General features: G+C 66.2%; 54 protein-coding genes (2 of these 54 only partly in view). 24 read left to right on the forward strand and 30 right to left on the reverse strand.

The window, feature by feature from the left end; genetic code table 11:
• On the reverse strand, positions 1–1,157 hold the 5' portion of the coding sequence (locus ACQKLX_RS20470; protein ID WP_427363401.1) for an ABC transporter substrate-binding protein. 94 nt of this gene lie to the left of the window's left edge; the window shows 1,157 of its 1,251 coding nt (coding positions 1–1,157); its start codon is at positions 1,155–1,157; its stop codon lies off the left edge, out of view.
• A 502-nt stretch (positions 1,158–1,659) separates the two neighbouring features.
• Positions 1,660–3,219: an ABC transporter substrate-binding protein gene (locus ACQKLX_RS20475; protein ID WP_427363402.1), complete on the reverse strand. Its 1,560-nt coding sequence runs from the start codon at positions 3,217–3,219 to the stop codon at positions 1,660–1,662.
• Positions 3,220–3,454: 235 nt separating this feature from the next.
• Here ACQKLX_RS20475 and ACQKLX_RS20480 point away from each other — a divergent pair, with 235 nt between their 5' ends.
• From ACQKLX_RS20480 to ACQKLX_RS20505, 6 genes are all read left to right on the forward strand, one after another.
• Positions 3,455–4,192: a FadR/GntR family transcriptional regulator gene (locus tag ACQKLX_RS20480; RefSeq protein WP_427363403.1), complete on the forward strand. Its 738-nt coding sequence runs from the start codon at positions 3,455–3,457 to the stop codon at positions 4,190–4,192.
• Positions 4,193–4,203: 11 nt separating this feature from the next.
• On the forward strand, positions 4,204–5,145 hold the full coding sequence (locus ACQKLX_RS20485; protein ID WP_427363404.1) for an ABC transporter permease: 942 nt from the start codon (positions 4,204–4,206) through the stop codon (positions 5,143–5,145).
• Positions 5,146–5,170: 25 nt separating this feature from the next.
• Positions 5,171–6,049 carry an ABC transporter permease gene (locus ACQKLX_RS20490; RefSeq protein WP_427363405.1) on the forward strand — a complete coding sequence of 293 codons (879 nt, stop codon included), beginning with the start codon at positions 5,171–5,173 and terminating at the stop codon, positions 6,047–6,049.
• On the forward strand, positions 6,042–6,803 hold the full coding sequence (locus ACQKLX_RS20495) for an SDR family NAD(P)-dependent oxidoreductase (RefSeq protein ID WP_427363406.1): 762 nt from the start codon (positions 6,042–6,044) through the stop codon (positions 6,801–6,803). Before ACQKLX_RS20490 ends, ACQKLX_RS20495 begins: the two co-directional genes overlap by 8 nt.
• A 15-nt stretch (positions 6,804–6,818) precedes the next feature.
• Entirely contained in the window at positions 6,819–8,009 is a 1,191-nt protein-coding gene (locus ACQKLX_RS20500) for an enolase C-terminal domain-like protein (RefSeq protein WP_427363407.1), read from the forward strand.
• Between the two features lie 79 nt (positions 8,010–8,088).
• Positions 8,089–8,829 carry a ribonuclease activity regulator RraA gene (locus tag ACQKLX_RS20505; protein WP_427363408.1) on the forward strand — a complete coding sequence of 247 codons (741 nt, stop codon included), beginning with the start codon at positions 8,089–8,091 and terminating at the stop codon, positions 8,827–8,829.
• 85 nt (positions 8,830–8,914) lie between these two features.
• Here the strand turns inward: ACQKLX_RS20505 and ACQKLX_RS20510 are convergent, their stop codons facing one another.
• From ACQKLX_RS20510 to ACQKLX_RS20535, 6 genes are all read right to left on the reverse strand, one after another.
• The gene (locus tag ACQKLX_RS20510; protein ID WP_427363409.1) at positions 8,915–9,520 is read right to left on the reverse strand and encodes a pyridoxal-phosphate dependent enzyme; all 606 of its coding nucleotides are present in this window, start codon (positions 9,518–9,520) and stop codon (positions 8,915–8,917) included.
• Positions 9,498–10,049: a succinylglutamate desuccinylase/aspartoacylase family protein gene (locus ACQKLX_RS20515; protein WP_427363410.1), complete on the reverse strand. Its 552-nt coding sequence runs from the start codon at positions 10,047–10,049 to the stop codon at positions 9,498–9,500. Before ACQKLX_RS20515 ends, ACQKLX_RS20510 begins: the two co-directional genes overlap by 23 nt.
• 113 nt (positions 10,050–10,162) lie before the next feature.
• Complete coding sequence (locus ACQKLX_RS20520; RefSeq protein WP_427363411.1) at positions 10,163–11,620, reverse strand: amidohydrolase family protein; 1,458 nt, start codon at positions 11,618–11,620, stop codon at positions 10,163–10,165.
• 3 nt (positions 11,621–11,623) lie between these two features.
• Positions 11,624–12,925, reverse strand: a complete 1,302-nt coding sequence (locus ACQKLX_RS20525; protein ID WP_427363412.1) for a TRAP transporter large permease — start codon at positions 12,923–12,925, stop codon at positions 11,624–11,626.
• Positions 12,922–13,518, reverse strand: coding sequence for a TRAP transporter small permease subunit (locus ACQKLX_RS20530; RefSeq protein WP_427363413.1), 597 nt, complete (start codon positions 13,516–13,518; stop codon positions 12,922–12,924). The genes ACQKLX_RS20525 and ACQKLX_RS20530 overlap by 4 nt, the downstream gene beginning before the upstream one ends.
• Positions 13,519–13,567: 49 nt before the next feature.
• Positions 13,568–14,611, reverse strand: coding sequence for a TRAP transporter substrate-binding protein (locus ACQKLX_RS20535; RefSeq protein WP_427363414.1), 1,044 nt, complete (start codon positions 14,609–14,611; stop codon positions 13,568–13,570).
• Positions 14,612–14,645: 34 nt separating this feature from the next.
• On the opposite strand from ACQKLX_RS20535, the gene ACQKLX_RS20540 reads away from it, so the two are divergent.
• Genes ACQKLX_RS20540 through hydA form a run of 4 tightly spaced genes read left to right on the forward strand, consistent with a single transcriptional unit; the run spans position 14,646 to position 17,815 of the window.
• Positions 14,646–14,903 carry a hypothetical protein gene (locus tag ACQKLX_RS20540; RefSeq protein WP_427363415.1) on the forward strand — a complete coding sequence of 86 codons (258 nt, stop codon included), beginning with the start codon at positions 14,646–14,648 and terminating at the stop codon, positions 14,901–14,903.
• A complete protein-coding gene (locus tag ACQKLX_RS20545; RefSeq protein ID WP_427363416.1) occupies positions 14,904–15,665 on the forward strand; it encodes a maleate cis-trans isomerase family protein in 762 nt (253 codons plus the stop codon). It abuts the gene before it with no gap.
• Between the two features lie 9 nt (positions 15,666–15,674).
• Positions 15,675–16,415, forward strand: coding sequence for a GntR family transcriptional regulator (locus ACQKLX_RS20550; RefSeq protein ID WP_427363417.1), 741 nt, complete (start codon positions 15,675–15,677; stop codon positions 16,413–16,415).
• Positions 16,412–17,815, forward strand: coding sequence for a dihydropyrimidinase (gene hydA, locus ACQKLX_RS20555; RefSeq protein ID WP_427363418.1), 1,404 nt, complete (start codon positions 16,412–16,414; stop codon positions 17,813–17,815). The genes ACQKLX_RS20550 and hydA overlap by 4 nt, the downstream gene beginning before the upstream one ends.
• Positions 17,816–17,982: 167 nt before the next feature.
• Here hydA and ACQKLX_RS20560 read toward each other — a convergent pair whose 3' ends face one another.
• From ACQKLX_RS20560 to ACQKLX_RS20585, 6 genes are read right to left on the reverse strand one after another with little or no spacing between them, the layout of a single operon-like run.
• Positions 17,983–19,938, reverse strand: coding sequence for an aconitase family protein (locus tag ACQKLX_RS20560; protein ID WP_427363419.1), 1,956 nt, complete (start codon positions 19,936–19,938; stop codon positions 17,983–17,985).
• A 6-nt stretch (positions 19,939–19,944) separates the two neighbouring features.
• Complete coding sequence (locus ACQKLX_RS20565) at positions 19,945–20,796, reverse strand: ABC transporter permease (protein WP_427363420.1); 852 nt, start codon at positions 20,794–20,796, stop codon at positions 19,945–19,947.
• Between the two features lie 4 nt (positions 20,797–20,800).
• Complete coding sequence (locus ACQKLX_RS20570) at positions 20,801–21,649, reverse strand: ABC transporter ATP-binding protein (RefSeq protein WP_427363421.1); 849 nt, start codon at positions 21,647–21,649, stop codon at positions 20,801–20,803.
• An 8-nt stretch (positions 21,650–21,657) separates the two neighbouring features.
• Positions 21,658–22,704, reverse strand: coding sequence for an ABC transporter substrate-binding protein (locus ACQKLX_RS20575; protein ID WP_427363422.1), 1,047 nt, complete (start codon positions 22,702–22,704; stop codon positions 21,658–21,660).
• Positions 22,705–22,724: 20 nt separating this feature from the next.
• Positions 22,725–23,876: a CaiB/BaiF CoA transferase family protein gene (locus ACQKLX_RS20580; protein WP_427363423.1), complete on the reverse strand. Its 1,152-nt coding sequence runs from the start codon at positions 23,874–23,876 to the stop codon at positions 22,725–22,727.
• Complete coding sequence (locus ACQKLX_RS20585) at positions 23,873–24,796, reverse strand: hydroxymethylglutaryl-CoA lyase (protein ID WP_427363424.1); 924 nt, start codon at positions 24,794–24,796, stop codon at positions 23,873–23,875. Before ACQKLX_RS20585 ends, ACQKLX_RS20580 begins: the two co-directional genes overlap by 4 nt.
• A gap of 133 nt (positions 24,797–24,929) precedes the next feature.
• On the opposite strand from ACQKLX_RS20585, the gene ACQKLX_RS20590 reads away from it, so the two are divergent.
• The gene (locus tag ACQKLX_RS20590) at positions 24,930–25,817 is read left to right on the forward strand and encodes a GntR family transcriptional regulator (RefSeq protein ID WP_427363425.1); all 888 of its coding nucleotides are present in this window, start codon (positions 24,930–24,932) and stop codon (positions 25,815–25,817) included.
• Positions 25,818–25,934: 117 nt separating this feature from the next.
• Here ACQKLX_RS20590 and ACQKLX_RS20595 read toward each other — a convergent pair whose 3' ends face one another.
• From ACQKLX_RS20595 to ACQKLX_RS20610, 4 genes are all read right to left on the reverse strand, one after another.
• A complete protein-coding gene (locus tag ACQKLX_RS20595) occupies positions 25,935–27,215 on the reverse strand; it encodes a TRAP transporter large permease (RefSeq protein ID WP_427363426.1) in 1,281 nt (426 codons plus the stop codon).
• A complete protein-coding gene (locus tag ACQKLX_RS20600; protein ID WP_427363427.1) occupies positions 27,212–27,790 on the reverse strand; it encodes a TRAP transporter small permease in 579 nt (192 codons plus the stop codon). Before ACQKLX_RS20600 ends, ACQKLX_RS20595 begins: the two co-directional genes overlap by 4 nt.
• 70 nt (positions 27,791–27,860) lie before the next feature.
• Positions 27,861–28,874 carry a TRAP transporter substrate-binding protein gene (locus ACQKLX_RS20605; RefSeq protein ID WP_427363428.1) on the reverse strand — a complete coding sequence of 338 codons (1,014 nt, stop codon included), beginning with the start codon at positions 28,872–28,874 and terminating at the stop codon, positions 27,861–27,863.
• A gap of 115 nt (positions 28,875–28,989) precedes the next feature.
• Entirely contained in the window at positions 28,990–30,009 is a 1,020-nt protein-coding gene (locus ACQKLX_RS20610; RefSeq protein WP_427363429.1) for a DctP family TRAP transporter solute-binding subunit, read from the reverse strand.
• 126 nt (positions 30,010–30,135) lie between these two features.
• Between ACQKLX_RS20610 and ACQKLX_RS20615 the strand changes: the two genes are divergently transcribed.
• From ACQKLX_RS20615 to ACQKLX_RS20625, 3 genes are all read left to right on the forward strand, one after another.
• The gene (locus ACQKLX_RS20615) at positions 30,136–30,894 is read left to right on the forward strand and encodes a FadR/GntR family transcriptional regulator (RefSeq protein WP_427363430.1); all 759 of its coding nucleotides are present in this window, start codon (positions 30,136–30,138) and stop codon (positions 30,892–30,894) included.
• Positions 30,891–31,661, forward strand: coding sequence for an SDR family oxidoreductase (locus ACQKLX_RS20620; RefSeq protein ID WP_427363497.1), 771 nt, complete (start codon positions 30,891–30,893; stop codon positions 31,659–31,661). The genes ACQKLX_RS20615 and ACQKLX_RS20620 overlap by 4 nt, the downstream gene beginning before the upstream one ends.
• Positions 31,662–31,732: 71 nt before the next feature.
• Positions 31,733–32,932, forward strand: coding sequence for a mandelate racemase/muconate lactonizing enzyme family protein (locus tag ACQKLX_RS20625; RefSeq protein ID WP_427363431.1), 1,200 nt, complete (start codon positions 31,733–31,735; stop codon positions 32,930–32,932).
• A 160-nt stretch (positions 32,933–33,092) separates the two neighbouring features.
• Here the strand turns inward: ACQKLX_RS20625 and ACQKLX_RS20630 are convergent, their stop codons facing one another.
• From ACQKLX_RS20630 to ACQKLX_RS20645, 4 genes are all read right to left on the reverse strand, one after another.
• Positions 33,093–34,040, reverse strand: a complete 948-nt coding sequence (locus tag ACQKLX_RS20630; protein WP_427363432.1) for a serine hydrolase — start codon at positions 34,038–34,040, stop codon at positions 33,093–33,095.
• A 36-nt stretch (positions 34,041–34,076) separates the two neighbouring features.
• Positions 34,077–34,889 (reverse strand): ABC transporter permease, encoded by an 813-nt coding sequence (locus tag ACQKLX_RS20635; protein ID WP_427363433.1) that lies wholly within the window; start codon positions 34,887–34,889, stop codon positions 34,077–34,079.
• Positions 34,890–34,893: 4 nt separating this feature from the next.
• Positions 34,894–35,829, reverse strand: coding sequence for an ABC transporter permease (locus tag ACQKLX_RS20640; RefSeq protein ID WP_427363434.1), 936 nt, complete (start codon positions 35,827–35,829; stop codon positions 34,894–34,896).
• A gap of 145 nt (positions 35,830–35,974) precedes the next feature.
• Positions 35,975–37,501, reverse strand: a complete 1,527-nt coding sequence (locus tag ACQKLX_RS20645; protein ID WP_427363435.1) for an ABC transporter substrate-binding protein — start codon at positions 37,499–37,501, stop codon at positions 35,975–35,977.
• A gap of 130 nt (positions 37,502–37,631) precedes the next feature.
• Between ACQKLX_RS20645 and ACQKLX_RS20650 the strand changes: the two genes are divergently transcribed.
• Both ACQKLX_RS20650 and ACQKLX_RS20655 read left to right on the forward strand, forming a co-directional pair.
• Entirely contained in the window at positions 37,632–38,507 is an 876-nt protein-coding gene (locus ACQKLX_RS20650) for a LysR family transcriptional regulator (protein ID WP_427363436.1), read from the forward strand.
• Entirely contained in the window at positions 38,504–39,391 is an 888-nt protein-coding gene (locus tag ACQKLX_RS20655; protein ID WP_427363437.1) for a LysR family transcriptional regulator, read from the forward strand. Before ACQKLX_RS20650 ends, ACQKLX_RS20655 begins: the two co-directional genes overlap by 4 nt.
• A gap of 103 nt (positions 39,392–39,494) precedes the next feature.
• Here the strand turns inward: ACQKLX_RS20655 and ACQKLX_RS20660 are convergent, their stop codons facing one another.
• From ACQKLX_RS20660 to ACQKLX_RS20690, 7 genes are all read right to left on the reverse strand, one after another.
• Positions 39,495–40,832 (reverse strand): MmgE/PrpD family protein, encoded by a 1,338-nt coding sequence (locus ACQKLX_RS20660; protein ID WP_427363438.1) that lies wholly within the window; start codon positions 40,830–40,832, stop codon positions 39,495–39,497.
• The gene (locus tag ACQKLX_RS20665; protein ID WP_427363439.1) at positions 40,829–41,686 is read right to left on the reverse strand and encodes a nitrilase-related carbon-nitrogen hydrolase; all 858 of its coding nucleotides are present in this window, start codon (positions 41,684–41,686) and stop codon (positions 40,829–40,831) included. Before ACQKLX_RS20665 ends, ACQKLX_RS20660 begins: the two co-directional genes overlap by 4 nt.
• Positions 41,687–41,741: 55 nt before the next feature.
• On the reverse strand, positions 41,742–42,632 hold the full coding sequence (locus tag ACQKLX_RS20670; protein ID WP_427363440.1) for a glycine betaine ABC transporter substrate-binding protein: 891 nt from the start codon (positions 42,630–42,632) through the stop codon (positions 41,742–41,744).
• A 37-nt stretch (positions 42,633–42,669) separates the two neighbouring features.
• On the reverse strand, positions 42,670–43,398 hold the full coding sequence (locus ACQKLX_RS20675; RefSeq protein ID WP_427363441.1) for an ABC transporter permease: 729 nt from the start codon (positions 43,396–43,398) through the stop codon (positions 42,670–42,672).
• Position 43,399: 1 nt separating this feature from the next.
• Positions 43,400–44,506 (reverse strand): ABC transporter ATP-binding protein, encoded by a 1,107-nt coding sequence (locus ACQKLX_RS20680; protein WP_427363442.1) that lies wholly within the window; start codon positions 44,504–44,506, stop codon positions 43,400–43,402.
• On the reverse strand, positions 44,503–45,156 hold the full coding sequence (locus tag ACQKLX_RS20685) for an ABC transporter permease (protein WP_427363443.1): 654 nt from the start codon (positions 45,154–45,156) through the stop codon (positions 44,503–44,505). The genes ACQKLX_RS20680 and ACQKLX_RS20685 overlap by 4 nt, the downstream gene beginning before the upstream one ends.
• Positions 45,157–45,269: 113 nt before the next feature.
• Positions 45,270–46,262, reverse strand: coding sequence for a GlxA family transcriptional regulator (locus ACQKLX_RS20690; protein WP_427363444.1), 993 nt, complete (start codon positions 46,260–46,262; stop codon positions 45,270–45,272).
• 184 nt (positions 46,263–46,446) lie between these two features.
• Here ACQKLX_RS20690 and ACQKLX_RS20695 point away from each other — a divergent pair, with 184 nt between their 5' ends.
• Together ACQKLX_RS20695 and ACQKLX_RS20700 are read left to right on the forward strand one after the other, a co-directional pair.
• Positions 46,447–47,685 carry an aromatic ring-hydroxylating oxygenase subunit alpha gene (locus ACQKLX_RS20695; RefSeq protein WP_427363445.1) on the forward strand — a complete coding sequence of 413 codons (1,239 nt, stop codon included), beginning with the start codon at positions 46,447–46,449 and terminating at the stop codon, positions 47,683–47,685.
• Positions 47,682–48,737: an FAD-binding oxidoreductase gene (locus ACQKLX_RS20700; protein WP_427363446.1), complete on the forward strand. Its 1,056-nt coding sequence runs from the start codon at positions 47,682–47,684 to the stop codon at positions 48,735–48,737. The genes ACQKLX_RS20695 and ACQKLX_RS20700 overlap by 4 nt, the downstream gene beginning before the upstream one ends.
• A gap of 42 nt (positions 48,738–48,779) precedes the next feature.
• On the opposite strand, the gene ACQKLX_RS20705 is transcribed toward ACQKLX_RS20700, so the two are convergent.
• Entirely contained in the window at positions 48,780–49,697 is a 918-nt protein-coding gene (locus tag ACQKLX_RS20705; RefSeq protein WP_427363447.1) for a LysR family transcriptional regulator, read from the reverse strand.
• Between the two features lie 123 nt (positions 49,698–49,820).
• On the opposite strand from ACQKLX_RS20705, the gene ACQKLX_RS20710 reads away from it, so the two are divergent.
• The 6 genes from ACQKLX_RS20710 to ACQKLX_RS20735 all read left to right on the forward strand — a co-directional run.
• Positions 49,821–50,864 (forward strand): aromatic ring-hydroxylating dioxygenase subunit alpha, encoded by a 1,044-nt coding sequence (locus ACQKLX_RS20710; protein WP_427363448.1) that lies wholly within the window; start codon positions 49,821–49,823, stop codon positions 50,862–50,864.
• 53 nt (positions 50,865–50,917) lie between these two features.
• A complete protein-coding gene (locus ACQKLX_RS20715) occupies positions 50,918–52,015 on the forward strand; it encodes a 2Fe-2S iron-sulfur cluster-binding protein (RefSeq protein ID WP_427363449.1) in 1,098 nt (365 codons plus the stop codon).
• A gap of 14 nt (positions 52,016–52,029) precedes the next feature.
• Positions 52,030–53,259: a histidinol-phosphate transaminase gene (gene hisC, locus ACQKLX_RS20720; RefSeq protein WP_427363450.1), complete on the forward strand. Its 1,230-nt coding sequence runs from the start codon at positions 52,030–52,032 to the stop codon at positions 53,257–53,259.
• Positions 53,234–54,784, forward strand: a complete 1,551-nt coding sequence (locus tag ACQKLX_RS20725; protein ID WP_427363451.1) for an ABC transporter substrate-binding protein — start codon at positions 53,234–53,236, stop codon at positions 54,782–54,784. Before hisC ends, ACQKLX_RS20725 begins: the two co-directional genes overlap by 26 nt.
• Before the next feature lie 85 nt (positions 54,785–54,869).
• A complete protein-coding gene (locus tag ACQKLX_RS20730) occupies positions 54,870–55,841 on the forward strand; it encodes an ABC transporter permease (RefSeq protein ID WP_427363452.1) in 972 nt (323 codons plus the stop codon).
• Positions 55,838–56,263: the 5' end (the start) of an ABC transporter permease gene (locus ACQKLX_RS20735; RefSeq protein ID WP_427363453.1), read on the forward strand. 426 nt of this gene lie beyond the right edge of the window; only the first 426 of its 852 coding nucleotides appear in the window; its start codon is at positions 55,838–55,840; its stop codon lies off the right edge, out of view. Before ACQKLX_RS20730 ends, ACQKLX_RS20735 begins: the two co-directional genes overlap by 4 nt.

A 56,263-nucleotide genomic window follows, 5' to 3' on the forward strand; every position in this document is an offset into this window, starting at 1 on the left:
GTGCGGACGAACTTGTTGGTGAGCTCGCCGTTCTGCGCCTCGACAACCTCGGTGATGAAGGTCGTCGCGATCGCCTGCCGGTCGTCGTCGAGCTTGATCGGCCCGTTCGGCGCATCGAGCTCGACCTTGGCGAGTTCCGCCCGGAACTTGGCGCCACCATCGGAGAGGTCTGCATTGACCTTCTCCAGACCCGTCGCCATGCCGTTGAAGGCATTGTAGTAATTGGTCGCGAACAGCGAGGGGCTGGCGAAGCGCTTATCCGCCGGGAAGGCGTCCTGATAGGCCTTCACCCAGGCCTTCCACTTCGGATCGTCCCAGGCATCGGCGACGCCGCCGGAGGAGGGCGTGCCGACCAGCAGGCGCTTGGCCGCGCCGCGCGAGGACAGCACGGTCTGGTCGACCATGATCGAGCCGCCGACGAACTTCGCCTTGCCGCCGGTCTGACCGTACTGGTTGAGGAAGTTCACGGAGTCGCCGCCGCCGAGACCGAGGAAGACGGCGTCGACGTCATCGGGGATATTGGCGATGACCGAGCCGAAATCCTTGGTGCCGAGCGGTACCCATTGGCGCTGGACGATCTGGCCGCCGGCCTTGCAGTAACCGAGCGCGAAGCCGAAGACCTGCGTATAGGGAAAGGAGTAGTCCTCGCCGATCACGGCAAGTTTCTTGTAGCCCTTGTCCTTGAAGACGTATTCGCCGAGCCCGGCCATCCACATCGCGCCGTTGCTGTTGAAGCGGAAATAGTTCGGCGACGGGTTGACATAGGTCGTCTCGAGCGCGCCCGAGGAGGCGTCGACCACGGTGACGTTCGGCACCGTCTTCGAGTAGTCGCGCATCGCGATGCCCTCGGAGCCCGAGAGCGGACCGAGGATGAGCTGGACCTTGTCCTGCTCGACGAGCTTGCGCGCTGCCCGCAGCGCCGAGTCCGGGCTGGCATCGGTCGCGGCGATGATGAACTCGACCTCACGGCCGGCGATCTTGCCGCCGCGCTGCTTCAGTGCGATCTGGGCGCCGCGGACACCGTCCTCGCCGCCAGAGGTCAGCGCGCCCGAAAGCGTCGCCAGCACGCCGATCTTGAGTTTTTCCTGAGCCTGGCCGGTACTTCCGGCCGCAATCAAAGCGCACGCCGCAACGGCGGCCATATATGCCTTCCGCATTGCATTCACCTCCCTGCGTGGACGGCCGCGCCGAAGGTTTTCAACGGCGGAGCCGATGGCGGATTTTCATTCCGCTCTAAATCTAGGCTAGCACAGGGCGATCTACTGCCAAGGTCGTAGACATTGCCGAGGGTCTGCTTTTCACCCCGACGCGCCCTCGCTATCTGGCAATGGCGGTGTGTTTCCCGCCAGCTAGCGTTGCCGGCAGACTGACCGATCTCTTCTGCCGCCTCCGACATCTTGGTCGATCACCTGGCAACACCCGCTCACCGGCAGTCCCCCGACGTCCGGCTCCCGTCGATACCGTTGAAAAGGCTGGCCCTGTTCGCAACGCAGGCTCGTTTTGGATTTGCCCGCGGGCCTCGCCCTCTCATGCGGTCGTGAATGGCGGCACGCTCGGTTGAGATTGAGGTCCTGGGCCGGTGCAGCAAGGTGGAATTCGTCTCCGGCGCCGTTAGGTCCGTGTCCCCGGCCAAGAGAACGAGGACGGTGACGGGCCGCATCAGGCCTTGGCGAGCCAGGCTTCCGCGAGCTGCCAGGCGCCGCCGGAATCGAGCACGATGTTCTGGAGTTCCTTGCGCGCGACATGGCGCGCCTCACGGAAGAACAACCAGGAATAATAGTCGTTCTTGTTCAGCGCGGTCTGGAGGTCCCTGTAGATCGCCTTGCGCCTGGCCTGCTCGGTCTCCTCGCGGCCCTGGTCGACGAGGCGGAAGACCTCCTCGTCCTTGATCCCGGACCAGTTCTGCGCCGCCGTGCGTCCGAAGAACGGGCCGAAGACATGGTCGGGATCGGCGCGCGGGACATTGACGCGGCCCATCGCCAGTTCGTGCTGTAGGCCGAGCACCTTCGGTACCCAGGCCTGCCGCTCCAGGATCTCGATCTCCATGTTGATCTTGAAGGGCTTGAGCTGGGCCTGGACGATCTGCGCCACCTGCGTGTCGGGATCGCGCTGGATGATCGAGAGCTTGCAGGTGAAACCATTGGGCTGGCCGCCCTCCTTGAGGAGAGCCTGGACCTTGGCCGGATCGAGCTTCGGCTGCGGCACGCTGGGGTCATAGGACCAGTCGCTCGGCGGCACCCAGGTCGGCGTCACTGCGCCGAAGCCGCGGGTGATGCCCTTCATCAGGACGTTGCGGTCGATGCCATGGTTGACGGCGGCGCGCAGATGCGGATTGGCGAAGATGCCCTTGGAGACGTTGAAGGTCAGCCATTGCGCGATGCCGGGCGGCACCGCGACCAGCTTCAGCGCCGGGCTCTTCTCGACTTCCTCGAAATCGCGTGGCGTGACGCCGTCGACGAGATGCACCCCGCCCGACTTGACCTCGACCATCTTGACGGCAGTGGTCGGGATGATCCGCAGCGTCACGGCGTCGGCATAGGGCAGCTTCTTGCCGTCGGCGCCGTCACGCCAATAGCGCTCGTTGCGGGTAAAGCGGATCTGGCTGCCGCCGACCCACTCGGCGAACTTGTAGGGGCCTGTCCCCACCGGCTGGCGCCCGAAATCCTGGCCGAGCTTCTTCAGCGCCGCCGGCGAGCACATCATCCCGGCTTCCACGGCGAGCGAGGCCAGCGCCGCGCCGGACGGCTGCTTCAGGTTGATCTTGACCGTCATCGGCCCTGCCACCTCGGCACCGGCGATGTCGGCGAGGTCGGGACTGCGCGGCGCGGTCGAGTTCGGCGCCACGACGCGCGCGATGTTGAACACCGCGGCCTCGGCATCGAAGGGCTCGCCGTCATGGAAGACGACGCCCTCGCGCAGCTTGAAGACGACGGATTTCTTGTCCTCCGACCATTGCCAGCTCGTCGCCAGCGAGGGCTGGAGGTTGCCCTGCACGTCGAATTTCAGCAGTCCCTCGAACATCTGGATCAGAGCATAGCGATCCGAGGTCGGGGCATCGCCCATGATCGGATCGAGGCTCTTCGGCTGCAGATCCATCGACGCGACGATGGTGCCGCCCCGCACCGGAGATCCCTGCGCAAAGGCCATGCCGGGCAAACCGGCGATGAGGCCCGCGCCCGACGCGCCGAGCAAGAGACCGCGACGTGAAATCAGGGTCATTGGCGTGATCTCCTCCCATGGCGCTCTTCGTCCGGCGCCGACGGAGCGTTCACCTATCAGATATGTTATGAGATAGGCAACCAGATTTTGCATGACCAGCGCGAAGCCAATCGTGGCAGCGGGCAATGATTGTTACCTTGCATCGCGTAACAGGGAAGCGACGCAGGTCGACACGACTCCAGCTTCCTGAGCATCCCTGTTGACGCGCTCGCTGACCAAAGTTATCTGATATGTTATGAGTGAGATCGCCGCCCTTCAGCCCGACAAGCAGCGCCTGACCGAGGCGGTGACGCAATTCGTCATCGACCGCGTCGCCGAGCGTGTCTACCGCCCGGGGGACCAGCTGCCGTCCGAATCCGAGCTCGCCAAGCGGCTCAACGTCTCGAAGCCGGTGGTGCGCGAGGCGCTAGGACGCCTCTCGGCGCTCGGCATCGTCCAGATCCAGCAGGGCAAGCCGACCACGGTGAAGGGGCTGTCTGTCGCCCCGCTCGACCAGTTCCTGCGCCTCGCAGTCCGCGTGACCGACAACGGCCTGCGCGAAGCGGTCGAGCTCAGGCGCGCCATCGAGGTCGAGGTCGCGGCGCTGGCCGCCGAGCGGGCGACACCGCTCCAGATCGAGCCGGTCGAGGTCGCGCTGGAGAAGATGCGCGCCAATATCGACGGCGATTTCGAGCGCTGGCTGCAAGGCGATCTCGCCTTCCATGTCGCGCTGGCGCGCTGCTCCGGCAACGCGCTGCTCGAACATCTGGTCAGTGCTCTCGTCGACACCATCAAGTTCACCCAGCGTGCGCTCGGCATGCAGCGCGACCTGCGCGACCCCGCTGCGACGGTCGCCCGCCATCAGGCCATCGTCGATGCGATCAAGGCCCACGACCCCGCCGCGGCGCGCATCGCGATGACCACTCATTTCGCCGTGTCCGACGCCGTCATCGCCGAGATCGCCCGCGACCATCGCCGGCTCGACCGCTACTGAGAGGCAAGGCCGTGCTGCCCCATCTGGCCAGGAAGCTCGCACAGATGCTGCCGGTGGCGTTCTTCGTCACCATCATCGTCTTCGCGCTCACCAACCTGCTGCCAGGCGATCCGACCGTCACCATCCTCGGCGAGCAGGCGAGCCCGGAGCAGCGCGCCGCCGTGCGCGTCGAGTACGGTCTCGATCAGCCGGCGCCGGTGCGCTACGTCACCTGGCTCACCCGCGTCGCGCAGGGCGATTTCGGCCGCTCGCTGCGTACCCGCGAGGATGTCGGCGAGATGCTGGCGGCGCGGATTCCGGTGACTCTCGAACTCGGCTTCCTCTCGATCCTGATCGCGGTCGCGATCGGCATGCCCGCCGGCATCCTCGCCGCGCGCTTCCGCGGCAGCCTGATCGACGTGGCGGCGAGCCTCATCGCCATGTCCTCGGTCGCGGTGCCCTATTTCTGGATGGGTGTGCTGCTGATCATGCTGTTCTCGCTCAAGCTCGGCTGGCTGCCGCCCTCCGGCCATATCCGCTTCCTCGACGACCCCGGCGGCAACCTGCGGCTCATGGTGATGCCGGCGCTGACGATCGGCACGGCCTTCGCCGCGCTGGTCATGCGCCAGACCCGCGCCTCGATGCTGCAGGTGCTGTCGATGGACTATATCCGCACCGCCAGGGCCAAGGGGCTGAGCGAGCGCCTCGTCCTGATCCGGCATGCGCTGCGCAACGCGCTGATCCCGATCGTTACCGTCATCGGCCTGCAGATCGGCGCACTGCTCGGCGGCGCGGTGGTGACGGAGACGGTGTTCGCCCTGCCCGGGCTCGGCCGCATGCTGGTCGACGGCATTTTCCAGCGCGACTTCCCGGTCATCCAGGGCGCGATCCTGTTCATCGTCATCGCGGTCTTCGCCGTGAACCTCTTGACCGATCTCCTCTACCGGGCCTTCGACCCGCGCGTGAAGGCGTGAGGCGATGGCGGTCGTGACCGGACCCATGCCCCCCGCCACAGCGACGCAGCGCGCGCCCCGCTCCCCGAGCGCGATCATCCTGAGCCGCATCCTCGCCTCGTGGCAGGGGCGCTTCGGCACGATCGTGCTCGCGATCATCGTCGCGCTCGGCCTGCTGGCACCCTGGCTCTCGCCCTATTCGCCTGTCGATATCGACCCCGACGCCTTCTCGATGCCGCCGAGCGCGGCGCACTGGTTCGGCACCGACGAGATCGGCCGAGACGTGCTCTCACGCGTGCTGCATGGCGCCACCGTCTCGCTGCAGGTCGTGATCTTCGCCATCGGGCTCGCGCTGATCGCGGGCTCGCTGCTCGGGCTGCTCTCCGGCTGGCTCGGCGGGCGCTGGGACGCGTTGATCATGCGGATCATGGACGCCTTCCTCGCCTTCCCGCTGCTGGTGCTGGCCCTCTCGATCGTCGCGGTGCTCGGCCCCGACCTCATGAACGCCATGCTCGCCATCGCGATCACCAAGATGCCGGGCTTCGCTCGGCTGGTGCGGGCCGAGGTGCTGTCCCTGCGCGAGGCCGATTATGTCATGGCAGCCCAGGCCTCCGGCGCGCGCCCCTTTCGTATCCTGTTCAAGCATATCTGGCCGAACGTCTCCGGCAACGTCATCGTCTATGGCTCGCTTTCCGCCTCGCAGGCGCTGATCACCGAGAGCGCCCTCTCCTTCCTCGGCCTCGGCGTGCAGCCACCGACCCCGAGCTGGGGCTACATGGTCGCGACCGGCATCCAGTTCTACCAGTCCTGGTGGATGAGCTTCTTTCCGGGGCTCGCCATCTTCCTGACCGTGCTCGCGCTGAATTTCCTCGGCGATGCCGTGCGTGACGCTTTCGATGCCAGGCTCGGCGACAGCCATGGCTGACCCGGGACATCTCCAGGCCGATCTGACAGGACGCCGAGCACTCGTCACCGGTGCGACGCAAGGTATCGGCCTCGCCATCGCGACCATGCTCGCGGAATTCGGTGCCACCGTCTGCGTCAACGGACCCACGGCCGGTGAGGAACTCGATGCAGCCTGTCTCGCAGCCGCAGCGACGCTCGGCATCGCCGCCGACCTGGCGAGGGTCACCGAGGTCGAGCGTCTGATCGCAGAGGCGACGGACGAGCTCGGCGGGATCGATATCCTCGTGCTCAACGCTGCCGTGCAGGAACGAGCGCCCTGGCACGCCTTCGAACGCGCCGCGCTCGACCGGCAATGGGAGATCAACCTCGCCGCCAATTACCGGCTGATGCAGGCGCTCGTTCCGGCCATGGCCGAGCGCGGCTTCGGCCGGCTGATCGCGATCGGTTCGATCCAGCAGGTCAAGGAGCATCCTGAGATGCTCGCCTATGCCGCGAGCAAGGCCGCGCTGGAGAGCATGGTCCGCAACATCGCCCGCCAGGTCGCGGCCCGCGGCGTCACCTGCAACGTGCTGGCGCCCGGCGCCATCGCGACCGCGCGCAATCGCGAGGCCCTGGCCGACCCGGCCTATCGCGACGCCGTGCTCGCACGCATCCCGGCGAGCCGCCTGGGCACGCCGGAAGACTGCGCCGAGGTCGCGCTGTTCCTGGCCTCCGACGCCGCCCGCTACATCACCGGCACGACGCTCTTCGTCGATGGCGGCATGCATCTCTAGGGAGACAATACGCCGATGAAGATCGTCGACATGAGGGTGCGCTGCGTGGCGATCCCGCTCAATGCGCAGCTTCGCCACAATACCGGGGTCCATCCCGGCTATTTCCTGCGCACCATCCTCGAATTGATCACCGACGAGGGCATTATCGGCCTGGGCGAGGTCGGCGGCGGCGACCAGCGCGGCGCCTTGATGAAGCTGAAGCCGCGCATCATCGGCATGGACCCGTTCCATCTCGAGCTGATCAAGCTGAAGACGCTGCGAGCGATCTACTACCTCTCCAATGCCCGCCTCTATGCCGCGATCGAGATGGCCTGCCTCGATATCCAGGGCAAGGCGCTCGGTCGCCCGCTCTGCGACCTCCTCGGCGGACCGGTACGCGACCGCATCCCGATGATCGCCTATCTGTTCTGGCGCTATGACCGGCCGGGCGGCGGCCATGACGAGCATCCGCAGGACATGGCCGATCTCTGCCAGGAGCTGCACGAGACGCTCGGCGTCAAGGCGATGAAGCTCAAGGCCGGCGTGCTCTCGCCCGAGATCGAAGCGGCTGCGGTCGAAGCCTGCCGCGAGCGCATGGGGCCGGATTTCGGCCTGCGCATCGATCCCAATGGCGTCTGGTCGGTACCCACCGCGATCCGCATCGGCCAGCGGCTGGAAGCCGTCGGCATGGAGTATTTCGAGGATCCGGCCTGGGGGCTCGAAGGCAACGCCGCCGTGCGCAAGGCGGTGCGCACGCCGATCGCCACCAACATGTACCCCGCCAAGTTCGATGATCTCGGCCCGGCGATCCGCCTCGGAGCCGTCGATATCGTCCTGACCGACATCCACTACTGGGAAGGCCCGCGCGGGGTGAAGGACTTGTCGGCGGTCTGCCGCACATTCGGGCTCGGCGTCGCCATGCATTCCGGCGCCGAGTTCGGTATCGAGCTCGCCGCCATGCTGCACACAGCCGCGACCATCCCCGAGATGAACTTCGCCGGCGACGCCCATTACCACTACCTGACCGACGACATCATCGAGGGCGGGCTGATGCCCTATGAGGACGGCGCCATCCGCGTGCCGACCGGTCCGGGTCTCGGCATTGCGCTCGACGAGGACAAGATGCGCCACTACGGCGCCCTCTACGACGAGAAGGGCGACTACTACGCCCGCTTCCACCAGGACCCCTACCGCCCGGACTGGCACCCGGTCGTCGGCGGACTTTGAGAAGCCGTCTCGCGATCTCTTCCATCCGCAGAAGTGCTCACCACGCTCCGATCACGCCGGAAACCATCAGGAACGACGCATGTTCGACATTCCCAGGATCAACCGTCCCGCCAAGACGCTTCTCGACGGGCTCGCCGGCATCGGCACGGCCACCGCGTCGAGCGAGCTCTACAAGATGGGCATCCGAAACCCGTTCATCGCAGGAGCCGTGCCGCACTCGCGCGGCAAGGCCATCGCCGGCCCGGCCCTTACGCTCCAGTTCATGCCGAAGCGCGAGGATCTCTACGGCGACGACGAGTACGCCGATCGCGAGAAGCAGCTTCACAGGCACGCGCTTTATCACGTCGAGGCCGGTGACGTGGTGGTTGTCGACGCCCGTGGCGACATCCAGAGCGGCATCTTCGGCGAGATGATGCTGACCTATTTCGCCGGCAAGGGCGGCGCAGGCATGGTCATCGACGGCGTGATCCGCGATGCCGCGAAGGCTTTCGCGCTCGATATCGGCTACTGGATGCGTGGCACGACGCCGAATTTCCACACCCAGACGACGCTGATGCCGCACGCGGTCAATGTGCCGATTGCCTGCGGCGGGACTTATGTCAGACCGGGCGACATCATCATCGCCGACGATGACGGGGCGATCTGCGTCCCCATCGCCTATGCCGAGAGGCTGCTCGAAGCCGGCAGCCATCATGCCGAATGGGAGGATTTCTCGCGCATGATGCTGTCGAAGGGCGGCGACCTTCGGCGCTACTACCCGCTCGCTCAGGAGGCCGAAGCCGAATACCTGGCGTGGAAGGCGCAGCAGAAGCGCGAGTGAGGTTACGCGCTCTAGGGCGCCACAGGCCGACTTGAAGCATCGACCGGAAAGCAGGCTCTCGGCGCCGGCCTACTGGCGTCCAACCTCAGATCCGCCTGGTTTCCTCCTTGTAGCCACTGGATGTTCCGACAAGCACTGCGCGGCGAATTGATTGGTCATGCGATTTCAAAACTCCCAGCGCCGATAACGAGGCTGTGCTGGAGAGCTCGAGATACAGGCCTTCCAGAGCCAATCTGGCTTGGTCTGCAATCGCTTGACCGGCATCTACGGCGACGGCGAGCCCGTTCGAGCTTTCGAGTGCAGCGACAGACTGATAGGTGACGGTGGGCCCGTTGATCGAAACCAGAGGCGAACTGCCGGCAAAATTTTCGCGGTAGTCGTCGCCGGCGAGGACACGCGACAGCCGCGCGAAAGGATCGACCGCGACAAGGCGGGGCAAACTGCCGATCCGTTCCTCGTCTACCTGCTCCTGCAGGCCGCGATAGATTCCCCAGAGCAGGTCTCCACGCGCTGTCGGAACGACGATGACGTCCGCGGCGATGCAAGCCTCGCTCTCGGCAAGCTCGTATCCAAGCGTCTTGTAACCGTCGACGCCGAGGCGATGGTATAGGTCGCGGCGCAGCGAATGCAGGCGAAACCGGTCAGCCTTGGATTGAGCAGCGCGGCCGTCACAGCAAAAGCCCTCGGCCATCATACGGGGCGAGGATCTGGAACAGGCAATCGCCGCGCCGCGTCCAGACAACCGCGCGTTTGCAGATGATCAGCCCGCTTGCCTCGACATGGATCGCAACCGGCTCGCGCCAGGGCCTATCGGGGAAGACGATCTGTCCAGCACGCGCTCCGCAGACCACCTCTTCGCCCAATTGCACTGCGGGCTCGAAAAGGCCGCTCTCCGGCGCGAGCACATAGGATCGCGGCCCCTCGACCTTCATGAGTTGCAAAGGCTTCGGAGCGGCTGGCGGCGCCGACTTCAGAATTCCGATCTGATGCAACACCCGGCGGATGCCGGTATCAGCGAGATGAATGCCTTCGGGATCGGCAGCGGCGCCACCGCCGAGCTCGGTGGTGATCGCCACGACGCCGCAGCGATCCGCCGCCGCTGCAAAAGTCCGCTCGGCGCCTTGGTTGCGGCCATCCGTGACATAGGCGAGCGTGCCGCCGAAAGCCCTCAACGCCGCGAACTGACGGCGGACGAACGCGTCCGGACCGTTGTCGCGCACGACTCATTCGAATTTGCCTCGCTGCGCAGAGGCACCAGCAGCGGACTCTGGTTCTGTGCCGGAAAGCCGACATTTCGAAGCGCGAGCATTGATCGAGCGCGCCGCGCCGGCCGTCATCGGGCATAGTGGCGATGCAGGGCTTCGGCGAGTTCGCCCGCCAGCTGCCTCGACCCGGCATCGAGACGCGTTTCGGCTGCGCTCCGTCTTGCCGCCGTGCGGATGCGCTCGGCTTCCGTCATTGCCGGTCGCGAACGCTCATACAGCATGCTGCCGCCGACCATGGTCATCACAACGTCTCGCCCAGTCGCCCGCGCCAGCATGGCCTCAGATGTCTGCGTCTGCGGATCCATGTAGACGCCTTCGGCCGTGACGAGGTCGATCGCGACCAGATCGGCCTTGAAGCCGTCGCGGATGCGTCCGGTGTCAGTGAGGAAGGCAGCTTCCGCCCCCCATTCCGTGGCGACCGCGATGGAGGTACCCAACTGATCGCCGGCCGGAGCCGCTGCGTTGCGCCCGAGCAGGCGTCCGAGCCTCAGCTCCGACAGATAGTCCTCATTGTCGTCGAGCGCGCAATTGTCGGTGCCGAGGCCGAAGCGGATTCCAGCATCCATCAGGGCGGCAACCGGAGGCGCGCCATTGCCGAGGCGCATATTGGAGCCGGGGTTGACGACGATCCTCAAGCCGAGCCGCGCGGCATCGGCGATGTCGCGGGCGGTCGCATGCACGAAATGCGCGGCACTGGCGCGGGCCTCGAAGACGCCGAGGCGTTCGAGCCGCGCAAGCACGCCTTCGGGATAGAGCGAGCGGGCGCAGGCGGCCTGCGCAGGGGATTCGAGCAAATGGAAATGCAGGCCGAGGCCATGCGCCCGCGCATCGGCTGCCAGAGCCCGCCAGGCCGCGTCGCTGACCCACTGCGGCCCGGCCGGTCTATAGGCGAAGGAGAGCCGCGGGTGCCCGGCATAGTCGGCACGCAGGCGCGCCATCAGCTCGATCGTCCCGGCCAGCGGCAGGTAGCCGGGCATGCCCGCGCCGATCAGGGCCCGCACATCCGGCGGGAGAGAGGCGAGGAACGCCGCCTCGTCGGCCGGCGGATAGACGAGGCCGCCCCGGTCGGCATAGCCGACGCAGATCGTGGCGCGCAGGCCCGACTCGTCGTAGGCGCGGATCGAGGCCCGCAGCTCGGCCTCGTAGTCGCCCGAGCCGTAGGAATAATTGGCGTGCAAGGTCGCCGTCACGCCGTTCTCGATCATCTGGAGCGCGGCGAGCCGAGTCAGGGCATAGACATCCGGCACGCCGCGGCCTCGCCGGCGGGCGATCCAGGGCTCCAGGCTATCATCGGGGAAGCCGAGCTGGATCTGGCTGAGGCCACGCCCGTGCTGATGCGCGTTGATCAGGCCGGGCATCAGGCAGGCATGGCCGAGAAAGATTGTCTCGGCAGCCGGATAGGCGGCGCGAATCTCGGCCGCCGTGCCGCAGGCGGCGATCAGCCCGTCACAGACGGCCACCGCCCCGCCCGCAATCGCGGGCGAGGCAGCGTCGCGCAAGACATGGTCCGCTTCGAGGACGAGCACGGCTCAGAACAGCTTCTGCGGCAGCCAAAGCGCCATCTGCGGCCACGCCATCAGCAGGCCGGTGAAGGCCAGCATCAGCAGCACGAATGGCAGCGATCCGTAGATCACGTCCATGATCGAGCCGTGGTTGCGCACGCCCTGGACGACATAGAGGTTCATCCCGATCGGCGGCGTGATCAGCCCGATCTCCATCATCAGCACCAGGAAGATGCCGAACCAGACCGGATCGATGCCGAGATGGACGATCAGCGGGAAGACGACCGGAAGGGTCGCGATCATCATGGACAGGGTTTCCATGAAGCAGCCGAGGATCAGGTAGAAGATCACCAGCACCAGGATGATCTCGAGCTGGGTCGCGCCGAACTTGGAGACGAAGCCGGTCAGCGCCTGCGGAATGCCGAGCACGCCGATCACGAAGTTGAGGAAATGCGCACCGACCATGATCAGCAGGATCATCGCCGAGATGCGCACCGTCGCGATCATGCTCTCGTGCAGCAGCGAGAGTGAGAAGCCTTTTCGCGCCATGGCCACGCCGATCGCCCCGACGACCCCGATAGCCGCCGATTCCGTCGGCGTCGCCCAGCCCAGGTAGATCGAGCCCATCACGATGACGAAGATCACGAAGGGCGGGAAGATGTCGAGCAGGCTCCTGATCTTCTCCGCCGTGGACCTCGCCGGAAGGGTCGGCCCGGCGACGCTCGGCTTCAGGATCGCCATCACCACGATCAGCGCCATGAACAGCGCGGTCAGGAGCAGGCCCGGCACGATGCCCGCCGCGAAGAGCTGACCGATCGAGGTGTTGGTCATCGACCCGTAGATGATCATGTTGATCGAGGGCGGGATCAGGATGCCGAGCGTCGCGCCGGCGGCAATGGAGCCGGTGGTCATGCGATCGTCGTATTGACGCTCGCGCAGCAGCGGCAGCGCGACGGTGCCGATCGTCGCCGCGGTTGCGACCGAGGAGCCGGAGACCGCAGCGAACACGGCGCTCGCGCCGATATTGGTGTGCAGCAAGCCGCCCGGCAGGCGTCGCAGCCAGTCCGAGAGACAGCGATAGAGCCCGTCCGCGACGCCGGAGCGCACCAGGATCTCGCCGAGGAAGACGAAGAGCGGGATGGCGGTCAGGATGAAGTCGTTCTGGCCGCTCCACATCTGGTTGCCGAACCCCATCAGGGTCGGCCAACCCAGGAAACCCCAGGCCCCGATGAAGGCGGTCAGGAAGAGCGCGACCGCCACGGGCAACCCGGTCATCATCAGGCCGAGCATCATCACGAAGCCGATCGCAGCGCCGGTCACACCGATCATTGGCCGGTCGCCTTCATCTCGAGGGAGGACACCGTTTCTTCTTCGATGATCTCGTCCAGCGTCTTGACGCCGTAGAAGCGGTTGAGGCGGCTGCGCCCCTGCCCGATCAGCCAGCTCGCATGCAGCGCGACCGCAGTCGCGGTGATCGCGAAGAACAGAAGCCCGGCGAACCAGAGCAGCTGCGGCTGCCAGAGCGGCGTCATCAGCGGCGTTCCTGACAGCGCCTGGAACTCGATGCTCTCGCTCAGCGCGGCATAGGAGCGCCAGGCCATGAAGCAGGCCATCAGCGCGATGCACCAGGCGGAGACCAGGTTGAGAATCGCCTGCGGCCCGCGACCGACGCGCTCGATCAGAATCTCGACGCGTGTATGGGCCCGCTCCAGCAGGGCATAGGAGAAACCGAAGGCTGCGAGGATCGCCAGCACATAGCCGCCGAATTCATCGCCGCCCTGCAGCGACACGTTCACGAAGCGCCGCAGCAGGATCTCGGCGGTGACGAGCAAGGCGAGCCCGAGAAGAAGATAGCCTGCGAGCAGCGCCAGCCATCGGGCGGTTGGCAGCAGGGCGCGTGCGACCGGGTTTTCCGGAGTCATGGACCAATCCCTTGGAAAAAAGGGCCGCCTCACGAGGCGGCCCTGTCGATTACTGGATGGCCAGGCCCGCTGCTGCGCCCGCCGTCTCGTTCCACTTGGCCGAACAGGTGGCGTCGACGGCGTTGCAGGTCTTTTTCCAGATCGGCAGCACAACCTTCTCTGCGACCTCCTTGATCGCCTGCCGGTCGGCGGGGCTGATCTCGACGAGCTTCATCGTGAACTTCTTGTGCGCCTTGCAATCGCCCTGGCCGGTGCTGCAGGCCGTCGCGTCGTCGTTGGCGGTGATCGCGAGGTCCCAGAGCTGGTCCTCGAGCGCCTTGAACTGGAGCATCAGCTTCGCCTGCTGCTCGGGCGAGAACTTCTTCCATGTATCGAGATTGATGAAGTGGCCCTGCACCGAGCCGGACACCGAGAGCGGCAGGAGATGCGTCGTCACCTCCGGCCAGTTGCCGGTGTTGCCCGAGGTCGGCGACGTCACCCCGCAGGAGGCGACGCCGCGCTGGAGCGCCGGGTAGACCTCGGAGAATTGCAACGTGACCGGCGTCGCGCCGAAATGCTCCAGCATCGCCGACATGGACGGCGTGAAGGAGCGGACCTTCAGGCCCTTCAGGTCCTTGAGGCTCTTGATGTCGTGGTTGCAGTAGAACACCTGTGGGCCGAACGGCCAAAGCGCCAGGACCTTGGCGTTGAAGCGCTTCTGCAGGCGCTCGTCGAAGGCCGCACGATAGGCATCGACCACCTTGCGCTGCCCCGCCATGTCGGTGGCGACGCCGATCAGGTCGACGCCCTCGAAGAAGGGATCGTCACGCGAGGCCATGCCGATCTGGACGGACATGATGTCGAAGGAACCGCCGCGCAGCATGCGCAGCGCATCGGGCGCCTTCACGCCGACCACGTCCATGGGGTTGTAGTTCATCGTGATCGGAACGCCCGACTTGGCACCCAGCGCATCGAAGAAGGCCCGCTCGATATCCACCTGCTTGACGTTCTGCGAAAAATTGCCGGCGACCCGCAGCGGCGTCTGCGCCGAAACCGGCGTGAGACAAAGTGCCAGACCGGTTGCGAGAGCCGCCCGCGCGATGATGCTTCTCATGATGCCTTCCCCTTTTGCATTATGAATACAATTTATGCAGCCTGCCGAAAATCTCCTCATTGTCGGCAAGGCCGCCTTCCAGGCAAAATCCTCCCTGATCCGCACGAACGGCAAAACCGCCGTACAGCCGCATTTTTTGAGCTTCAAGGTCATGATTATCGAGAAAAACCTGCAAGACAATCGAAAAATGAAGCGAGGACGCGGCTTGCCAAACCGGCGAAACTCGCTGCATAAAAATCGTCCAGTCCACATTCGAGGACTTGGGGCGCTTCGTTCAATGGACGATTTCTGAATGCAATATGACGCAAAGTCGATTTTGATCGGGATGCTCACTCCCTCGTCGAACACGGTGCTGGAGCCTTACACGGCAGCGCTTGCCGCGCCGCTGTTCCCGCGGGTCAGCGTGCATTTCAGCCGCTTCCGGGTGACGAAGATTGCGCTGGACGAAGCCTCGAACAGCCAGTTCACGCTGGAGCCGATCCTGCAGGCGGCGGAGCTGCTTGCCGATGCCCGCCCCGATGTCATCACCTGGAACGGAACGTCGGCTAGCTGGCTCGGCTTTGATAGCGACGAGAGGCTCTGCGCTGCGATCACGGAACGGACTGGCGTTCCGGCAACCAGCGCGATTCTCGGGCTGAACCGCCTGCTCGGGACGCTGGGCGTGCGGCGCCTAGGGCTGGTGACGCCCTATACTCAGGACGTGCAGCGGAAGATCATGGCCAATTACGCAGCGCATGGCATCGAGATCGTCGCCGAGCGGCATGACGGCCGCTCGGACAATTTCTCCTTCGCGGAGGTTTCCGAGGCCGAGATCGCCGCGATGTGCCGCGAGGTCGCTGCGGCGCGGCCGGACGCCATCGCCATCGTCTGCACCAATATGCGTGGGCCACTGATCGCGCCGGAGCTGGAACAGGAGCTCGGCATTCCGATCCTGGATTCGGTCGCCTTCACGCTGTGGGGATGTCTCGACGCCACGCAGGTGGATATGCTGCCTTTGCGCAGATTCGGCCGAATCTTCACCTGCCAGCCGGCTCCGCTGTCTGCTTCCGCATGAGGTGAGGTCGTGCAGGCATTCACCGCATTTCCGAAGGAGGAGCTCGTGCCGGACGAGATGCCTGCGACCTTGCACGATCGGCTGGTCGGCCAATTGCGGGCGATCTTCCTCGACGGCGAACTCCCCGAGGGCACCCGGATTCCCGAGGTCGCGCTCAGCGAGCGCTTCGGCGTATCCCGAACGCCGCTGCGCGAGGCGCTCAAGGTCATGGCCGCCGAAGGTTTCGTAATCCTGCGCCCGAATCGGGGCGCAGTGGTCGCCCCGATCGACCCGACCGAGATCGCGCCCCTCGTCGAGTTCAAGGGCGCCCTGGAGCGTCTGATCGGCCTGCTCGTTCCGGCTCGCGCCAGCGAGGTGGACATCGCGGAACTCGAAGGGCTGCACCGGAATCTGGGCGAGGCTCTGATGCGGCAAGACCATGCCGCCTATACCCGCATCAACTATGCCTTCCACCAGCGTCTGGCCCAGGCGGCGCGAAACCCGGTGCTCACGCAGAACTACGAAGCGGTGCAGCAGAAGATCTGGCGCTACCGCTTCACCATCAACGAGCTCTCCGAGCGGCTCGCGGCCTCCTATGCCGAACATGAGGGCATCATGGTCGCCCTGCGTGCCCGGACCCGGCTCGATCTGGCCGAACGCCTGGAAGAGCACAACCGCCTGACCGGCGAGGCCATGGCGCAAGCTCTCGCCACCAGCGGCCGGTTCGGCCCCTCTCAAAGAAAGAGCCGCAGACGGAACCGATCGGCATGACCCAGTTCGACACGATCATCCGCGGCGGACGCATTTCGACGGCGTCGGACACCTTCCACTGCGATATCGGCATCAGGGGCGGCCGCATCGTCGCGCTCGGCGAACAACTCGGCAGCGCCGCGACCGTCATCGATGCCACCGGCAAATGGGTGCTGCCCGGCGGGATCGACAGCCATGTGCACATCTCGCAGCCTTCCGGCGAGGGCATCGTCATGGCTGACGATTTCGAGAGCGCGACCCGCTCGGCGGCGCTCGGCGGCAACACCACCGTCCTGCCCTTCTGCACGCAGGAGAGCGGCGTTCCCCTGCGCGAGAGCGTGAAGGCCTATCATGCCAAGGCGGAGGGCGCCTGCTACACCGACGTCGCCTTCCATCTGATCATTTCCGAGCCGACCGAGAGCGTGCTTGGCCAGGAGCTGCCGGCGCTGGTGCGCGACGGCTACACCTCGTTCAAGGTCTTCATGACCTATGAGGGCCTGGCGCTGAGCGACTTCCAGATGCTCGAGGTCATGGCGGTGGCGCGCGATACGCGGGCCCTGGTCATGGTCCATGCCGAGAACTACGACGTCATCCGCTACCTGACCGACCGGCTCGAACGCGCCGGCAGCACGGCACCACGTTTCCATGCCGCCTCACGCCCGATCATCGCCGAGCGGGAGGCGACATATCGGGCAATCTCGCTGGCCGAATTGTCGGATGTCCCGCTGATGGTCGTGCATGTCTCCAATCGCGAGGCCATGGAGGAAATCCGGCGCGCCCAGCAGAAGGGTCTCAAGATCTTCGCGGAGACCTGCCCGCAATATCTGACGCTGACCGCGGGTGATCTCGACGGCCTCAACATGGAGGGGGCGAAATATGTCTGCTCGCCGCCGCCGCGCGATGTCGAAAGCCAGCTAGCCTGCTGGGAAGGCCTGCAGCAGGGCGTGTTCTCTGTGTTCTCGTCGGACCATTGCCCGTTCCGCTACGACGACCCGCAGGGCAAGCTCGTGCCGAAAGGCCGGACCAGTTTCCGCTGGGTGCCGAACGGCATTCCAGGCGTGGGCGCACGCCTGCCGATCCTGTTTTCGGAGGGGGTGATCAAGGGACGGATCGACATCAACCGTTTCGTCGCGCTGACCGCGACCAACCATGCCAGGATGTACGGGCTTTCTCCGCGCAAGGGGACGATCGCGGTGGGGGCCGATGCCGACATCGCAATCTGGGATCCGCAGATCGAGCAGACGCTGACACATGCGATGGTGCACGACGGCTCCGACTACACTCCCTATGAGGGCATGAGGATCACCGGCTGGCCCGTGATGACGCTGGTGCGTGGGCAGATCATCGCGCGAGATGGCAGGATCGAGGCCCAGAAAGGGCATGGAACCTATCTCAAGCGCGACAAGAGCCAGTATTCATGAGGTTTTTATCTCACAAATTTGGGCATAAATACCCCAAATTCTAAATAAATAGAGCAATATGATCTGAAATTGAACACTATAAATGATAGTAAATCTATTTAAATAACTCAATATCATAGGTTGCAGCAGGAAATAAATTATAATTGAATATCGAATTACTTTATGTTTTACTCGTATACATCAGACATTCGGCGCTGCAGCCGATCGAACGACATGATCTCGCCGGCGATCGCGCTGGCCGCGACGGTCGGCGGGCTTGCGAGCCAGACTTTGCCAGGCCCCGAGCGTCCGGGAAAATTGCGGTTGATCGCGCTGATGGTCACCTCCTGCGCATCCGAGGAGACGCCTGGCCCGCATTGGGCGCAGGCCCCGCAGGCCGGATTGAGGATCTGGGCACCGACGCGCCTGAACGTGTCGAGATAGCCGCGCTCCTCGCAATAGCGCCGGACAGCGACGGTGCCAAACTGCAAGTAGAAGACGATATTGTCCGGGACCTTCAGCCCGCGCACCGCCGCCCAGGCCAGGACCTCGTGATACTGGTCGAAATCCTCGCGCTTGCCCGCGGTGCAGGAGCCGCCATAGGCGATGCCGATCGGAACGGGGGCGGTGAGTTCGTCGCATGGGACGCCGTTGCCGGGATCGCCGGGGGCCGCCAGCATCGGCGTCAGGGCCGAGCAGTCCAGCGTCAGCTCGGCCGCATAGGGCGCGCCCGGATCGCTGGCCATCCAATCCTCGATCACGACGTCGCCGCCACGCCGCTCGCGGATAAAACGGGCGGTCTCGGCATCGGGCGCGACGATCCCGCTGAAGCCGCCGAGCTCCGCCGTCATGTTGGTCAGAGTCGCACGCTCGTCGATCGACATCGCCGAGACGACCGGTCCGGCGAATTCGAAGACGCGACCGAGCCCGAGCCCGGCCCGGATCCGCGGCTCGGCGAGCAGCTTCAGGACGACGTCCTTGGCGGTCACGCCGGAGGGCAAGCTGCCCTCGAGGCGGATCAGCAGGGATTCCGGGACAGTGAGCCGGACCGCGCCGGTCATGAACGCGTTCGCCATGTCGGTCGTGCCGACGCCGAAGGCGAGGCAGCCGAGCGCGCCCGAATGCGGTGTGTGCGAGTCGGTGCCCACGCAGACTTCGCCGGGAACGGCATAGGTCTCGGCCATCAGCGCATGCGAGATGCCTTCCGAGCCGTCCTCGCCGGCGAGATAACCGTGATCCTTCAGGCCGTAGGCGCGGGCGAAGGTGCGATGCCCTTCCGAGAGCCTGCGGATCGCCGGCAGCAGGTTCTGCCGCTGATGCGTCGGCGAGCGATGCGCATAGGCGTTGTGATCCTCGAAGCAGAGGATCGTCTCCGGCTCGTGCAAGGCGAGCGGCCGGCCATAGCAGCGATGCAGCATATGCGCCGCCATCGCGGTGTAGATCTCGTGGATGAAGCGGAAGCGCGCCCGGACGAAGCCGCCGCTTCCCGGCTCGGCAGCCCAATGGCGCCCGGGTTCCGCCAGAAGGTGGCGCGCGATGATCTTCTGAGTGAGGGTTCGCGGCGCCGTTTCGTCCGGCAACGGAGCCGGCTTCGCCTCGGCGAGATAAGTCCTACCGTATTCGAGCAGGCCACCGGCGGCGAGAATTCGCGCCGCCAGTTCATCGCGCCCCTGCAGTAGATCGGCGAGCGGAATGGCTTCGCCAGCCCGGATGCGGTCGAGCAGGCCAAAATCGGTCGAGGTGAACAGCCCGATATTGTCGCAGTTCTGGCGGTAGATCCGCTCGAAGCTCTCGGCGATGACGAGCCTGATCCCGGCCGCGCGCTCGGCCAGGGGAGCATGCTCGCGCGACGACCCTTTGCCGTAACGGCGGCCGGCGACGAGGACGCCGAAGCGACCGAGGCGCAGGGCGTCGAGCGGGATCGGGTTGCTCTCGCCGGCGCGATAGCCGGTATGGGCGTGCCGGCCGATCTCGTCGTCGAAATGCACCAGCGAGGGTAGCGGCGTGATCTCGTCGGTCGAGATATCGTCGCGCAGCGTGCCTGCGGCCTCGCGATCGAGATCCTCGCCCTGCAGCTGCCGACGCACGATCCCGGCATCGGCCGAGAGGAACAGCACCCGGCCGTCGAAGCGGATCGCTTGCATGGCCGGTCAGGCCTGGGCTTCGAATTGCGGCTGCCAGCGTAGCAGATAGCTCTGCAATTGCCGCACGATGGTCGCGAGCAGGATGCCGACGACCATCATCGCGAAGATCGCGACCATCATCTCGGCAGCATTGGCCCGCGCCTCGGCCTCGATGATCAGCTTGCCGAGACCGCGCTCGGCTCCGATGAACTCGCCGACGATCACGCCGATCAGCGCGAAGGAGACCGCCGGCGTCAGCGAGGCGAACACCCAGGCCAGCGCCGAGGGGATCACGACCGTGCGCAGCACCGTCATCTCCGACGCACCGAGCAACCGCGCCGCGGCGATCTGGTCGCGATCGACGGCACGCGTGCCTTCGAAGGTGTTGAAGAAGACCACGAAGAACACGACGATCCAGGCCGTGACGATTTTCGACATGTCGCCGAGGCCGAACATCAGGATGATCAGCGGCACCAGCGCGATACGCGGGATCGAGTTCATCGCCACGACATAGGGCTGGAAGATGCGCGATAGATAATCGGAGCGCCCGAGGATCAGCCCGCAGGCGACGCCGGACACGGTGCCGAAGACGAAGCCCCACCACATGTTCTTCAACGTGACCAGCAGCGCCAGCCAGAGATTGTTGTCGTTGCGGGCAAAGCAGGCACCGAAGCCGGCCGCATCGCCGAAGCAGCTCAGCTTCAGGAAGCTCGTCCAGATCATCGACGGTTTGGAGATGAAATAGGGATCGAGGATGCCGGGCACGAGTGGCTTGAGTGCAGCGACAGCGCGCAGGCTCCAGCCCCATTCCCAGATCGAGAGGACGACGACCAGGATCGCGACCTGCCAGGCGACGACCTTCGCGGAGGAATGTTTCATCTGATCACTCCGCCTTGGTCCGCCGGAACTCTTCGCCGAGCGAATGCCAGATATGGGAGTAGAGCCTGCCGAACTCGGCGCTCTCGCGCAGCGAGACCGCGTCGCGCGGCCGGGCGAACGGCACCTCGAAATCCTCCTTGAGTCGGCCGGGCCGCGCCGAGAGCAGGATGATCCGGCTCGCCAGGGTCAATGCCTCGCCGAGGTCATGCGTCACGAACAGCACCGTCTGGCGCTCGCGCTCCCAGATCTCGAGCAGCGTCTTGTGCATTTCGAGCTTGGTGTGCGTGTCGAGCGCCCCGAACGGCTCGTCCATCAGCAGGATCTCGGGCTCCATGATCAGCGTGCGCATCAGCGCGACGCGCTGGCGCATGCCGCCCGAGAGCATGCGCGGGAACTTTGCCCCGAAGCCGCCGAGCCCGGCGGTCTCGATCGCCCGCGCGACCTTGGCCTTGCGCTCGGCCTTGTCGACGCCGGCGATTTCGAGGCCGTAGCCGATATTGGCCTCGACCGTCCGCCAGGGGAACACGGTGTCGCGCTGGAAGACGTAGCCGACCTTGCGATTGACGTCGCCATGGCGGACCTCGTCCGCATCGATCGCGATTTGCCCGCCGCTGCGCGGGATGAGGCCTGCGACCATGTTGAGGATGGTGCTCTTGCCGCAGCCGGACGGACCGAGCAGCGCGACGAACTCGCCCTGCTTGACCTCGAAGGAGACGTCATCGACCGCCTTGACCCCGGCTTCGCCGGACCCGTAGCGCTTGTCGAGATTCCGGACGGTGATGCGGACGCGTTCTCGCGCCGGCTCCGCCTGCGCGAGCGGGGTGTCAGGCCGGGTGCGTTGAGCCAGCGCCATGACCCCGCTCACCCGAACTTGGCGCGTGCGGCTTCGAGGAACGTCATGTCGACGATGTCCTCGTATTTCGCCGGCGGAATATCGGTCCCCTGGCGATACCAGACCTTGCCGCCGCGCTCGAAGGAGGCCTTGTCGATGCGCCCGTCATACTCCCAGGTCTGCTTGTCGAAGCCGAGCTCCGCCTTGACCGCATTGGGATCCTGGCCGCTGTAGAGCTTCTCGCCGACCAGTGCGTAGACCTCGTCGATCGGCGTCGCCTTGACCCATTTCATCCCCTGATACATCGCGTTGACGAAGGCCTGGACCTTGGCCTTCTCCTGCTCGCAGGTCTCCGTCAGGGCGTAGAGAACGAGGACGGGCACGGTGCCGCCATAGGCGGAGACGAAGACGCCGGGCTTGGAGGTGTCGAAGATCGCCTTGCCGAAGCCCTTCGCCTCCGACTCCACCACCCAGCCGGGCGGCGCGATGATCGCATCGAACTGCTTGGTCTCGAGGCCTGGCAGCATGGTGTTCAGCCCGCCGCCGGCGACCCAGGTCACCTTGTCGCCCAGCCCCTTCGACTCGAAGGTGTAGGTTCCGTACATCCAGGTCCCGGAGCCGATCGCGGTGGCGGCGATGACGGGCTTGCCACCATTCGGTCGCTTGTAGGCCGCGAGCTTCTCGACGCTGTCGATGCCGGCATCGAACAGGTCCTTGCGGACGACGACGTTGGCGATCGACGAGATCATCTGCGTCGCCATGATGATCTTGCAGGGCTTGCCGCGCGTCGAGAGCTGCAGCGGGTGGCTCGCATCGCCATGGGCGAACAGCGCCTGGCCTGCCGCGAGCGTCTGGCGGCCATGGGTGCCGGCATTGCCGACGACGAGCTTGAGCTCGAGCTTCTCGGTCTTGAAGAAGCCACGCGCTTCGGCGATCGCACCGAGGGCGTAGACCGCGGTCTGCGGTCCATAAGCGAGCGAAGCCGTCGCCGACTGGGCGCGGCCAACGGCGGGAGAAAGGCCGGCGATCGCGAGGCTACCGCCCCCCGCCAGCAAATCTCGACGTGTGATCTCCATGCTGTCCTCCCTGGATCGTGTCAGTTTGCGGTGCCGGTTTTCCGGTCTTGCAACTCTGCCAGCACCTCGTCGGTGTGCTGGCCGATGGTCGGCGGATCGCGCCGCTTCTTCAGGCGGTGACCGTCGAAGGTGAAGGGCAGCGCCGGGGTCTTGACGGTGTGGCCGTTGTTCAAGGTCAGTTCGAGCAGCCCGCCCGAGGCGTTGAGATGCGGATCGTCGAACAGATCGCCCGGCTTGTTCACCGGAGCGAAGGGCAGCCCCAGCCGCTCCAGAATGGGGCTGATCTCGGCGATGTCGTACCCCGCCACGATCGACCTGATCTCGGGGATGATCCAGCCGCGATTGTCGACGCGGCCCTGGCCAGTCAGGAGCCGCGGATCGCCGAGCCAGGCCTCGCGGCCGAAGGTCCGGCAGAACGCCTCCCAATGCTCCTCGCCGACGATCGAGATGAAGATCTTGTCACCGCTCCTGGTGTCGAAGAGGTCGTAGACCGGCCAGGGCGATTCCTTCACCGACCAGGGCACGGAGCGCTCCCCGGTCACGCTCTCGAACATCATCGCCTGGGCCATCAGGAAGACGTTGTTCTCGAACAGCGCGCTCTGGATGTAGCTGCCCTTGCCGGTGCGCTCGCGCTGGGCCAGCGCCGCCTGGATCGCGATCACCCCGAACATGCCGCCCATGATGTCGTTGACGGAGGCGCCGGCACGCATCGGCTTGCCGGGAAGCCCCGTCATATAGGCGAGGCCGCCCATCATCTGGACGACCTCGTCGAGCGCGAGGCGGTTCTCGTAGGGGCCCGGCAGATAGCCCTTCAACGAGCAGTAGATCAGCCGCGGCGCATCGGGGGCGAGCGTCTCGTAGTCGAGGCCGTACCTCGCCAGCAATCCCGGACGGAAATTCTCGATCAGCACGTCGGCGCCGAGAATCAGCTCGCGCGCCGTCTCGCGCCCCTCAGGCGTCGCGGTGTCGATGACGACGCTGCGCTTGTTGCGGCTGTAGGTGTTGAAGAAGCCGGATGCGACGCTCTTGAAGAAGCGCGTCCGATCGCCTTTCGGCGGCTCGACCTTGATCACGTCCGCCCCGAGATCGGCGAGGATCATCCCGCAGGACGGTCCCATCACCATCTGCGAGAATTCGATGACACGGACGCCTTCGAGCGGCAGCGGGCTCACGCGGCGACTCCATAGACCTTCGGCAGGCCAGCCTCGCGGACATGACTGCGAATCCGTTCTTCGGGCAGCGCGTTGGCGAGGATCTCGGTGGCGGCGAGCAGGCGCTCCAGGTCGATCCCGGTCCGCAATCCCATCTGCTCCAGCATGAAGACCAGATCCTCGCTCGCGATGTTGCCGGAGGCGCCGGGCGCGAAGGGGCAGCCGCCGAGCCCGCCGCAAGCGGCGTCGAAGGTCGTCACGCCGGCCTCCAGCCCGGCCAGCACATTGGCGAGACCGAGCCCCATCGTGTCGTGGAAATGCAGCCGGATCGGCATGTCCGGGCCGACCGCGCTGCGCACGGCCTTGACCAGCGCCCGGACCAGACGCGGATCGGCATAGCCTACCGTGTCGGCGAGCCCGATCTCGTCGACGCCACGCCGGGCCAACGCCTCCGCGACCTGGCAGACATCGCGTTCGGCGACGCGGCCTTCGAGCGAGCAGCCGAAGGCGGTCGGAATACCGCCCATGACATGGGGCGCCTCGGCCTGCTGCTTCGCCTGCGCGACGATGGCGCCGACGATCTCCGCCTGCTCATCACGCGTGCGCCTTGTATTGGCCATGCTGTGGCTGTGGCTGGCCGAGACGATGCAATAGAGCATCTGCGCCCCGGCCGCGATCGCACGCTCGGCACCCCTGGCGTTGGGCGCTAGTGCGCCGACCCGCCAGTGCGCGTCGGCGGCGCGCGCGGCCTGCACCATCTCCGCTGCATCCGCGAATTGCGGGAAGGCCTGCGGTGGCACGAAGCTGGTCGCATCGATTTCGCCGAAGCCGCAGCGCGCCAACGCCTCGATCCAGTCCCGCTTCGTCTGCGTCGGCATCACCTGACGCACGAGCTGCAAGCCGTCGCGAGGGCCGACCTCGCAGATTTGGATATCGCGCATCGCCTACCCTGGAACCTATTTTGTCATTTGTTGATATAAAGTACAAAATCTGCAATCAGATTGTCAATCGCTTCTCGACGCCTACAGTCGCAGCGGCGAGTCAGCCGGGACGGGCAGCGGGTACAGAGCCGGCATGAGCGACGGCATTTCAGCGTCACCGAAGGCGATCGAGCTCGCGGGCCAGATCGTCGAGATCGCACGCAGCGAGAACATCCGGCGCGGCGAGCGGCTGTTCGAGCATCGGCTCGCCAACCGCCTCGGCGTTTCGCGCGGCCCCGTCCGCGCCGCGCTGCGTTCGCTCGCCGAGGCCGGCCTGGCGAAAGCGGTTCCGAACAAGGGCTTCGTCCTCGCGCAGAGCCTCGATTCGGATATCGCGCTGAAGGCGCTGAAGGCGGGTGACCGGAGTGAGGTCCACTATCTCGCGATCGCCAAGGACCGGCTCGAAGGGCGTGTGCCCGACGTCGTCAGCGAAGCCGAGCTGATGCGCCGCTACGGCCTGAAGCGGACCGAGCTGCTGCGTCTGCTGGATCGGATTGCCGCAGAAGGCTGGGTCGAGCGCCTACGCGGCTATGGCTGGCGTTTCACGCAGACCCTCAACAGCCCTCTCGCCTACGCCCAGACCGGGCGCCTGCGCATGATGATCGAGCCTGGCGGCATCCTCGAGCCGACCTTCCGGTGGAACGCCGAACTGATGGCCCCGGTGCGGGAGCACCAGGAGCGCGTGCGCAAGGATGGCCTGCGGGTCTTTACCCTGTCCGAGATGTTCCGCTTCGGCTGCGAGGTCCACGAGGCCATTGCGGAATGCTCCGGCAATGCCTTCCTGCTCGAGGCCCTCCGACGGCTGAACCGGATCCGGCGGCTGTTCGCCTATCGCTTCATTCCCGATCTGGAGATGGTCGAACGGCACACGCACGAACATCTCCAGATCCTCGACCTGCTCGAACGGGGCGATCGCGAGCAGGCCGCCGCGCTCATGCGAACCCATCTCCACTGGAGCGGCGGCGGCGACCAGATCGGCTAGTGCCCGCGACAGCCGGTCATTGCGCCGACCGCGGACATCGAGGCTTCGCCGGTAGGCGGGCGTTCCTGATTGATCCACCGATTCGGCGGGAGGGTATCAGAGCAGTTGCCCCGGACCTCAGCGTGACATCCACGCCAGCGGCCACAAGACGATCTGCGGGAAGATGACCAGCAGTGCGAGTACGATGGTCTGGGCGATCATGAACGGCATGACGCCCTTGATCACGCCTGTCATCGGCACCTTGGCGACGCCGCAGACGACGTTCAGCACGGTTCCGACCGGCGGTGTCACCAGGCCGATGGCGTTGTTCATGATGAACAGCACGCCGAAATAGACCGGATCGATGCCCGCCTGCTTGACCACCGGCATCAGCACCGGCGTCATGATCAGCACCGTCGGGGTGAAGTCGAGCGCCGTGCCGACGATCAGCACCAGCAGCATCAGCACCGCCGTCAGCAGCATCTTGTTGCCCATGAAGGGCTCGACCATCTCGGCGAGCTGCTGCGGGATGTTGGCGGTCGTGATCAGCCAGGCTGAGACGCCGGCGGCGGCGACCAGGAACATGATCACGGCCGTCGTCTCGGCAGCGCGGTACATGAGCCCGAACAGGTCGGGGATCTTGATCTCGCGATAGATCACGACGCCGACGAAGAGCGAATACGCGGCAGCGATCACGGCGGCCTCGGTCGGCGTGAACAGGCCGAATTTGAGACCGCCGATGATGACGACCGGCAGGACAAGCGCCCAGAGCGCATTGCGGGTTTCGGTCAGCCGCTCGGCCATGCTGCGCTTGGGCTCGACGCGTGGATTGTCGCGCTTGATGCTCCAGCGCCAGGCCAGCATGATCGCGACGCCCATCATGACGCCCGGCACGATGCCGGCGATGAAGAGCTTGGTGATCGAGACACCGCCGGTGACGCCGAAGATGATCATGCCGATCGAGGGCGGGATGACCGGCGCGATGATGCCGCCGCAAGCGATCAGGCCGCAGGACCGGTTGATGTCGTAACCTGCGTTCCGCATCAGCGGGATCAGCACCGAGGCGAGCGCCGCGGTATCGGCGACGGCCGAGCCGGAAAGCGAGGCCATGATCACCGCCGCCACCACCGCGACATAGCCGAGGCCGCCGCGGATATGGCCGATCCAGGCCATCGCCATGGTGATGATGCGCCGGGTCATGCCGCCGGCGTTCATCAACTCGCCGGCGAGCATGAAGAAGGGCACGGCGAGCAGCGGGAAGCTGTTGGCGCCGTCCCACATGTTCTGGATGACGATCTGGGGATCGGAGATGCCCATGTAGAGCATCATCACGAGGCCGCAGCCGATCAGCGCGAAGGCGACCGGCATGCCGAGCGCCATCAGCCCGAGCAGCGAGGCGATGAAGACGAAGACGATCACGACCTGGCTCCTCCGGCGGTGTTCGCCTTGACGTCGCGTGCAGCCTCGAGGCCCTCCGCGAGCCCTTCCTCGTGCACGTCGATGAGTTCGTCGTCGCCGACCTCGCCACGGGCCAGGCGGATCAGGTTGGACAGGCAGATCAGCGCGATCGCCGCGCCGGTGACGTAGCTGACGCCATAGACCCAGAGCATGCTGATCTGGGCGACCGGCGAGGCGTTGCCGGCGATGATGTCGTGCTGCAGCCAGGTGCCGTAGAAGATGAACAGCGCGCAGATCAGCATGACGACCTGACTGATCGCCCAGCAGACCTTGCGACCGAGCACCGGCAGCGCCTGCACCACCATGTCGACGCCGAGATGGCTGCGCCGATGCAGGCCGATGATGCCGCCGAGGAAGGTCATCCAGACGAAGGCGAAGCGCGGAATCTCCTCCGACAGGTCGATGCCGGTGTTGAAGAACAGCCGCAGCACCACATTGCCGAAGACCATGACCAGCATCACGGCCATGCAGGCCACCAGGATGATCTCGATCAGGCGATAGAAGCCGCTGACTCCGGTTGCGAGCAGATTGCCCATCGATCACCTCGCCGGCGCGTATGGAGAATTCGGCCGGCTCAGGGCGAGCCGGCCGCAAGGGACGTTCGCCTTACTTGGCGGCGCGCGCCTTCTCGATCTCGGCCATGAAGCCGGTCACGAACTCGTCGCCGATCTGGCCCTTGAACTTCTCGACCACCGGCTTGACCTTGTCCTGGACCTTGCGCAGGTCGTCCGCCGACACCTCGTTGACCGAAACACCGGCGGCCTTGAACTTGGTGATGACGTCCTTGTCGCCCTCGTCGAGCAGCTTGCGCTGGAGAAGGCCGGCTTCCGTCGCCGCTTTCTGGATGCCGGCCTTGTCGTCAGCCGACAGAGTGTCCCAGAACTTCTTCGACGCCACGAGCGCGACCGGCGTGTAGACGTGGTTGGTGATGGAGATGTACTTCTGCACCTCCTGCATCTTGTTCGCCCACATGTGCAGCAGCGGGTTCTCCTGGCCGTCGAGCGCCTTCACCTCGAGCGCGGTGAACACTTCGGAGAACGCCATTGGCACGGCATTCGCGCCGATCGACTTCCAGGTGTCGAGCGCGACGGGATTGGCCATCACGCGCAGCTTCAGGCCGGAGACGTCCTCGGCCGTTTTCACCGCGCGGCGGCTGTTCGACAGGTTACGGAAGCCCATGCCGGTCCAGGTCAGGCCGACGAGGCCGCTCGGCTCGATCTTTGCGAAGATCGACTTTACCGAGGCGCCGTCGAGCACCGCGTAGACCTCCTTCTCGTTCTGGAAGAGGAAGGGCAGATCCCAGACCTGCACTTCCTTCACCCGCGTCGAGAGCGGGGCGAGCGTGCCGATGTAGAACTCCTGCGTGCCGGCCTGCACCGCCTGCAGTTGCTTCTCGTCGCTGCCGAGCATGGCGGAGTGGAAGGCCTGCACCTTGACATTGCCCTTGGTGTAGACCCCGGCGAGTTCGGCGAACTTGCTGACGGCGGCGGCCTGCGGATGCGTGTCGGGCATGGCGTGGCCGATCTTGGCCTTGACCTCGGCCATGGCGGCGGCGGAGCCCAGCAGCGCGGCGGTCAGGCTCGCGATGAAAGCAAAGCGTGTCGGGCGGAAGTGGGTCACTGCTCTTGTCTCCTTGAATCGATTTAGCCGGGGTTTGCCATCGGAAGTCGGAAGGTCCAATCGACCGGTCGGGTTTTCCACCGCGGGGGCCTATGCGCCCAGCGCACGACGGGCGTCATTTCCGCTGCTTCTTGATCTCGGCGTAGAAGTCGTTGACGAAGGCGGCGCCGATCGTCTCGGAGTTCTTCGCGATCACCGGCTCGATCGCTTTGCGGATGGCGTCGAGCTCGGCCGGCGGCATCTCGACCGCGACCATGCCCTTCGCCTTGAGCTCGGTCAGAACCTCGCCGGCTTCGCGCAATTCGGCCTCCCTCTGGAAGACCCGTGTCGTCTCCGCAGCGGCCTGGACGGCGGCCTGCTGCTGTGGCGTCAGCGAGGTCCAGAACCGCTTCGAGGCGAGCAGCGCCACCGGCGTGTAGACGTGGTTGGTGACCGTCAGGTGCTTTTGCACCTCGAACATCTTGTTGGCGTACATGTCGACGAAGGGATGCTCGTAGCCGTCGAGCGCCTTCGTCTCCAGCGCCGTATAGACCTCGGTGAAGGCCATCGGCACGGCGTTCATGCCCATGGCGTTGAAGCTCGCCAGCGCCATAGGGCTCTGCATGACCCGGACCTTCAGCCCCTTCATGTCGGCGAGCGAGGCGATCGGACGCTTGCTGTTCGACAGGTTGCGGAAGGCGCCGCCGGACCAGGTCAGGCCCTGAAGGTTCATGTCGGCGAGATTGTCGAGCAGACGGCGGCCGGCCGGCCCGTCGAGCACGGCCGCGGCCTCCGCATCGCTCGCGAACAGGAAGGGAAAATCGAAGATCTGGAGCTCTTTCTTGCGCGCCGCGATCGGCGAGAGCGCGCCCATGTAGAAGTCGATCGTGCCCGACTGGGTGGCGATCAGCATCTTCTCTTCGGAGCCGAGCGCCGCGTTGCCGAAGACCTCGACCTTGACGCTGCCATTGGTCGCCTTGGCGACCTCCTCGGCGAAGCGCTTCATCGCCGCGGCGCGCGGGTGGGCGTCGGCAAAGGAGTGGCCGAGCTTGGCCGTCTTCACATCCTGGGCGGAGGCAGGCGCGGGGTGAGTGGCAGCGATGATCGCTCCGGCGGCAAGGCCGACGAGCACGGTCCGGCGCGTTGAATTGAGCATGAAGACCTCCCGTGGGGCGCATGACTTCGCTCTGCTGGCGGCGCCGATAAATCCCCATAACGCCGCAGATGTCAGGTTGTCAAACAACTGATAGCATGACAATGTAGGGCAATATCGGGAAACGCCATGCAGCTGTCATCGATCGGATCCAGGCCCAATCTCGCCAGTGATGCCGCCGCCGCCCTGGCGAAATCGATCAGGGCCGGCGCGCTGCAGCCGGGCGCCCGCCTGCCCTCCGAGACCGAACTCGCGCGCCAGCTCGGCGTCAGCCGCCCCGTGGTGCGCGAGGCGATTGCCTTTCTGCGGGCCGACGGCATCGTCGAGAGCCGGCGCGGCCTCGGCCTTTTCGTCAACCAGCAGGATTCGCTGCGCCTGCGACGCGCCGAAATCGAGGCGTCCGAGCAGTCGATCCTGCAGTTCCTCGAATTTCGCCTCGGCATGGAGGTCGAGGCCGCGCAGCTTGCCTCCCTGCGCCATACGCCCGAGGATCTGGCGCGGATGGAGGCGGCCAATGCGGCGCTGAACGCGGCCGACGACATCGGCGAGGAGAGCGCCCAGCACGATCTGGCACTGCACCTCGCCATCGCCGCCGCGGCCCAGAATCCGCTTTTCCTGAACGTGCTGCAGTTCGTGTCGAGCCCACTGCTCAACTCGATCCAGAGCATGCGAAACAAGGATCGCGGCGAAGCCTCGAACATCGCGATCCGCCGTGCCGATCATGCCGCGATCCTCGACCGGATTCGGGCGCGCGATCCGGCCGGGGCCGGAGAGGCGATGCGCAAGCATATCGGCGAATCCTATCGCCGCTACGCCTCGCAGATCACCACGGGCGGTCCGCCGCCGGTCCATCCCGCGCTTCGAACGATAGCGCCCCAGGAACGCTGAACGTGAGCAAGCTGTTTGATCTCTCCGGGCGCACCGCGCTCGTGACCGGTTCCTCGCGCGGGCTCGGCCGCGCCATGGCCGAGGGACTCGCCGCGGCCGGAGCCGCCATCATCCTCAACGGCGCCGACCAGGGCCGCCTCGACGAAGCGGTCGCCGCGCTGACGGCCGCCGGCCACGATGCGCGCGGCCTGCGCTTCGATGTCACCGACGAGGCCGCCGTCGTTGCGGCATTCGAGGCGCTCGACGCGGACGGTGTCGCGGTCGACATCCTCGTCAACAATGCCGGCATCCAGTTCCGCAAGCCGATGCTCGAGCTCGCCACGGCCGACTGGCAGCGCGTGATCGATACCAACCTGACCAGCGCCTTCGTCGCCGGCCGTGAGGCGGCGCGTCGCATGGCCAGGCGCGGCCACGGCAAGGTCATCAATATCGGCTCGCTGACCAGCGAGCTCGCCCGCGCCACGGTCGCGCCCTACACGGTGGCAAAGGGCGGCATCAAGCTGCTGACCAAGGCGATGGCCGCCGAATGGGGCGAGCTTGGCATCCAGGCCAACGCGATCGGCCCGGGCTACATGCTGACCGACATGAACCAGGCGCTGATCGACAATCCGACCTTCGACGCCTGGGTGAAGGGCCGCACGCCGGCCCGACGCTGGGGCCGGCCGGACGAACTCGTCGGCACCTGCGTCTACCTCGCCTCCGCGGCCTCCGACTATGTCAGCGGCCAGATCATCTATGTCGACGGCGGCATGATCTCGGTGCTGTAGGCGCCGCACAAAGCGAACGAGAGCTTCGACGCGCCAAGGCGCGACCGGTACGAAATTCAAGGAAGAGCGTCATGAAGATCACCGCTATCGAGACGATGCGGACCGAGGAGTTCGCCAACGTCCTGTGGGTGCGAGTCCATACCGATGCCGGCATCATCGGCCTCGGCGAGACCTTCTATGGCGCCGGAGCGGTCGAGTCGCATCTGCACGACACATTGTCGATGCGCCTGCTCGGCAAGAATCCGCTGCATATCGAGGCGCTGCATCGCGAGATGTCGAACCTGCCGATGGCGCAGGCGTCGACCGGTGTCGAGTCGCGTGCGACGTCGGCCGTCGACATCGCGCTCTGGGATATCTTCGGCAAGGTATGCGGCCAGCCGGTGCACCAGATGCTGGGCGGCCTCTGCCGCGACAGGCAGCGCATCTACAACACCTGTGCCGGCTACAAATATGTGCGCTCGCACAACATCAAGCCGGTCTCGACCTGGAATCTCGGCGATACCAGCGGGCCGTATGAGGATCTCGACGGCTTCATGAACCGCGCCGACGCGGTGGCCGAAAGCCTGCTCGAAAGCGGCATCACCGCCATGAAGATCTGGCCGTTCGATCCGCCGGCGATCGAGAACCAGGGCCTCTTCATCACGCCGGAGCAGATGAAGAAGGCGATCGAGCCCTTCGAGAAGATCCGCAAGGCTGTCGGCGACAAGATGGAGATCATGGTCGAGTTCCACTCGCTCTGGAACCTGCCGACCGCGATCAAGATCGCCCGCGCGCTCGAACCCTACAATCCGAGCTGGTACGAAGACCCGATCAAGATGAACTCGCCGCAGGCGCTCGCCGAGTTCGCCCGCTCGACGACCGTTTCCGTGACCGCGAGCGAGACGCTCGGTTCGCGCTTCCCCTACAAGGACATGCTCGACCGCGACGCCATGCATGTCGTGATGGCCGATCTGTGCTGGACCGGCGGCCTGACAGAGGGCCGCAAGATCGCGGCGATGGCCGAGACCTATCACCGGCCCTTCGCGCCGCATGACTGCATCGGCCCCGTCGGCTTCATCGCGGCGATCCACGCCTCGTTCAGCCAGCCGAACACGCTGATCCAGGAATCCGTCCGAGCCTTCTATACCGGCTGGTACAAGGAGCTCGTCACCACCATGCCGGTGTTCGAGAATGGCTATGTGCTGCCGATGGAGGGCCCGGGGCTCGGCGTCGAATTGCTGCCCGCCGTATTCGAGCGCTCCGACCTCACCGTTCGCCGCTCGACACTATGAGCCTTGTGCCCCCCCGGACAGTTCGGCCACGCGATCCCGAACATCGTCACGCTCGGCTTCCTCGACATTGGCATCCGACCGATGTCGGTCCGTATGGCTGCATCCTATCAGGCGGCTGCAGGAGGCCGCTCGGTGCGAAACGAGCATTGATAGCGCAGAATTACTGGCGCCGTGAGTGGCGTTCCAGTGCCACGCCCGGCATCTCGGCTGCGACCAACGACCCGATGCCCGGCAGGAAACCGTCATCCTCGGCGATGGCCTCGCCCTGTGTGAAGACGGTGAGCTGGAATTCCTGGCCCTGAGGCAAGATCGCGCGCAGCGTGTCGTGCCGGCGGAAGGAGGCGCGGTCGTCACCGAGCCAGCGGGTGCGCCCGGCCTTGGACCAGATCTGCGCGCCATCTGGCAGCGCATCGCCGAGATAGCCGAGCAGCTGATAGGCGCCGCGTCCGCGGTCCGGAGCGTTGGCGTCGCGCGCGAGATGGTCGCGGATGACGGCAAGGCGCGCCGGCGGCAACAGCGCGGAGTCGCTGAAGATCTCGTGCATCAGCCGCGCCATCGCGATCGGCGTCAGGCAGTTGTGGCCGGCGGGCGAGCGATCGAGCGCGACCTTCTCCCGCCCGTAGCGCAGATCGTCCATCAGCTTCTGGTTGAGGTTGATGCCGGCGAGCTCCGGCCAGCCCAGCCCGGCGAATATCCGGTTGATCTCCTCGCGGCGCTCGCACCAGGCGCTCATCTCGCTGTCGCTCAGCAGGGTATCGCCGGTCGTGCCGGTCAGCAGGTCGATGATGTAGTTCGTCGCGGAGTTCGACGACCACAGGATCATGTCGCGCATGGCCCGGTCGAGCTCGCCATGGGCTGAGAGGCGCCCGTCCTCCAGCCGCAATTGCGCGGCGACGAGATGGAACACCTTCACCAGCGAGCAGGGATAGGCGCGCCAGTCCGGCCGCAGCGCCGCGCCTTGCGCCCTGCCGCCCGCCTTGCCGGGCTGGGTCAGCACATAGGCGAACTGCTCGAAAGGGAGGCCGCGCGCGGCATAGATCGGCGCAGCATGGGCTTCGATCAGCGCGCCGATGCGCTGCAGTTCGGCATTTTCGATGAAGAAGCTCATGGCCGTCTCGCGATACCGGGCGGAAAGGAAGGCGCGTCAGCCCTTGGGGCGCAGCGCGGTGTCGAGGCCCTCGCCGATCAGGGCGAAGGTCACACCGGTGTAGATGATCGCGAGGCCGGGAGCGGTCGCGATCCACCAGGCGTCGAACATGAACTGGCGTCCGTCGGCGATCATCAGCCCCCATTCCGGCGTCGGCGGCTGGATGCCGAGGCCGAGGAAGGAGAGCGAGGTCACGGCCAGGATCGTCAGCACGACATCGGCCATGGCGTAGACGATCGCCGGCGTCACCGCATTTGGCAGGATATGGGCGGCGATGATGCGGCTATCGGTGGAGCCGAAGCTGCGTGCCGCCTGCACATATTCGAGCTCGCGCAGCACCAGCACCTCGCCGCGGGTGATGCGGGCGAACGAGATCCAGTTCACCAGCAGGAAGGCGAGATAGAGGTTGGCCTCGCCCGGCCCGAGCACGCCGACGATGGCGATCACCAGCACGTGGAAGGGGAAGGCCCAGAAGATATCGGTGATACGCATGATCACGGTGTCGACCCGCCCGCCGACGAAGCCAGCAAGCGCGCCGATCGCGATCCCGAGGATGGCAGGCGCGGCGACGCAGACCAGCGCGACCCGAAGATCGACCAGTCCGCCGGCCATCACCCGCGAGGCGACGTCGCGGCCGAGATCGTCGGTGCCGAGCCAGTGCGTCGCGGAGGGGGGCTGCAGCGTGTTGCCATAGTCGACCAGGAAGGGGTCGTGCGGGGTCCAGACCTGCCCGAGCCCGACGAGCAGGGCGAGCAGCACGAGCATGGCGAGGCCGATCAGGAGCGTCGGATCGAGGCGGCGCTTGCTCATCGGTTCAGTCCAGCCTGATGCGCGGATCGGCCAGCGCATAGGCGATATCCGTCGCGAGGTTGATCAGGACGACCAGCACGGCGAAGACGATCGTCAGCCCCTGGATCATCGGATAGTCGCGGGCGAAGATCGACTCGACGAAGAGTGAGCCGAGCCCGGGCAGTGCGAAGACGGTCTCGATCACCACCGTTCCGCCGATCACCCAGCTGGTATGGGCGCCGAGCACCGAGATCGAGCTGATCAGCGCATTCGGCAGCACATGGACGCGCATCGTGCGGCTGATGGCGTTGCCCTTGGCGCGGGCGGTGGTGACATAGTCCGAGCCGAGCACGTTGAGGATGCCGCTGCGCAGGCTGCGGATCGTGAGCGAGGCCGTCGCCAGAGCGATCACGAAGGCCGGCAGTGTCAGGTGATGCAGGCGCGAGAAGAGGCCGTGGCCGTAGCCGGAAGTCGGGAACAGCGGCACCCAGATCGCGAGGACGACGACCAGCACGAGTCCGAGCCAGAAGGAGGGGATTGCAAGCAGCACCGTGAAGACGAGCTTGATCAGGATGTCCGGCGCCCGGTCGCGCCTGACCGCCGACCACAGCGCCAGCGGAATCGTCAGCATAACCGCGATCGCGGTCGAATAGGCGACGAGCCAGAGCGTGGCCGGCAGGCGCTCCAGCACCAGTGAGATCACCGGCTGCCCGTAGACGACCGAGCGGCCGAGGCTGCCGGACAGGATGTCGCCGAGAAAGAGCAGGTATTGCCGCCACAGCGGCAGGTCGAGCCCGAGCCGCTGCTTCATCGCCGCGATCTCTTCGGCCCCGCCGCGCGCGCCCAGCAGCAGCGTCGCCGGATCGCCCGGCAACGCCCTGAGCAGGAAGAAGCAGGCCAGCGTAATGCCGAACAGCACCGGGACGAGCTGGACGAACCGCTTGAGGATATAGGTCAGCATGGCATTGGGCCGGAGAGCTGGGCGGCCTAGATCATCGCGCGTCCGAACGGACGCGACCACGATGACCTATCGCATTGTTTTAGCATCGGATTCTTCCGAAAGGTGGTTTCCACTTTTCGGTCCGATGCTCTGGACCGCCCCGTCCTCACTTCATCCTGACGTCTTCGAGGCGGAAATTGCCGGTCGGCAGTACCTCGAATCCGGTGACATTGCTGCGATATGCGTAGGGCGTGCCGGGGTAGAACAGGAAGATCGACGGCGCGCCCTCATGCGAGAGCTTGACCATCTCCCTGAACATCGCGCCGCGCTCGGGACCGTCCTCGGTGGCGCGCTCCTTCGCGTAGAGCTCGTTGACGCGCTCGTTCTTCCATTCGGTGTGGTAGGCGTTGGCGCGCTCCGGATTGACGATCAGGAAACCGGCCATCTGGTCGGGATCGATCGTGTCGCTGGAGGCATAGGAGACGGCCATTTCGTAATCGCCGGCCTTGGTGGTCGACCAGTGCGTGCCGCCCTCGACGAGGCGGATCTCAGCGGTGACGCCGATCTGTGCGAGCGCGCTCTGCAGGGCCTGACCGACCTGGCGATGCAGTGGCCGGCCGGAATGCACCAGAAGCGTCGTCTTGAAGCCGTCGCCATAGCCCGCTTCCTTGAGCAGGGCCTTGGCCTTGGCGACGTCATGCGCATAGGGCTTCAGATCGGGATCGGCATAGGCCATTAGCGGCATCGGCGAGTTCGCCACCTTGCCGGCGCCGTAGAGCAGTGCCTTGACCAGCCCTTCCTTGTCGATCGCGTAGTTCAGTGCCTGGCGGACACGGACATCGTCGAAAGGCTTCTTCCTGGTGTTCAGCAGCACGAAATCGGTGCGCAGCACGTTGGCTACGGCGGTCTTGACGGTGCCGGCGCGGCCGAGGCTCTGCATCTGGTTCAGCGGAATCTCGAGCGCGGCATCGATCTCGCCGGCCTGCAGCTTCAGCACGCGGCTGTTACCCTCGGGCAGCACCAGGATCTCGGCGCCGTCGAGGCTCGGCTTGCCGGCTTGCCAGTAATGCGCGTTCTTCTTCAGCGAGAGCGCCTGCCCCTTGTTCCAGGCTGCGACGGTGAAGGGGCCGGAGCCGATCGGCTTCTCGAAGAACTTGTCGGGCGCCGCCTCGAACGCCTTCTGCGGCAGGATCGCCGAGGAGAACAAAGCGAGGTTGTTGAGCAGCGGCGTGAATACCGTCTTGAGCTTGAGCACGACGGTACGCTCGTCCGGCGTCTCGATGGCGTCGATGCCGGAGAAGAAGCGCTTCCAGCTCGACGCATCGCTGCCGGCGCGCTTCAGCGAGAAGGCGACGTCGGCGGCGGTGACCGGCGTGCCGTCCGAGAACTTCGCCGCCCTGAGCTTGAAGCTATAGGTCAGGCCGTCATCGCTCACCGTCCAGCTCTCGGCGAGGCCGGGCTCCAGCTTGGTGGCATCCGTGCTCGGACGCAGCAGGGTGTCGTAGATCAGGAGCTGCGCGTGGATCGACGGGTTGTCGCTGGTCGCGATCGGGTCGAGCGAGACGAGGTCCTGCGTCTGCGCCAGCTTGAGAACGCCCTGCGCAGAGGCGCTGGAGGGCGCGACGGTCAATGCCGGGCCGAGAATGGAGAGCGCGAGCGCGGCAGCCGACACCATGGAACGGAATGTGGTCATGGATATCCCCTGATCTTGGCCGCTCTGCCTCCGCGGCGGCAGCTTGCAACCTTCCACGGGCATGCCTAGTCTCGCAAATGAAACATTCGGCAAGATTATCAACCAAATGGAATAGAGTGAACAGGACGGGATGAGGCTGGGCGCGCTGCAGGTGATCGACGCCTTCGTCCGGCTCGGCGGCACCGGCGAAGCGGCGCAGGGACTGGGTGTCAGCCAGTCGGCCGTGATCAAGTCGTTGCGCCTGGCGGAAAAGGAGCTCGATCTCAGCCTCGTCGCGATCGTTCAGGGGCGGCTGACGCCGACACCTGAGGCGCTGGAACTGAACCAGCTTGCCCAGCCAGCCTTCGGCGCCTTGCGCCGGGCCCATCATGAAGCGGACATGATCCGCGTCGGCATGGCCGATCGCCTGCGGATTGCGACCGTGCCAGGACTGGCGCACAGCATCCTGCCCCCTGCCATCGCCGGCGCCCGCCGCGATCTGGCCGATCGGGCCGCCGTCGAAGTGATGTTCGATCATGTCCGCGATCACCTCAGCGCCAATGAAGTCGATCTCGCGATTTCCTACGGCCCGATGGCGACCGAGGGGTTGCGCGATATCGTGCTGCGCTGCAGCCCGCTCGTCTGCGTGCTCGGCGAGACTCATCCGCTCGCCGCCTCTGACAGGCTGACGCGCGACACCCTCGAAGGCCAGCGCCTGATCAGTTACGGGCCCGATGGCGTCAGCTCGGCCGACAGCTTTCAGGATGCCCTGATCCGGATCGGCCTGTCCGACCGGATCGCGATCACCGTGCGTCATACCGACAGCGCCTGCCATCTGGCGCGTGAGGGTGTCGGCATCGCCGTCGTGGACGGCTTCGTCATCAGCAGCGGCCTGACGCGGGGGCTCGCGGTCCGGCCACTCGACGAGAGCCCCCTCGTCACAGCCTTCGCGCATCACCGCGACGGAGCTCCTCTCGATCACGCCGCGCGCATCCTGCTGGGCCATCTCGCCGGAGGTAACTCATGAAGGCGTTGACTCCATCGCAGGCGACTGTGCTGCGCACCGTGGAGCGGTGCGGGACCACCGTCGAAGCCGCCCGGCAGCTTCATCTGACGCAGTCGGCCATCAGCAAGATCATCGCTCGCAGCGAGGCGGCCCTCGGTGTCCCCGTTTTCGATCGCAGCGATGGCCGCCTCGTCCTGCGTACCGAGGCTCACGGCCTGATGTTGGCGCTGGGCAATGTCGAAGACGAATGGCGCACCCTGCGCGAAGCCGTCACCGACCTGCGCTCCGGGCGCGCTTTGCCGCTACGGATCGCTTCGACCCCCAGCATCGGCCAGGGTCTCATCGCGCAGGCGATCCGGCGGCTCGTGACGGAATATCCTCAAGCCCGCATCGAGCTGATCATGGGCGATGCCCCGACGGAACTGTCCAAGGGGTCGGCCGATCTTGGCGTGATGTTCTCGCCCCGCGTCACCGACGATATCGCCCTGACGCCCTTCGCGCAGGCCTCGATCATCGCCCTAGTCCGTCAGGATGATCCGCTCGCGCGGTATAGATCGGTCAGCCTACCCGAGCTCCGGGATCGGCGGCTGATCTGCTTTGACCGCGAGAAATCACCGCTGGGATGGCTGATCGCACGCGCCCATGAGCAGGCTGGCCTCGATTATGCGCCCTTCATGACCGTGCCCTACAGCATTTCCGCCGCCCATCTGCTGGCGCGCCAGGGCGATGTCATCCTGATCGACAGCCTGCTGACGCAGGCGCAGCACTTCGAGGGACTGGTCAAGCTCGAGGTGAAGCCGGAGCTACCTATCACGATATGCCTCATGACCGTCCGAAGCCGGCCTTTGACCCGCCTGGCAGCGTGCTTCGTCGACATCCTGGTAGGCGGCCAGAGAGCCGGATGAGGGCTCCCGACCTGAGCCTGCGGCGAGGATCGTGTGGCACCCTGTCCGGACATTGAGTTGCGACACGCATGCGGTGGAGCAGCGGCCATGCGGCGGCTCGGCTTCAAGTCGGCGCAAACAGAATTCCGCTGGCGAGTTCCGTTTTACAACTTCCGGCGAGCCCCATGCAGTTTTCGGCGAGGGTGGCGCTGCGCACGCTGCCCAGTACGGAGGCGGAGAAGCTGAATTTCGAGAGTATCTCGACGTCGGACAAGGGACGGGCCCGGTCACCGCGTGCGGTCGTGGCTTCGGATTCGACGACCCGGCCCGAACTCAGGACGAAGCGCAGGCGCGCCAGTCGCTCGGCCGGGAAGCGCCTGGACAAATCGGGGGCTTCGACGAGCCGGACCCGGCGCAGCATGTCATGGATTTCGGGGTCGACGAGGCCCTGGCCGCCGATCTCGTCGGCACCGAGCCGGCCGCGGACGATGAAGGCGGCCAGCGGGAAGCCGATCGCATATTGCGCCGCCTCCGTCGTCGCCGGCAGTTGCGCGCCCAGGCGCACCGCCTCGTGGAAGGTCTCGACCTCGACGCATTCGATGTCGGATGCCGCGAGCGCGTGTTCGGACAGAATCCGGCTCGCGGCCTCGATCGCCGGCTGTGCCCAGCGACAGACCGGCCATGGCTTGAAATACTGATCGAGGATCAGCCAGCGCTCGCCGAGATCGGCCCAGATCGCCGCCTGCTCCGGCGCCTCCAGGGTGATCGCCGGCGCGCCGGTGAAGCCGTCCTTGGCGAGATAGGCGGCGCTTACGCCGGCGAGCGCGCCCCAGCCCGAGCCGTCCTTGACCATGGTCGGATGATCGATGCAGCGCATCATCTGGCTGCGCGGCCCGTGATATTCGGCGATGCCCAGCGCATGACGGGTGCGCTCGCGATCGAGCTTGAGCAAGCGGGCGGCGACGGCGGCGCAGCCGAGCGCGTTCCAGGCGCCGGAGGTGTGATAGTCGCAGGCACTGGCATGCAGCGCGACGCCGGCGCGCGTCGCGATCTCGTAGCCGAGGACGAGACAGGTCAGCAGGGTTTCGCCATCGAGACCGCCGTCATCAAGCAATCCCTCGGCATCGGCGACTGCGAGTAGCGCCGGCAGGATCGCAACCCCCGCATGGCCTTTCGTCAAGGCGTGGCCGTCATGGGCGTCGAAGGAATCGATCGTCGTCGCCCCCGCGAAGGCCGCGCCGGTCGCGCTTACCCGGCGCCCGTCGAAGAGCAGGCGCGCACCCTTTCGCCCAGCGCCGAAATGATCGACCGCGAAATCATGCGCGATGCGCGAGAGTTCGGTCTGCCGCCCGCTGACGGCAACGCCAGCGAGATCGAGCAGGCAACGGCGGGCCTGGTGAATTACTTCGGGCGGCAGCTTCGCGAAACTCAGGCCGTGGATGAAGTCGATCGGGCCAGTCATGAGCGCGCACCTTCGCTGTTCGAGATCAGGCTGCGTAGCAACCCGCCGACCAGTGCGGGGTCGCTGTCGCGGGCAGTCGGCAGGCGGTGGCGGGCCGCTTCGCCATTGGCCTGCGACAGCTCCGCGACGATGAGCCTGGGCGCAGTTCCTGCTCGTGCTAGCTCCCGGCCGGAGGCATCGAGGATGCGCGATCCGCCCCAGAACGCCGCGCCGCCGCGCATGCCGCAATGATTGGCGAAGAGGGTCGGCAGGCCGTAGGTCATCGCAGTGTGGGCGAGGTTGATCTCCCAACCACGCGGATTGTCGAACTCTCCGCCGACCGCATTGAGCGCCGAGGCCACCGGCAGCAACAGCAGGTTGGCGCCGCCTAGCGCGGCGAGCCAGGGTAGTGCCGGATTCCAGGCATCGGCGCAGATCAGCGTGGCGGCGCGCCAGCCCGCCGCGAGCTCGACCGAAGCGAGAGCCTCGCCGCGGGTATAGACGCGGTCCTCGCGCAAGGCGCCATACCCCGGCAGGTTGAGCTTGCGATGGATCGCGAGCAGCCTGCCGTCGCGGAACAGGCCCTGGCTGTTGAAGAAGCGGCCCTGGTCGCCGCGCTCGATGAAGCCGGCCGAGACCGTGATGCCGTCAGCCGCCTCGGCGAGGCGCGCGAGCAGGTCGGCATCCGGCCTCAAGGCCAGCGCCGCACAATCGGGCGCGGCGAGATAATCGGTCAGCGACAGCTCGGGGAAGAGCAGCAGATCTGCGCCCTGCGCGCGTGCCCTCGCTATGACGTCGACGTGAGTGGCAAGGTTGGCGGAGAGATCGGCCGGCTCGCAGCGAATCTGGGCGACCGCGACCTTCAGCGACGACATTGGATCCTCGCGGGATAGCCGGAGACGGGGCGCGCCTCCGGCTTCGGCGGAACGATCAGACCAGCGACTGCGCCTTGAGGAAGCCGGCGGCGACCTCCTCGATGCTCTTCTTGTCGACATCGACGGAGGCGTTGAGCTTGGCCATCGTCGCGTCGTCGAGCTTGGCGGAGAGCCCGTTCAGCAGCTCGGCCAGCTTCGGATTCTTGTCGAGCGTCTCCTTGCGCACGACGGGCGTCATCGCATAGGTCGGGAAATAGCCCTTGGTATCGGTCAGGATGACGAAATCGAAGGCCGGGACGCGCCCGTCGGTGGCGAAGACGAGGCCGACATCAACCTGGCTGTCGCGCAGCGCCTGGTAGACCAGGCCGGTGTCCATACGCACCACGTTATCACGGCCGAAATCGAAGCCATAGGCCTTCTGCAGCGGAGCGAGCCCGTCGGGACGGGCGTAGAACTCGGCATTGCAGCCGAACTTCATTGCCTGGCCGCCGGTCACCTTGGCGGCGAGATCGTCGAGCGTCTTCACGCCCTTGGCCTCGGCGTCCTTCTTGCGCATGGCGAGCGCATAGGTGTTGTTGGCCTTGGACGGGTTCAGCCAGACGAGGCCCTTGGCAGCGTCGAGCTCCTTGACCTTCGCATAGGTCGCCGCTGCGTCCATCTTGTCGGCGACCTTGTTGAAGGTGATCAGCGAGGTGCCGGTGTACTCCCAGTAGAGGTCGATCTGCCCGGCTTCCTGCGCCTGGCGCAGCGGCGCGGTGCCCAAGCCCGCGCGTTTGTCGACGGTGAAGCCCTTGGCCTTGAGCAGCTGCGTCGTCATCTCCGCCATGATCTGCTGCTCGGTGAAGTTCTTGCCGCCGACGACGACGGTCTGCGCCTGCGCGGCGAGTGGCAGGGCGGCGAAGGCCAAAGCGGCGGTAGCAAGCCCGAGGAAACTGCGCTTGTGCATGGTCGTACTCCCCTTTTCTGGTTGAGTTGACCGCTGCTCAGCGCAGCGGGTTGACGCCTTTCGGGACCAGCCAGAACTGGATCTGGCCGATCAGGAAATCGACGAGCACGGCGAGCAGCGCTGTCGGGATTGCGCCCGCCAGCAGCATGCTCGGCTCCATCAGGTCGATGCCGGTGAAGATCAGTTCGCCGAGGCCGCCGCCGCCGATCAGGAAGGCCAGCGGCACCGTGCCGATATTGATGGCGAAGGCGGTGCGCACGCCGGCGAGAATGACGAAGACCGCGTTGGGCAGTTCGACCCGTCGCAGGATTTGGCCGGGCGTCATGCCCATGCCGCGCGCCGCCTCGATCAGATGCTGCGGCACGGAGCGCAGGCCGGCGATGGTGTTGAGCACGATCGGCAGCAGCGTCAGCACGAACAGCGCAAAGATCGCCGGAGGCGAGCCGATGCCGAGGAAGGACATCGAGATCGCGAGCAAGGCGAGCGTCGGGATGGTGGTGCCGAGATTGACGATCTGAGTCACCGCATCGGCGAACATCTCGAAGCGCGGGCGCGTCAGCAGGATGCCGAGCGGGATGCCGACGACGAGCGCGCTCGCGCCGGACATCGCCGCGAGCGCCAGATGCTGGCGGATGAGATAGGTCACATCCTTCGAATGGCTCAGGATCGCGGGGATGGTGCCGCGCGCCTGCAGCCAGGCGCCGAGCGCGAAGGCGCCGAAGACGACGAGCCAGCGAAGCGTTCCTGCCAGGCCCGCGCGCGCCATCTCAGCTTTCCCGATAGGTCGCGCCGAGCACCTGGGTGATGCTCTTCTGGGTGACATAGCCCTTGTAGAAGCCGTCATCGTCGACGCAGGCGAGCCAGGTCACACCATGGGTGAACATCTGCGAGACGGCGGTGCGCAGGTCGTCGCGGATGTTGACGACGCCGGGCAGAGGCTCCTGGTGCTCGCCGACCGTCCCACGGCGCTCGCGCGCCTCCTCGAGCCGCACCACGCCGCGAGCCCGGCCGCGCGGGCCGACCATCACGATCGAGACATGGCCGTGCTCCTCCATCAGCCTGACGGCGGTGTCGAGCGTGTCCTCGGCGCGCACGCGCGGCGGCTCGGCCATCATCGCGTCGGTGACCTTGATCAGCCGCAAGCGCTTCAGGGTCCGGTCGGAGCCGACGAATTCGGAGACGAAGGCGTCGATCGGATGGGCGAGGATGTTGTCGGGCGTGTCGTACTGGATCAGCTTGCCGTCGCGGAAGATCGCGATGCGGCTCGCCATCTTCACGGCCTCGTCGATGTCATGGCTGACGAAGACGATGGTCTTCTTCAGCTCCGCCTGGAGCTTCATGAACTCGTCCTGGATCACCTCGCGGTTGATCGGGTCGATCGCGCCGAAGGGCTCGTCCATCAGCAGCACCGGCGGATCGGCGGCAAGCGCCCGCACCACGCCGACCCGCTGCTGCTGTCCGCCGGAGAGCTGCTTGGGATAGCGCTTCAGGAAGACCGACGGGTCGAGATTGACCATGTCGAGCAGTTCGGCGGCGCGCTTGCGCGACTTCGCCACCGGCCAGCCGAGCAGGTCCGGGACGACGCAGATGTTCTCCTCGATCGTCATGTTGGGGAACAGGCCGATCTGCTGGATGACGTAGCCGATCGAGCGCCGAAGCGTGACCTCGTCGACGCCGGCCGTGTCCTTGCCGTCGACATAGATCCTGCCCGAGGTCGGCGGGATCAGCCGGTTGATCATCTTCATCGTCGTCGTCTTGCCGCAGCCCGACGGGCCGAGCAGGACGCAGACGGCGCCGGCCGGCACCTCCATGTCGATGCGGTCGACGGCGATCATCGTGCCGAAATGCTTGGAGACCTGCTCGAGACGGATCATTTCGGCTTCAATCCCGGCGAGGTGAGCAGGCGCTGCGCGAAGAGCAGTCCGTAATCGGCGATGATCGCGAGCAGGCTGACGGCGAGAGCGCCGGTCAGGAGCTGGCGGATGTCGGTCTGCGAGATGCCGCGCGAGATGAAGGTGCCCAAGCCCCCGGCGCCGATATAGGTCGCGATCGCGGCGATCGCGATGTTCAGCACCACGGCGCTGCGAACCCCGTTAAGGATCACCGGCAGCGCCAGCGGCAGCTCGACGCGGCGCAGCCGCTCCAGCGTGGTCATGCCCATGCCGCGCGCCGCCTCACGCAGCGCCGGGTCGACATTCATGATCGCCGTATAGGTGTTCCGGATGATCGGCAGCTGGGCGTAGAGGATGAGCGCGATCACCGCCGGCAGGTAGCCGATGCCGTGGCCAATGGTCGAGAGCAGCGGGATCAGGATGCCGAACAGCGCGATCGAGGGGATCGTGATGATGATAGAGGCGATGTAGAGGACGAGATCGGCGGCGCGCTTGCTCTGGGTGATCGCGATGCCGGTCGGCACACCGGTCAGGATCGCGACGCCGACCGAGACGGCGACGAGCGAGACATGCTCGAGCATGCGCTGCCCGATCACCGGAAGATTCGCCATGATGAAGGCGATCGTCTCCACTTTTGTCCCCTCGCAGCGGTTTTCCGCCTTTTCGAGGGAAAGTGTCGATCAGAACCGTTCCAGCCTCGGGCCGGGAAAGCGACATCGCATGTCGCGCTTGCGACCTGCCGTGCTCAGTTGGCAGAGACCGACGCCGCCTCTTCACTCGCAGGCCGTCCGCGCAGCTGGCTCGGCCGCACGCCCTGCAGCTTCTTGAACCAATGGGCGAAATGCGAGGTCGAGGTGAAGCCGGCCGCGATCGCGACCTCGAGGACCGGACGGTCGGAATAGAGCAGCAGCTCGCGCGCCCGGTCGATGCGCAAGGAGAGATAGTAGCGCGCCGGCGAGGTCTGCAGATAGCGCAGGAACAGCCGCTCGAGTTGGCGGGGGCTCATGCCGACCTTCTCGGCGATCTCGGCGATCGAGATCGTATCCTCGACATGACGTTGCATCAGCTTGAGCGCGTTGCGCACGGCCGGCGGCAAGCTCGACATCCGCTCCAGCCGGCCGCCGCTCTGGTTGTCGCGTTCGTCGCGGATGCGGTCATGATGGAACTGGTTGGCGACGCGGCGCGCGAGATCGGCGCCATGGCGCTCGGTGATCAAATGCAGCATCAGATCCATCGCCGCGGTGCCGCCCGAGCAGGTCATCCGGTCGCGGTCGATCTCGTAGAGCTTGTCGGTGCAGACGAGATGGGGGAACTCCTCCTGGAAAGCGGGGCGATTCTCCCAGTGGATCGTCGAGCGATAGCCGTCGAGCAGGCCGGCGCGCGCCAGCAGATAGGTCCCAGTCGAGAGCGAGCCGACGCGCACGCCGCTGCGTACCGCCTTGCGCAGGACGGCGAGATAGCGCCGCTCGTCGACCGACTGGATGCGCAGGCCGCCGCAGACGAGGAAGTAATGCGAGCCGGGCAAGGCGGTCTCGGCCGCCTCGGCCGGGATCGGAATGCCGTTCGAGGCGGCGAGGACGCCGCCGTCGAGGCTCGCCAGCCGCCAGCGCCAGGCCTCGCGGTCGACCAGCCGGTTGAGCGAGCGCAACGGCTCGATAGCCGAGGCGACGCTCATCATCGAGAAGCCCTCGACGAGCAGCAGCGTGACGATCTGGGTGCCGGCAGGCGCCTCGTTCATGCCTTGGCCTCCTCCCGTCGATGATCGGATCTGGAACCGATCCAAGGAAAGCGGATTTCCGACATTGTTGCAATGAAAGCGACATGCGCTCGTCGCAAAGCTTGCCGGTGAGGTCGGAATGCTCCGGCCGCCCTCGCCGCCGACGGAGCAAGATCGCGGCTATCCACCGTCAGGGTCTCAGCCGATGATCGATCGCGACCGCATCCGCCAGCTCCTCGCCGAGCGACGCGAGGGCTACAGCCTGCCGCAAGCCTTCTATGTCGATCCGGCGATGCACGAGACCGACATCAAGGCCGTGTTCGAGACCGACTGGCTGTTCGCCTGCAATGCCTGCGAGATCAGGAAGCCGGGCGACTACCTGACGCTGACCGTCGGCGAGAACCCGGTCGTGGTGCTGCGCGACCGCGACGGGCAGGTGCGCGCCTTCCACAATAGCTGCCGCCATCGCGGCTCGCGCATCTGCGGCCATGAGAAGGGCCGCGCCAACCGGCTCGTCTGCCCCTATCACCAATGGGTCTACGAGCTCGACGGCTCGCTGCTCAACGCCCGCCAGATGCCGGCCGATTTCGACCGCTCGGCCCATGGGCTGAAGCCCGTCCATGTCGAGGTGATCTGCGGCATGGTCTATATCTGCCTCGCCAATAACCCGCCCGACCTGACGCCTTATCGCGAGGCGGTGACGCCCTATATCGCGCCGCATATGCCGGAGCGCACCAAGGTCGCCTTCGAGATGACCCTGATCGAGGACGCCAACTGGAAGCTCGTCATCGAGAACAACCGTGAATGCTACCACTGCGCCGGCAACCATCCGGAGCTCCTGGTGACGCTGGTCGAGTTCGCGCTGCCGGACGATCCGCGCGGGCCGGCCGAGTTCAAGGGTTTGATGGACCGCAAGACCGCGAAATGGGAGGCGCTGCGCTTGCCGCATCAGCCGGTCGATGGCGGTCAGGAATTCCGCTGCATCCGCCTGCCGTTTCATGAGGGGGCGCTGTCGTTCACGATGGATGGCGGCCCCGCCTGCAACAAGCTGCTTGCCGACTTCACCGAGCCCGATCTCGGCTCGGTCCGGATGTTCCGGGTGCCGAACAACTGGAACCACTTCCTCGCCGACCACATCCTGCATTTCAGGGTGCTGCCGCTCTCCCAGGACAAGACCGCGGTGCGCACGACTTGGCTGGTGCACGAGGATGCGGTCGAGGGCGTCGACTATGACATAAAGCGGCTGACCGAGGTCTGGCTCGCGACCAACGCCCAGGACGCCGAGCTTGCGGCGGTGAACCATGCCGGCATCCGCTCGATGGGCTACCGGCCCGGCCCCTATGCGCCCTCCGAGTTCATGCTGACGAATTTCACCAACTGGTATGCCGGCAAGATGGCGGCCTATGCCGGCGAGCCCACACCGTTCAGGATCGCCGCCGAATGAGCCTGGACAGCCTCGAGGCGCCAGCCGCAGCGGCGCCGACTGCCGATCTACTTGAACTCACCGTCGCCGAGATCCGCGACGAGACGCATGATGTGAAGACCTTCGTCTTCCGGCCCGACGGCGGCGTGCCCAGCTATGCGGCCGGCCAGTCGATGACGCTGAAGCTTGCGATCGGCGGCGAGACGCTGTTCCGTACCTTCTCGCTCGCCTCGGCGCCGGATGAGTCAGGTACGATCGCGATGACGATCAAGGCCCATGCGAAGGGCCGTGTGACACGCTGGTTGCACGACGAACTCGCGATCGGTGCGCGGCTCGAAGGCCGGATGCCAAAGGGCCGCTTCACTATCGACAGCCGCGCGACCGACCGGCTTGCTCTGGTTTCAGCCGGCTCCGGGGCGAGCCCGCTGATGGCGATGCTGCGCCACCTCGCCGCGACCGCGCCGGATAGCGACGTGCACTGGCTCCATGCCGCGCGCACACCGCGCGACATCCTCTTCGCTCGCGAGCTCGCCGAGTTGCAGGCGCAGATGCCCAATCTCAAGGTCGCGATGCTCGTCAGCCGGCCGGAGCCCGGCTGGTTCGGCTTCGCCGGCCGGCTCGGGCGGCGGCTGGTCTCGGTCGTGCTACCGGATTACGGCCGCCGCGAGGTCTTCTGCTGCGGCCCCGCCGGCTTCATGGAGGAAGCGCGGCTGATCCATGCCGCCGAGGGCGGCATGCGTGAGCTGTTCCATGTCGAGCATTTCGGCGCCGTCGCACCTGTGGCTCCGCCGCTGGTTCCAGTCGATACGCCGGCCGGAGGCTATGCGGTCAGGCTCGGCGACAAGCAATTCACAGCCCAGCCGGGCGAGACACTGCTGCAGGCAGCCACGCGCCAGACCATCGTCATCCCCTGCGGCTGCGCTTCGGGGATGTGCGGCACCTGCCGGGTCGCCCTTGTCGAGGGCTCGGTCGAGATGCGGCACGAAGGCGGGATCTCGCCCGAAGAGGAGGCGCAGGGCTATATCCTCGCCTGTTCCTCGCGGCCACGCTCGGATGTAACGATCGCGTTGTGAGACGGAGGGACTGTTCCCTAACGTCAACTTGAGCGCCGACTGTCAGAGGGCTGCGGACTTGCGTTGCTGCGCACGCGACATCGCCAGCACCCAATCTCGGAACTGCCCACCGAATGGCTTCTCCAATGCGGCCCGGTCCCAGGCCAGGAAATAGCTTTCGCCGAGCTGCAGCCGCCTGTCGATCGGCACGACGAGCCGCCCGGAGGCGAGGTCCTCGCGGATCATCGCGATCTGGGCAAGCACGAAACCGCGGCCATTGACGGCGGCATCCAGAGCCGTGCTCGACAACGAGAAAGCCAACTCGGTCGAAATATTACCCACGGAAACCCCGACGCTATCAGCCCACTCGTCCCAGCCCGGCGGTGGCTTGTGCGATCCCTCCCATTCGATCCCGATCAGGGGATAGGCGAAGATGTCTTCCGGCGCCGTGATGGCCTTGCCCGCGATCAGGCCGGGCGCGCAGGCCGGCACCACCCAGTCCGTGAAGAGCGGCGCGTAATGGTCGAAGGACTGGCTCTTCGAGCCATATGACAATCTGAAATCGACACCGTCCTCGAACAGCCGCGGCTCGGACTCCGCGCCGATCAGGCGGATCTTCGAGGCCGGGTTCAGCACCTGCCAGTCGAAGAGCTGCGGGCCGAGCCAGCGGCTGGCCACGGTGGCGAGGCAACTGACGACGAGGCCTGAGCCGGCGCGCTTGCGGTGGAGCGTCGCCTGGGCCTGACGCAGGGCGGCGAAGGGTCCGACGATGTCGAGGTGATAAGCCGCTCCCCAGGAGGTCAGTTCGACGCCGCGCCCATTGCGCTCGACGAGCCGGATGCCGAGGCTACTTTCCAGCTTCTTGATCTGCTGGCTGATCGCGCCGGGCGTGACGAACAGCTCGGCCGCCGCATCGGACACGCTGCCCAGCCGTGCGACCGCCTCGAATGCCTGAAGCGCCTTGAGCGGCGGCAATGCCAAACCTGCCTCCCGTGCTGACTTCACATTTTAGCAAATCTAAAATGTAACGCAATTCTTCGGACTCAAGCCGGCGCCGCATCGCTGCCTATCATTCTCCGGATGGCGATGGATGGGAGTGCGTCGATGTTCCTGAAAAATGCCTGGTATGTCGCGGCCTGGGACCACGAGGTCCGGGACCAGCTCCACCCGGTGACGATGCTGTCCGAGAACGTCGTGCTCTACCGGCGGCGCGACGGCAAGCTGGCGGCGCTCGAGGATGCCTGCCCGCATCGCAAGCTGCCGCTGTCGATGGGGCGCATCAAGGGCGACGACGTCGAATGCGGCTATCACGGCCTGACCTTCGACTGCACCGGCACCTGCACCCGCGTTCCCGGCGCCGAGCGGATTCCGCACGTCGCCCGCGTCCGGTCCTACCCAGTCGAGGAGCGCTACGGGCTCGTCTGGGTCTGGATGGGCGATCCGGCGCTGGCCGACCCCGCGCTGATCTTCGCCGTCGACCATTGGGGCGATCCCGCCTGGGGCGTGAACCAGGGCGACGGCATGACGGTCGCCTGCAACTACCTCTACATGACCGACAACCTGCTCGATCCCTCCCACGTCGCCTGGGTGCACCAGAGTTCCTTCGCCGGCGCCGGCACCGAGGAGACGCCGCTGGAGACGACCGTCGGCGAGGACGGCGTCACAGTCTGGCGCTGGATGATGGATTCCGAGCCCGCGCCCTTCTACGCCCCGTTCCTGAAGTTCAAGGGCCATTGCGACCGCAAGCAGCACTATGAGGTGCGCTATCCCAGCCACGCCATCATCAGGGCGATCTTCACGCCGGCCGGCAGCGGCGGCGTCGGTCAGCCGCTCCATCCGGACGTCTTCCTGATGGACAGCTACAACTTCATGACGCCGGTCGACGAGAACAGCACCCGCTATTTCTGGTTCCAGATGCGCAACTTCGCGCCGAACGACCCGGAGATCTCCGCGCAGTTCGCCCGTTCGGTGCGCGGTGCCTTCGAGGAGGACCGGGCAGTGCTCGCCGCGGTGCATCAGGGCATGGCCAACAAGCGCACCCCCAATCTCGACCTCAAGATCGATGTCGGTCCCTTGCGGTTCCGCCGCCGGCTGGCGCAACTGATCGAGGCCGAGACCGCCGCCAATGCCCGGCAGGCGGCGGAATAGGCGCCGCTGTGGCGGGCGCTGCGCAGTCTGTCTCCCGGTTCCGGCCGTTCCGCGTGGTGTCGCGGACGCCGGAGAGCCGGACGATCACCTCCTTCGCACTGGAGCCGCTCGATCCCGCGGACTGGCATGCCTTCGAGCCCGGCCAATACCTGCCGATCCGTATCCCCGGCCAAGATGGGCAGGCGTCGGCGCTCAGAACCTACAGCATCTCGTCGGCGCCATCCGACGGGACGCACTACCGGATCACGGTGAAGCGCGAGGGCGCGCCGGCACCAGGGCTGCCGAACGGAATCGGTTCCTGCTTCCTGCATGACCGGGTCGCAGTTGGCGATCTCGTCGAGATCGCGCCGCCGCGCGGAGAGTTCGTGCTGGCAAGGGACACCCAGCGACCCGTCATCCTCGCCAGTGGCGGGGTCGGCCTGACGCCGCTCGTCTCGATGCTCCATGCCCTGACGAGCGAGCCGGAGCGCGAGGTGCACTTCCTGCACGCCTGCGACGATGGCGAGGTCCATGCCTTGCGTAGGGAGGTCGACGAACTCATCCGCAGCCGCCCCGGCCTCACGGCACGCTATTGCTATCGTGCGCCCACCCCGGCTGACGTCACGGCCGGCCTGCATCATGCCGACGGCGTGATGACCAGGGCGCTGCTGCGCAGCTGGCTGCCGCTCGGCGACTACGACGTCTATCTCTGCGGACCGCCGCCTTTCATGGCCAGCGTCTACGCGGGCTTCCGCGAGCTCGGCGTGCGCAAGGAACGCATCCGCTACGAGTTCTTCGGCCCCGCTACCGTGCTCGAAGCGGTTCAAGAAGATATGCCGGCGGCGTCTCTGGCCGCTCCCCTGCCGCCCGCCGGCAAACCCATGATCACCGCCGAAGCGAACGAGGTCGGAGCCAGCCTGCAGATCAGCTTCGCGCAATCGCAACGCGCCGCCGCATGGGACGAGGCGAGCGACACCAACCTGCTCGCTTTCGCAGAACGGCTCGGCCTCGATCCGCCCTTCTCCTGCCGCGCCGGCATCTGCAGCACCTGCCGCACCGGCCTGCTGCAGGGCGAGGTCGACTATGTCGAGGAGCCGCTCGATCCACCCGGACCGGGCGAGGTGCTGCTGTGCTGCGCCAAGCCGCGCGGCCCGCTCGTCCTGGATCTCTAGGAGAAGCCGTGCCCATGAGCGAAGCATCGATCCGCACCGCCGGCGAAGCCGGGCCGACCTCCGGCTCGCTCGTTCTCAATCCGCATGTCGCGGCGCTGCCGCCCTATAATGCCGGGCTGACCGTCGCGGTGGCCCGCGCCGCGAGCAGGCGCTCCGACATCGCCCGGCTCGCCAGCAACGAGAATCCCGACGGCTGCTCGCCCGCCGTGCTGACAGCGCTGCGCTCGCCGGAATTCGAGCCCTGGCGCTATGCCGATCCGGCCTGCACGGAGCTGAGGAATGCGCTCGCGGAGAAGTTCGCGATCGCTGCCGACCGGATCGTCGTCGGCAACGGCTCGGAGGAGATGATCGCGGCGATCGCGCGGGCCGCGCTGACGCCGGGCTGCGAAGTCGTGACCGTCATACCGAGCTTCGGCCTGCACGAGATCGAGCCGCTGGCCGCCGGCGCCCGCGTAGTGAAGGTTCCGATGGCCGACGATCTCGGCTTCGATATCGAGGCCATCGCCGCAGCGCTCGCGGCCGAACCGCGCATCCTGTTCCTGTCGTCGCCGTCGAACCCGGTCGGGCCCGCTCTCGACCAGGCCCAGCTCGAACGGCTCGCCCGGGCGGCCTCGCCCCGCACGCTCTTCGTGCTCGACGAAGCCTATTACGAATATGCCGACGAGGGCGCCCCCGACGCGCTTGCGACCCTGAGCGCCGCCGGCCTGCCGCATGTCGTGCTGCGGACCTTCTCGAAGGCCTATGGTCTCGCCGGGCTCAGGGTCGGCTATGCGATCTGTTCCGATGCCGGGCTCGCCCGCGCCATCGCCGCGGCGAAGACGCCGTTTAACGTCAACGGCGCCGCCCAGATCGCCGCTCTGGCGGCGTTGCGGGACGAAGCCTGGATGAAGGCCTCGACCGCGAGGCTGCGGGCCGAGCGGGAGCGGGTCCAGACCGCGCTGCACCGGCTCGGCCTCAGGCCCGCGCCCTCGCAGACCAATTTCCTGTTCCTCGATATGGGCGTCGACAGCGACGGCATCGCCGCCGCGCTTCTGCGCGAGGGGATCATCGTCAAGCCTTGGCGCGAGGCGGGCTATCGCAGCTACCTGCGCGCCACCATCGGCCATGCCGCGGACAATGACCGCCTGATCGCCGGGCTCGCCACCTGCCTCAGCGCCCCCACGCCACCAGCATTCAACGAGAGCGGAAACCGCTCCAACAACACAGAGGGAAACTGCAATGACCAACCACGGACATCTGGATAGGCGAAGCCTTCTTCTCGGCGCCGGCGCGCTCGGCGCGGCGCAACTCTTTCCGTCGACTGCCAGCGCGCAGGCGCCGAAGCGCGGCGGCGCCTTCAGGGTCGGCATCTCCGACTTCGCGACCTCGGACTCGCTCGACCCGACGCTGGTCGAGACGCAATTCTCGCAGCATCTGCAATGGCAGTTGCGCAACAATCTGGTCGAGGCCGGGCCGGGCGGAAAGCTCGTTCCCGAGCTCGCGGAGAGCTGGGAAGGCTCGAAGGACGCGAAGACCTGGACCTTCAAGCTGCGCAAGGGTGTCACCTTCCATGACGGCAAGAGCCTGACGCCGGCCGACGTCGTCCACTCCTTCAACACCCATCGCCGCGACGGCTCGAAGTCGATGACCAAGCCGATCCTGGCCCAGATCGCCACGGTCAAGGCCGACGGTCCCGATGCGGTCGTGTTCGAGCTGATCGACGGCAATGTCGGCTTTCCGGCCCTGACGAGCTCGGTCGGCCTCGTCATCATCCCCGATGGCGATACCGACTACCGCCGCGGCATGGGCACCGGCGGCTACCTTCTGGAGCAATTCGAGCCCGGCGTGCGCTCGCGCGTGAAGCGCAATCCGAATTACTGGAAAGCCGGCAGGGGCAATTTCGACACGGTCGAGATGATCTGCATCAAGGATGCCACGGCCCGCGCCAACGCCCTGTTGACCGGTCAGATCGACGCCTACAACGCCGTCGATCCGCGCACCGTGGCGCTGCTCGAGCGCAATGCCGCGGTGCGCATCAACCGGGTCAAGAGCAAGGCGCACTTCGCCTTCCCGATGATGGTCGACCAGGCGCCGTTCGCCTCCAACGACGTGCGCCTCGCCATGAAATACGCGATCGACCGCGAGGAGATCGTCAAGCGCGTGCTCGGCGGCTTCGGCTCGCCCGGCAACGACCATCCGCTCTCAGCCGCCTACGAGTTCTATGACGGCTCGATCCCGCAGCGCGCCTATGATCCCGACAAGGCGAAGTTCCACCTCGCCAAGGCGGGCGAAGCCGATCTGCGCGTCCGGCTCCATGTCTCCGAGACGCCGTTCGCGGGCGCGACCGACGCGGCGGTCCTGTTCAAGGCCCATGCGGCCAAGGCCGGCATCACCATCGAGGTCGCCAAGGAGCCGGAGGACGGCTACTGGTCCTCGGTCTGGAACAAGAAGCCGCTCTGCACCTCGCGCTGGAGCGGGCGCATCAACGACGACGTGCTGCTGACGCTCGGCTATTCCGATACCGGCACCAAGGCAGGCTGGAACGAAACGCGCATCAACAATCCGCGCCTCAACGCCATCGTCGCCGAAGCCCGCAAGGAGTTCGACACCGGCAAGCGCCGCGCGCTCTACAGCGAGGCACAGCGGATCATCCACGACGAGGGCGGCTCGAACATCTTCGCCTTCGCCGACTTCCTCGACGCGACCAGCCGCAAGCTGGCGTTCGGGGAGCTGGCCGGCGACTGGATGCTCGACGGCTGCCGCGCCTCCGAGCGCTGGTGGTTCGCCTGACGCGCGTCGTCGCAGCCTAGACCCTCCAATTTGGCCGCCTGACCTGCTCCCGCCGGGAGCCGGTCAGGCCAGCAAGGATCGTTCGATGCACGGCGTCCTCGCCATGATAACCCAGCGGATCGCGCTCGGGATCGCGACCCTGTTCGTGATCTCGCTGCTGGTCTTCCTCGCCGTCGACATGCTGCCGGGCGATCCGGCGGAGGCGATCCTCGGCCAAAGCGCGACGCCCGCCTCGGTGGCAGCGCTCCGGCAGGAGCTCGGCCTGAACAAGCCGCTGGTCGTGCGCTATGCCGACTGGACGGCGGGCCTGCTGCGCGGCGATTTCGGGCGCTCGCTCGCCAATGACCGACCGATCTCCGAGCTGATCGCGCCGCGCCTGGGTGCGACCTTGTCGCTGGCTGCGCTGGCGGCGGCGATCGCGCTGCCGCTCGGCGTCTTGCTCGGCATCCTCTCGACCGTGCATCGCGACCGGGCGCTCGACCGGGTCGCCTCCACCGCTTCCCTGCTCGCGATCTCGTTCCCCGAATTCTTCACCGCCTACATGCTGGTCGCCTGCTTCTCGGTAGGCCTCGGCTGGCTGCCGGCGATCTCGCTTTCGAGCCAGGGCGGCTTCGTCGAGACGCTGACGATGCTGGCTCTGCCCGCCCTGACGCTGTCGCTCGCCGTCATCGGCTATGTCCTGCGGATGACGCGGGCGGCGATCATGGGCGTCATGGCCTCGCCTTATGTCGAGATGGCGCGGCTCAAGGGCGTCGGGCCCTGGGGCGTCGTCGTACGCCACGCGCTGCCCAATGCGCTATCGCCGATCATCAACGTCGTCATTATCAACCTCGCCTATCTCGTCGTCGGCGTCGTGGTGATCGAGGTGGTGTTCGTCTATCCCGGCCTCGGCCAGTTGCTGGTCGACTCCGTCGCAAAGCGGGACATCCCGGTCGTCCAGGCCTGCTGCATGCTGTTCGCCGGCACCTATATCGGCCTCAACCTGCTCGCCGACATCCTGGCGCTGCTGGCCAATCCGCGGCTGCGCCGGCCACGCCAGCGGGAGGCGCGGGCATGACCGGCATCGCAGCGCTGCGCATGGCTCCGCTCTCGGCCCGGATCGGGCTGGCGATCGTCGCCGTCTACCTGTTCTGCCTCCTCTTCGCCCCGCTCGTCGCGCCCTATGACGAAACCGAGATCGTCGGCGGTCCCTGGGCCGGGGGCTTCTGGAACCCGCCGGCGGAGGGCCCGGCGACCCTGCTGGGCACCGATCATCTCGGGCGGGACGTGCTCTCGCGCCTGATCTACGGCGCCCGCAATTCGATCACGCTGGCGCTGCTGACCACAGCGATCTCCTTCGTCACAGGCACGATTTTGGGGTTGGCCGCAGCCGTGCGCGGCGGCTGGGTCGACCAGGCCCTCGGCCGGCTGGTCGATCTGGTGATGGCCTTCCCCACTTTGATCTTCGCCTTGCTGGTGCTCGCTGTCGCCGGTTCGACG

It is taken from the genome of Allobosea sp. NPDC003192 (genome assembly GCF_050275675.1).
Taxonomy (GTDB): domain Bacteria; phylum Pseudomonadota; class Alphaproteobacteria; order Rhizobiales; family Beijerinckiaceae; genus Allobosea.

Bases quoted from the DNA above. Each gene is read 5' to 3' on its own strand.
- ACQKLX_RS20500 (WP_427363407.1), top strand. From the start codon at position 6,819: ATGAAGATCGTCGACATGAGGGTGCGCTGCGTGGCGATCCCGCTCAAT.
- ACQKLX_RS20635 (WP_427363433.1), bottom strand. From the start codon at position 34,889: ATGAGCAAGCGCCGCCTCGATCCGACGCTCCTGATCGGCCTCGCCATG.
- ACQKLX_RS20510 (WP_427363409.1), bottom strand. From the start codon at position 9,520: ATGGCCGAGGGCTTTTGCTGTGACGGCCGCGCTGCTCAATCCAAGGCT.
- ACQKLX_RS20625 (WP_427363431.1), top strand. From the start codon at position 31,733: ATGAAGATCACCGCTATCGAGACGATGCGGACCGAGGAGTTCGCCAAC.
- ACQKLX_RS20535 (WP_427363414.1), bottom strand. From the start codon at position 14,611: ATGAGAAGCATCATCGCGCGGGCGGCTCTCGCAACCGGTCTGGCACTT.
- ACQKLX_RS20650 (WP_427363436.1), top strand. From the start codon at position 37,632: ATGAGGCTGGGCGCGCTGCAGGTGATCGACGCCTTCGTCCGGCTCGGC.
- ACQKLX_RS20475 (WP_427363402.1), bottom strand. From the start codon at position 3,219: ATGACCCTGATTTCACGTCGCGGTCTCTTGCTCGGCGCGTCGGGCGCG.
- ACQKLX_RS20560 (WP_427363419.1), bottom strand. From the start codon at position 19,938: ATGCAAGCGATCCGCTTCGACGGCCGGGTGCTGTTCCTCTCGGCCGAT.
- ACQKLX_RS20525 (WP_427363412.1), bottom strand. From the start codon at position 12,925: ATGATCGGTGTGACCGGCGCTGCGATCGGCTTCGTGATGATGCTCGGC.
- ACQKLX_RS20505 (WP_427363408.1), top strand. From the start codon at position 8,089: ATGTTCGACATTCCCAGGATCAACCGTCCCGCCAAGACGCTTCTCGAC.
- ACQKLX_RS20490 (WP_427363405.1), top strand. From the start codon at position 5,171: ATGCCCCCCGCCACAGCGACGCAGCGCGCGCCCCGCTCCCCGAGCGCG.
- ACQKLX_RS20575 (WP_427363422.1), bottom strand. From the start codon at position 22,704: ATGGAGATCACACGTCGAGATTTGCTGGCGGGGGGCGGTAGCCTCGCG.
- ACQKLX_RS20695 (WP_427363445.1), top strand. From the start codon at position 46,447: ATGATCGATCGCGACCGCATCCGCCAGCTCCTCGCCGAGCGACGCGAG.
- ACQKLX_RS20640 (WP_427363434.1), bottom strand. From the start codon at position 35,829: ATGCTGACCTATATCCTCAAGCGGTTCGTCCAGCTCGTCCCGGTGCTG.
- ACQKLX_RS20480 (WP_427363403.1), top strand. From the start codon at position 3,455: ATGAGTGAGATCGCCGCCCTTCAGCCCGACAAGCAGCGCCTGACCGAG.
- ACQKLX_RS20610 (WP_427363429.1), bottom strand. From the start codon at position 30,009: ATGCTCAATTCAACGCGCCGGACCGTGCTCGTCGGCCTTGCCGCCGGA.
- ACQKLX_RS20540 (WP_427363415.1), top strand. From the start codon at position 14,646: ATGCAGCCTGCCGAAAATCTCCTCATTGTCGGCAAGGCCGCCTTCCAG.
- ACQKLX_RS20590 (WP_427363425.1), top strand. From the start codon at position 24,930: ATGAGCGACGGCATTTCAGCGTCACCGAAGGCGATCGAGCTCGCGGGC.
- ACQKLX_RS20615 (WP_427363430.1), top strand. From the start codon at position 30,136: ATGCAGCTGTCATCGATCGGATCCAGGCCCAATCTCGCCAGTGATGCC.
- ACQKLX_RS20700 (WP_427363446.1), top strand. From the start codon at position 47,682: ATGAGCCTGGACAGCCTCGAGGCGCCAGCCGCAGCGGCGCCGACTGCC.
- ACQKLX_RS20660 (WP_427363438.1), bottom strand. From the start codon at position 40,832: ATGACTGGCCCGATCGACTTCATCCACGGCCTGAGTTTCGCGAAGCTG.
- ACQKLX_RS20655 (WP_427363437.1), top strand. From the start codon at position 38,504: ATGAAGGCGTTGACTCCATCGCAGGCGACTGTGCTGCGCACCGTGGAG.
- ACQKLX_RS20565 (WP_427363420.1), bottom strand. From the start codon at position 20,796: ATGAAACATTCCTCCGCGAAGGTCGTCGCCTGGCAGGTCGCGATCCTG.
- ACQKLX_RS20570 (WP_427363421.1), bottom strand. From the start codon at position 21,649: ATGGCGCTGGCTCAACGCACCCGGCCTGACACCCCGCTCGCGCAGGCG.
- ACQKLX_RS20675 (WP_427363441.1), bottom strand. From the start codon at position 43,398: ATGGCGCGCGCGGGCCTGGCAGGAACGCTTCGCTGGCTCGTCGTCTTC.
- ACQKLX_RS20545 (WP_427363416.1), top strand. From the start codon at position 14,904: ATGCAATATGACGCAAAGTCGATTTTGATCGGGATGCTCACTCCCTCG.
- ACQKLX_RS20530 (WP_427363413.1), bottom strand. From the start codon at position 13,518: ATGACTCCGGAAAACCCGGTCGCACGCGCCCTGCTGCCAACCGCCCGA.
- hisC (WP_427363450.1), top strand. From the start codon at position 52,030: ATGAGCGAAGCATCGATCCGCACCGCCGGCGAAGCCGGGCCGACCTCC.
- ACQKLX_RS20670 (WP_427363440.1), bottom strand. From the start codon at position 42,632: ATGCACAAGCGCAGTTTCCTCGGGCTTGCTACCGCCGCTTTGGCCTTC.
- ACQKLX_RS20690 (WP_427363444.1), bottom strand. From the start codon at position 46,262: ATGAACGAGGCGCCTGCCGGCACCCAGATCGTCACGCTGCTGCTCGTC.
- ACQKLX_RS20630 (WP_427363432.1), bottom strand. From the start codon at position 34,040: ATGAGCTTCTTCATCGAAAATGCCGAACTGCAGCGCATCGGCGCGCTG.
- ACQKLX_RS20665 (WP_427363439.1), bottom strand. From the start codon at position 41,686: ATGTCGTCGCTGAAGGTCGCGGTCGCCCAGATTCGCTGCGAGCCGGCC.
- hydA (WP_427363418.1), top strand. From the start codon at position 16,412: ATGACCCAGTTCGACACGATCATCCGCGGCGGACGCATTTCGACGGCG.
- ACQKLX_RS20600 (WP_427363427.1), bottom strand. From the start codon at position 27,790: ATGGGCAATCTGCTCGCAACCGGAGTCAGCGGCTTCTATCGCCTGATC.
- ACQKLX_RS20680 (WP_427363442.1), bottom strand. From the start codon at position 44,506: ATGATCCGTCTCGAGCAGGTCTCCAAGCATTTCGGCACGATGATCGCC.
- ACQKLX_RS20495 (WP_427363406.1), top strand. From the start codon at position 6,042: ATGGCTGACCCGGGACATCTCCAGGCCGATCTGACAGGACGCCGAGCA.
- ACQKLX_RS20710 (WP_427363448.1), top strand. From the start codon at position 49,821: ATGTTCCTGAAAAATGCCTGGTATGTCGCGGCCTGGGACCACGAGGTC.
- ACQKLX_RS20645 (WP_427363435.1), bottom strand. From the start codon at position 37,501: ATGACCACATTCCGTTCCATGGTGTCGGCTGCCGCGCTCGCGCTCTCC.
- ACQKLX_RS20725 (WP_427363451.1), top strand. From the start codon at position 53,234: ATGACCAACCACGGACATCTGGATAGGCGAAGCCTTCTTCTCGGCGCC.
- ACQKLX_RS20730 (WP_427363452.1), top strand. From the start codon at position 54,870: ATGCACGGCGTCCTCGCCATGATAACCCAGCGGATCGCGCTCGGGATC.
- ACQKLX_RS20585 (WP_427363424.1), bottom strand. From the start codon at position 24,796: ATGCGCGATATCCAAATCTGCGAGGTCGGCCCTCGCGACGGCTTGCAG.